The following is a 56,901-nucleotide window of genomic DNA, read 5'->3' as shown; positions in this document are numbered from 1 at the left end:
GCTGCTCGACCGCCAGCTGGCCGGCCGCGAAGCGTCCTGGGCCGGTGGCGGTATCGTTTCGCCGCTTTACCCCTGGCGCTACAGCGCCGCCGTGACCGCGTTGGCGCATTGGTCGCAGGACTTCTACCCCAGGCTGGGCGACGAATTGTTCGTGCGCACCGGGTTGGACCCACAGGTGCATGTTACCGGCCTGTACTGGCTTGACCTGGACGACGAGGCCGAGGCCCTGGCCTGGGCGCGCCGCGAGCAGCGGCCCCTGAGTGCGGTGAGCTTGGAGGCGACCTACCGCCAGGTGCCGGCGTTGGCGCCGGGGTTCGAGCGGGCGATCTACATGGCCGATGTGGCCAACGTGCGCAACCCGCGCCTGGTCAAATCGCTCAAGGCCGCCTTGGCGTTGTTGCCTAACGTTACCCTGCGTGAACACTGCGAAGTGCGCGGCTTTTTGCGTAACGGTGATGCGGTGGGGGGCGTAGACACCGCCGAAGGCCCGTTGCGGGCCGACCGCGTGGTGCTCGCGGCGGGTGCCTGGAGCGGCCAACTGTTGGCCACGCTCGGCCTGGCGCTGCCCGTGGAGCCGGTGAAGGGGCAGATGATCCTTTACCGCTGCGCCGAGGATTTCCTGTCGCGCATGGTACTGGCGCGCGGCCGTTACGCGATCCCTCGGCGCGATGGGCACATTCTGGTCGGTAGCACCTTGGAGCACGCCGGCTTCGATAAAACCCCGACTGACGAAGCGCTGCACAGCCTGGTGGCCAGCGCCGAGGCGTTGCTGCCGGCCTTGGCCAAGGCCGAGCGCGTCGGGCACTGGGCCGGCTTGCGCCCCGGGGCCCCCGATGGCATCCCGTTCATCGGTCCAGTCGGCCGCCACCCCGGGCTGTGGTTGAACTGCGGGCATTACCGTAACGGCTTGGTATTGGCCCCTGCGTCGTGCCAGCTGTTTACCGACTTGGTGGCTGGCCGCACGCCCATCATCGACCCGGCACCCTACGCGCCAGACGCACGCTTGCAGGTCAGTCCAGGCCCAGTTTCTTGAGCCGGTAGCGCATCGAGCGAAAGGACATATTCAGCCGTTGGGCCGCCGCGGTGCGGTTCCAGCGGGTTTCTTCCAGCGCCTGCAGGATCAGCTTGCGTTCGATGCCTTCGAGGTAGTCTTCCAGGTCATCGACTTGGGCCAAGGTTGGCTCGCCTCCCTGCTGCGCGCTTGGCGTGGCCTGCTTGAAGCGTAGGTCCGCGGCGCCGATCAGGTCGTTTTCGCACAGGGTGTAGGCGCGCTCCAGCATGTTCTCCAGCTCGCGCACGTTACCGGGGAACCGGTATGCCTTCAGCGCCTGTAACGCCTCGGCGCTGAGGGTGGCGGGCGGCAGGCCGGTTTCGGCGGCCAGGCGTGCCAGCACGTGGCTGGCGAGCAGTTCGATGTCTTCGCGGCGCTCTCGAAGGGGCGGCACGCGAAGTTCGATCACATTCAGGCGGTAGTAGAGGTCTTGGCGGAAGTGGCCGGCGGCCACTTCAGTGGCCAAGTCTTTGTGGGTGGCGCAAAGGATGCGCACATCCACCACTTGCTCGGCCTGGCCGCCCACGCTGCGCACGGCTTTTTCCTGGATGGCGCGCAGCAGCTTCACTTGCATGGGCAGTGGCAAATCAGCCACTTCGTCCAAGAACAGCGTGCCGCCGTGGGCGGCCTGGAACAGCCCAGGTTTGTCTTCGGTGGCGCCGCTGAAACTGCCCTTTTTGTGGCCGAAGAATTCGCTTTCCATCAGCTCACTGGGGATGGCGCCGCAGTTTACCGGCACGAAAGGGCGTTCGCTGCGTGGGCCTTGTTCGTGGATCAGCCGGGCGACCAGCTCCTTGCCGCTGCCGGACTCCCCGCTGATATACAACGGCGCCTGGCTGCGGGCCAGCCGCGCAATCTGCTTGCGCAACCCCAACATGGGTTCGGCGGTACCCAGCAGGCGGGCGTCACTGGGTGCAACGGCGGCCGGTTGGTTCAAGCGTAACGCGCTGGCGACCAGTTCGCGCAGCCGCGACAGGTCCACCGGTTTGGTGAGAAAGTCGAATGCCCCGGCCTTCAGGGCACTGATGGCGGTGTCCATGCTGGAGAAGGCGGTAATCATCGCCACGGGCACTTGGGCGTAACGTTGCTGAATCAACTGCACCAGTTCAAGGCCGGTGCCGTCGGGCAGGCGCATGTCGGTCAAGCACAGGTCGAAGCGCTCCCGGCCCAGCCAATCGCGCGCTTCTTGCACGTTCCGGGCGCTGTGGGTATCGAGCTTCATGCGCCCAAGGGTGATTTCGAGCAGCTCTCGAATGTCGGGCTCGTCATCGACGATCAGGACTTTCTGCCGTGTACTCATGGCTCATCCTTGTTTTTTGGCGTGGGCGAAGGTGATTCGCATGCAACTGCCGCCGTGTTCCCGGGGCCGATAGTCCAGGTGAGCCTGGTTGTTTTCGCACAGTTCACGGGAAATATATAGCCCAAGGCCCGTGCCATTGGTTTCAGTGGTAAAGAATGGCTCGAAGATATGCTGCAACTTATCGGAAGGGAAGCCCGCCCCATCGTCGAGCACATCCAGCACCGGCAGGCCGCTGTGGGGGTCTACGTACAGGTTCAACCACACCTGCGCCTGGGCGTGGCGCTGGCCGCTGTAGCGCAGCCCGTTCTCCACCAGGTTGGTCAGCACCTGCGCCAGTTGGCTGGGGTCTATGCGGGTTTCGATAGGCCCGTCGGCCAATTGCAGGTTGAGCTGCTGGTTGGCTGAATCGGTGGGGCGAAAGTCACGGGCGAAGTTGCGCAACCAGTGCTTGAGGTCGAGTATCTCGGGCTTTGCCGCGCGGCGGCGCGAGAGCTGTAGCACGTTCTCGACGATCAAGTTCATCCGCTTGGAGTGGTCAAGGATGATTTGCACCAGGCGCTGGTCAGGGGCCGGCAGCGCGTCGGACTCCTGCAGCAATTGCCCGGCATGGCTGATGGCCCCCAGGGGGTTACGGATTTCATGGGCAATGCTGGCGGTCAGCCGGCCGAGGGCGGCGAGCTTAAGCTGCTGGGCCTGTTGCGCCACCGCTGAGAGGTCTTCTAGAAACACCAGGGTTTGCTCGCGCTCGCCGCGGTTCAGGGCCACGAAATTGGGCTGCAGCGCTGGCCCGCTGTCGCTCAGGCGCAGGCTTTTCACGCGCAGGGTCGGGTTGCGCCGCCACTGCAGCAGCCGCTCGATCAGCTCGGGTGCGCGTGCCACCATCGATTCGCCGACCAGCGATGGCTGGCCGAGCAGGGCCAGGGCGCCCTGGTTGGCCAGTTGCACACGGTGCTCGGCATCCAGCACGATGATCCCGGTGCGCATGCGTTGCAGTATCAGCGCATTGAGCGCTTCAAGGCTGGTCACGTCGCTGGCGCGCCGCTCGGCGAGGTCTTCACTGGTTCGCAACAGGCGGATCAAGCCTTGTACGATCAGCGCCACGGCGAAGCACAGCACGCCGAGCGAGCCCGCTTGCAGGTAATCGTTCGGCGCCACGCCACGGGCGTAGTTCAGGTAAAACGTGATGTAAATGATGCCGATCGAGGCCATCGCGGCCAGCAGCAAGCCCAGGCGGCTACGCAGCAGCAGGTTGCCCATCGCCACGGAGGCGATCATCAGGTTGCCGATGCCGCTGGGTATGCCGCCGCCGGCATAGAACAGGCCCGCCAGCAGGATCACGTCGGCCGCTGCCAGGGTGAATGCCCGCGCCGGGTGGCGAACGTTGCCCAACAACAACACCACCGCCACGTTCAAGCCCAGGTAAGCCCAACTGCCAGCGCGAAACAGCGCAATGTTGGCCAGCTCCATCAGGCGGCTGTCGAAGTCGCTGGAAATCAACAGCACCAGCGACAAGCCGATGATCAGGCGGTATAGGTTGTACAGGCGCAACATGCGCTGCGCCTGGCTGGTGGCACCGCGGGCGGTCACGGCTGGCGTGGCCCCTGCTCCAGATGGGCTTGGCTGCAATACCACTGCTGGCCACGGTGGATCGCGCGGTTATCGGGCAGGTGCACGCCGCAATGGGCGCAACGGACCATGTTCAGGGTGTTGGGCTGTTGCCCGCCGCTGGTGGGGCGATTGGCGGCCGCTTGGTATTTTCGCCATAACCAAACGGCGGCGAAAATCACGGCGACCCAAAAGAGAAGGCGAATCATGAGTTGGGATTCCGAAACGTCGGGGTTGAAACGGCAGGCCCGCGGCTTTTCCACCAGGCCGGCTCAGCGGCTCGCCACCGGGCGGGCCCGGCCGCGCGGCCACGGTGTATTCCAAGCATAGGGCCTTTTTATGCAAAAAGCCCCGGTGGGCCGGGGCTTTCGTGGGTTCAACCAAACAACCCGAAGGTCATGTAGCTCAGCCACGAGCGCTTCTTCGGCGCGTCCACAGGTTCCGTGGGTTCGTCGGCGGTGCCGCCTTCAGAGGCAGGGAACAGCTCTTTGGGCATGGCTTCTTTATCTTCCTGGTACTTACGCATCAGGTCTTCCTGCGCGCGGGTGGAAGTGGGCGGTGACGGCGCCTTGCCTTCGATCAGCCCCAAGGTGGCTTTGGACAACCAGGAGCGGTTGTCGTCCTCGGTGTGGCGCGGCACGAACTGCCCGTCTTTGAGGCTGGGGTTGTCGGGGTAGTTGAGCTTGAGGGTTTCCAGGCTGGTGGCGGCGAGGTCATCCAGGTGCAGATGCTGGTAGGCCTCGGTCATCACCGCCAGGCCGTCGCCGACCGACGGTGTGCCCTGGTAGTTCTCGACCACGTAACGGCCCCGGTTGGCGGCGGCGACATACGCCTGGCGGGTGAGGTAGTAGTCGGCAACGTTGATTTCGTAAGCGGCCAGCAGGTTGCGCAAGTACACCATGCGCTGCTTGGCATCGGGGGCATAGCGGCTGTTGGGGTAGCGGCTGGTGAGCTGGGCGAACTCGTTGTACGAGTCTCGCGCGGCGCCTGGGTCGCGGCGGGTCATGTCCAGTGGCACGAAGCGGGCGACGATGCCGCGATCCTGGTCGAATGAAGTCAGGCCTTTAAGGTAGTAGGCGTAGTCGACGTTCGGGTGCTGTGGGTGCAGGCGGATGAAGCGCTCGGCCGCGGCCTTGGCGGCCTCGGGCTCGGAGTTCTTGTAGTTGGCGAAGATCAGCTCGAGCTGGGCCTGGTCGGCGTAGCGGCCGAAGGGGTAACGCGAATCCAGCGCCTTGAGCTTGGCGGTGGCGGCATTATAGTCGGTGTTGTCGAGGTCTTTCTGTGCCTGCTGGTACAGCTCCACTTCGCTCAGGTTTTCGTCGACCACTTCCTTCTTCGAGGAACAGGCGGCGGTCAGGCCGATAATGGCGATCAGCAGCAGGTGTCTTGCTTGCATAGCGGCTTGCGTCCCCTAACGGCCTGTCTTGGAAGCGACCGTCCTGATATGATGAGCGCCCCGTGGAAAGCCCTCGGGGCAAAAGACGCCGTATTTAACCACAAGCCGCAGCCGATCCAAAGGCTTGCCGCCCGCACCTTTCTTTCCTGTAGCCAAGCATGCCCGAAACCATCCAATTGCGCGCCGAAGTCCCTTCCGACCTTGGGGGCCAGCGCCTCGACCAAGTCGCCGCCCAGCTGTTCGCCGAGTTCAGCCGCTCGCGCCTGGCTGGCTGGATCAAGGAAGGCCAGCTCACCGTCGATGGCGCCGTGTTGCGCCCCCGCGATACGGTACACGGCGGCGCGCTGCTGGCGCTGGAAGCCGAGCAGGAGGCGCAGGGCGAATGGGTGGCCCAGCAACTGGACCTCGACATCGTTTACGAAGACGAGCAGATCCTGGTGATCAACAAACCGGCCGGCCTGGTGGTGCACCCGGCGGCCGGGCATGCCGACGGCACCCTGCTCAATGCCTTGCTGCACCATGTGCCGGATATCGTCAATGTGCCGCGCGCCGGTATCGTGCACCGCCTCGATAAAGACACCACCGGGCTGATGGTCGTGGCCAAGACGCTGCAAGCGCAGACCCACCTGGTGGCGCAACTGCAGGCCCGTTCGGTCAGCCGTGTCTACGAATGCGTGGTGGTGGGTGTGGTCACCGCCGGTGGCAAGATCAACGCCCCCATCGGCCGCCATGGCACCCAGCGCCAGCGCATGGGCGTGATGGACAACGGCAAGCCCGCGATCAGCCACTACCGGGTGCTGGAGCGCTACCGTTCGCACACCCATGTGCGGGTGAAGCTCGAAACCGGGCGCACCCACCAGATCCGCGTACACATGGCCCACGTGAACTTTCCGTTGGTCGGCGACCCGGTGTACGGCGGCCGCTTTCGGATTCCACCGGCCGCCAGCCTGTCGCTGGTCGAGGCCCTGAAAACCTTTCCGCGCCAGGCCCTGCATGCGCGCTTCCTCGAGCTGGAGCACCCATCCACGGGTGAGCGCATGGGCTGGGAAGCACCGTTGCCCGATGACTTTGTGTGGTTGCTGTCGTTGTTGCGCCAGGACCGTGCGGAGTTCGTGGGGTGAACGCGCTGGGCGCCGGCCTGTTGCTTCCCGACTGGCCGGCGCCAGCGCGGGTGGCGGCCTGCGTCACCACCCGTGCGGGCGGTGTGAGCACGGGGCCTTATGCTGGCCTCAACTTGGGCGACCATGTGGGCGACGACCCGCACGCGGTGGCCAGTAACCGCGAGTGGTTATCCGCCCTGTATGGCATTCGCCCTGCTTGGCTTAAGCAGGTGCATGGCGTGGCGGTGGCGCAGGCCAGCCCTGGAACGCCCGTTGAAGCCGACGCCAGTTGGTCATCCACACCGGGTATCGCCTGCGCGGTGATGACCGCCGATTGCCTGCCGGTGCTGTTCTGTGACCGCGCCGGCACTCGCGTGGCGGCGGCCCACGCCGGCTGGCGCGGGTTGGCCAATGGGGTGCTGGAGGCCACCGTGGCGCACCTGGCACGCCCACCTGAGCAGCTCTTGGCTTGGCTGGGCCCGGCCATCGGGCCACGGCAATTCGAAGTCGGCGCCGAGGTGCGCAGTGCGTTCCTGGTCCGCCATGCCGAGGCCGAAGCGGCATTCGTGCCGGGGCAGGCCACCGGTGTGCCGGGCCAAACCAAGTTCATCGCCGATATCTATGCCCTGGCGCGCATTCGCCTGGCCTCAGTGGGCGTGACCGCAGTTTACGGCGGCGGCCTGTGCACCATCGAAGACACCCGCTTTTATTCCTACCGGCGCGCCAATATCACCGGCCGTTTCGCCTCCCTGGTTTGGCTTTCGCCATAGCCTTTTGCTTCAAGTCAAGCCCCTGGCGCTTGAAACCCTCACAATTGCCCACATCTAAACGGTATCCCGGCAGGCTGCCTCTTTATCTATACGGAGTTCGCGCTCCGGCCTGCCTTTTTAAAGGAAGGTACGTCCATGCGAATAGACCGTTTGACCAGTAAATTGCAAATGGCGTTGTCTGACGCCCAATCCCTGGCCGTGGGCCACGATCACCCGGCGATCGAGCCGGTGCACCTGTTGCAAGCGATGATCGACCAGCAAGGCGGCTCGATCAAACCGCTGTTGATGCAGGTGGGCTTCGATGTGAACGCCCTGCGTAAGGCCCTTGCGGAAGAGCTCGACCGCCTGCCGAAAATCCAGAACCCCACCGGCGACGTGAACATGTCGCAAGACATGGCCCGCCTGTTCAACCAGGCCGACCGCCTGGCCCAGCAGAAGGGCGACCAGTTCATTACCAGCGAACTGATGTTGCTGGCGGCCATGGACGAAAGCAACAAGGCCGGTAAATTGCTGCTGGCCCAGGGCGTAAGCCGCAAGGCGTTGGAGAACGCCATCAACAACCTGCGCGGTGGCGAGGCGGTGAACGACGCGAACGTTGAGGACGCACGTAAATCCCTGGAAAAATACACCATCGACTTCACCAAGCGCGCCGAAGAAGGCAAGCTCGACCCGGTGATTGGCCGCGACGACGAAATCCGCCGGACCATCCAGGTGTTACAGCGCCGCACCAAGAATAACCCAGTGCTGATCGGTGAGCCGGGCGTGGGTAAAACCGCCATCGTCGAGGGCCTGGCCCAGCGCATCATCAATGGTGAAGTACCTGATGGCCTCAAGGGCAAGCGGCTGTTGTCGCTGGATATGGGCGCGCTGATTGCCGGCGCCAAGTTCCGCGGCGAATTCGAAGAGCGCCTCAAAGGCGTGCTCAATGACTTGGCCAAGCAGGAAGGGCAGGTGATCCTGTTCATCGACGAACTGCACACCATGGTCGGCGCGGGCAAGGGCGAAGGTTCGATGGACGCCGGCAACATGCTCAAGCCAGCGCTGGCACGCGGTGAGCTGCACTGTGTGGGGGCTACCACCCTCAACGAGTACCGCCAGTACATCGAAAAGGATGCCGCCCTCGAACGCCGCTTCCAGAAGGTGCAGGTGGATGAGCCTAGCGAGGAAGACACCATCGCCATCCTGCGCGGGCTCAAAGAACGCTACGAGGTTCACCACAAGGTGGCGATCACCGACGGCGCGATCATTGCCGCCGCCAAGCTCAGCCACCGGTACATTACCGACCGCCAACTGCCGGATAAAGCCATCGATCTGATCGACGAGGCTGCCAGTCGCATCCGCATGGAGATCGACTCCAAACCCGAGGTGCTCGACCGGCTCGACCGCCGGTTGATCCAATTGAAGGTCGAATCCCAAGCGCTGAGCAAAGAGCAAGACGAAGCCACGCTCAAACGCCTGGAAAAGCTCAAGGAGGAAATTGCCCGGCTTGAGCGCGAGTATGCAGACCTCGAAGAGGTGTGGCTTTCGGAAAAAGCCGAAGTGCAAGGCTCGGCGCAGATCCAGCAAAAAATCGAGCAGTCGCGCCAAGAGCTGGAAGCCGCGCGGCGCAGGGGCGACCTCAGCCGCATGGCCGAGCTGCAATACGGCGTGATCCCGGACCTGGAGCGCAGCCTGCAGATGGTTGACCAACATGGCAAAGGCGAAAACCAACTGCTGCGCAGCAAGGTCACTGAGGAAGAAATCGCCGAAGTGGTGTCGAAATGGACCGGCATCCCCGTGGCCAAGATGCTTGAAGGCGAGCGGGAAAAACTGCTGAACATGGAGGCGCTGTTGCACCAGCGGGTGATCGGCCAGAACGAAGCGGTGGTGGCCGTGGCCAACGCCGTGCGCCGCTCCCGCGCGGGGCTTTCCGACCCGAACCGGCCCAGCGGCTCGTTCCTGTTCCTGGGCCCGACCGGTGTGGGTAAAACCGAGCTGTGCAAAGCGCTGGCGGAGTTCCTGTTCGACACCGAAGAGGCAATGGTGCGCATCGATATGTCCGAGTTCATGGAGAAGCACTCCGTGGCGCGGTTGATCGGTGCACCGCCAGGCTATGTGGGTTATGAAGAGGGCGGCTACCTGACCGAAGCGGTGCGGCGTAAACCCTATTCGGTGGTGCTGCTCGACGAGGTGGAAAAGGCCCACCCGGACGTGTTCAACATTCTGTTGCAGGTGCTGGAAGACGGCCGCCTCACCGACAGCCACGGGCGCACGGTGGATTTCCGTAACGTAGTGGTGGTGATGACCTCCAACCTGGGCTCGGCGCGTATTCAGGAACTGGTGTCGGACCGCGAGGCGCAACGTGCGGCGGTAATGGACGCGCTCAGCAACCATTTCCGCCCCGAGTTCATCAACCGTATCGACGAGGTGGTGATTTTCGAACCCCTGGGCCGCGAGCAGATTGCTGGCATCACCGACATCCAGCTTGGCCGCCTGCGCAGCCGCTTGGCCGAGCGCGAGCTGTCGCTGGACCTCTCGCCCGAGGCGCTGGATAAACTCATTGCCGTGGGCTACGACCCGGTCTATGGGGCGCGGCCTTTGAAACGCGCAATCCAGCGGTGGATCGAAAACCCCTTGGCGCAGTTGATACTGGCCGGCAAATTCGAGCCGGGCACCACGGTGAAAGCCGGCGTTTCCGGCGACGAAATCGTCTTCGCCTAAGCACGCTCGATGCCCCCGGCGCCTCGGCCCAGGGGCAGTTTTATATAAAGCTTTGCATTTGCCTGGCATTGCCCTTAGAATTCGCCGCGCTGTCAGCATGCCGCTAAACGGGCGGGTAGGCCAAGTGTGAAAAGAATTGGCAAATCAGTCAGTTGAAACAAAAAGCTGTTGACAGCCAAGCCTGAAGATGTAGAATGGCGCGCCTCAACGACGTGAACGCAGCGATGCAAAAACGCCGATGGGTTCAGAGCCGCCTCTAGCAGGCCTGGAAGTTGTACCGAGTAAATCGTTCCGCGATAGCTCAGTCGGTAGAGCAAATGACTGTTAATCATTGGGTCCCTGGTTCGAGTCCAGGTCGCGGAGCCAATTCGGGGTGTAGCGCAGTCCGGTAGCGCGCCTGCTTTGGGAGCAGGATGTCAGGAGTTCGAATCCCCTCACCCCGACCATATTTGGGTCGTTAGCTCAGTTGGTAGAGCAGTTGGCTTTTAACCAATTGGTCGTAGGTTCGAATCCTACACGACCCACCATCTTTATCCAGAACCCTCCTTTCGGAGGGTTTTGGTGCTTGATATGACTGATCGCACAGCCGTCTGGTCCGAAACATACCCCTGAGATTTCATGGTGTCAAACCGGAATCATTTGGTCGTCGGGCCGTTGGCGTCGTTCTTTTGACCTGGCGGATCCCATACCTCAAGCCTTGGGTATCAACACGCGCACGAATACCGGAGTTGATACCCAAGCTTTTCGACGAACGGTTTGCACTGTCTCGTGAGGCGGTCAGCCGCCCTTAAGCCGCGAAAGCGTTACCTGGCCTGGGTTGTTTCCAAACCTTCACCGCGCTATAGCGCTGCCTGTCGGTGTCCTATACGCGCTCGACCTTCAGGCTTAAGGCCTCATCGCGCTGAGCACGGCTACAACGCAGTTCCGGGTTAAGAAGTTGGGCCGCATGCCTGCGGTAACCGGACGGTGCGATCTGCAAGACTCGACAGATCGGCTCGATGCCTAGACGGACACGGTACTAATCGACAAATGCCCTCAGAACTTGGTGCGCCGGTCGAGCTCCGCCTGGGCAAATACGCGCTGGCCAGACGCAGGATCTCGTTGGCTCTACGCAGCTCGCGGTCCTCGCGTTCCAGGGCGCTGCCCCGCGTCGGTGACGGCGACGAATCCAGCCATGCAGGGTTTGCGCTACACAGCCAATCTTCGGGGCAATGGCCTCAATAGCCGCCCACTCGGACGGGTAATCGTTCAGGTGCTTCCGAACCATTTGCACGGCACGTTCACGGACTTCAGGAGAGTAGATCGTAGTCTGTTTCATGGTCGCATCTTTTCAGGAATTGAGGCCTCCACGAAACCCGGGGGCGATTCAATAGTGGGCTTCGTCATCGTGCTTTCTCTGGTGAGTGTTTGGTCTTCGCAAACTAAACGTTAGTCAAGAATCACGATGACCATCCTCTTTCGCCCGCAGAGCGCCTCTGGTTGTTTCAGTTACACCACTTCCCGGGACACGATCATTTGGATCTAGGCATATAACTGGAATTCGTAACTTTCTTCTCGAAACGGGGTATCTATGCTTAGTGATAAATAGTATTTCCGCCCCCCATTTTTGGTGACTAAGGTGCGAACTCTTTTCCAATGTCCACCTAGATCACCCTTATGGAAGTACTTAGAAAACAGTTAGAATACTCCCCGGTGAACTCCAAAGAAGCTTTGCAATTGCGCCCCGTCGTGGCCGACGGCGGGGGCCAGGCGCCGGGCTGGCTCGCCCCCAGGAACCTCCTGCGAGCACTTGCCCCAGTGCTGGTTCTGGTCATCTGGAATGTGCTAAGCGTGAGCGGAATCATTTCGCAGCGCCTGTTTCCGTCACCGTTGACAGTGCTGCAGGCATTATGGGATCTGGTCGTTACGGGGCAGTTGAAATCCGCGCTTGCCGCGTCTCTAGCGCGGGGTGTCATCGGGCTGGTGATCGGGGTAACGTTGGGTATCGCCGCCGGCACACTGGCCGGCCTGACCCGGATCGGCGATCAGTTACTCGACTCAAGCTTCCAAATAGTGCGCGCCATTCCATTCATCGCAGTGGTGCCGCTGTTCGTGCTTTGGTTCGGCATCGATGAAAAGCCGAAGATCATCTTGATTGCACTAGCATGCATTTTCCCGGCCTACGTAAATACCTACTCCGGGGTACGCCATGTTGATCCAAAACTGGTCGAGTCGGCCCGTCTATTTGGTCTGCGCGGCATTCGCCTGGTCATCCAGATCGTTCTGCCATCGGCGTTGCCGCCCATTCTGGTTGGTATCCGCTACTCAATGAGCACGGCGTTGCTGGCGCTAATCGTCGCCGAGCAACTCAATAGTCAGAACGGTATCGGCACCATCATCCTCACGGCCAATTCGGCACTGCGCATCGACATCATGATCGCCGGAATCCTGATCTACGCCGCATTGGGCGTACTCATCGACATCGGCATGCGCGTTGTCGAGCGAAGATCGATGCCGTGGAAGTAGCTTTGAGACATCTGACTTCATTTCTTTTGAATTCATTCCGGTAAAGGTTTTAGCCAATGGCACAGACCCATGAAGATCTCGTCGTCGATCTCAAGTCGGTGAGCAAGCATTTTGGCGGACAGGTGATCCTTGATGCCGTGGACCTTCAGATCCGTCGTGGAGAATTCGTCGTCTTGCTAGGGGCTTCGGGTTCCGGTAAGACCACGTTGCTGCGGATGCTTTCATCCCTGGATCATGCCAATAGCGGAGAGGTGCGGGTCACCGACAGCAGCACCGTGGTGTTCCAGGAACCCCGCCTGGCGCCTTTTCACCGGGTGTGGAGAAACGTACTGATGGGCTTGAAGGGCGACCAGCGCAATAAAGCCAAGGCGCTGGCGGCGCTGGACGAAGTCGGCTTGGCGGAGAAGGCTTTCAGTTGGCCCAAGCGACTTTCTGGCGGCGAGGCCCAGCGTGTCGCTCTGGCCCGGGCCCTGGTGCGTACGCCGCGCCTGTTGCTGGCCGATGAGCCCTTTGCCGCACTCGATGCACTCACCCGAATCCGTATGCAGTGGTTGGTCCAGGCGTTGTGGCGCGAGCATACACCCGCCGTGCTGCTGGTCACCCACGATGTCGAAGAGGCGGTGCTGCTGGCCGACCGAATTCTGATCCTCAAGGAGGGGCGCCTGGCCGTGGATATCCAGGTCGAGGTGCAGCGCCCGAGGCGCGCTGGCGAAGCCTTCGCACAATTGACTGAATACCTGCTAGGCGAGCTCGGGGTTTCCAAGGAAGGTGATCCACTGAACTCCGCTGTGCCCCACCGGCCAGGTTCCCCGGCTGTCTCAAGCCAGGCAGTTGCCTGACATTGCTACCCCACCTATAAGGAGTCCACTTGAAGGCACTTTCGTCGTATATCGCGCTTGGCGCGCTGCTGCTTGGCGTGGCCAGCGGCATACCGACTATCGCCCAGGCAACTACCGCCAGTTCAGCGCAGCCAAGCGCGGAAGCGCTGAGCAAGATCACCCTGAGAATCGGCCAGAACAACGGCGAGCTAGAGCCGATATTCCGTGCCTCCGGTGCGTTTGACGGCTCGCCCTATCAGATCAAGTTCTCCAGCTTCAACAATGCACTGGACAACTACACGGCGCTCGCAGCTGGCAACATCGATGTAAGTGACAGCGCCGTGACTACCGCGTTGCAACTGCAGCAGTCCTCGGCCGAGCCGTGGACACACGAGACCGCACCTATCAAAACCTTGCTGCTGCGCGTCAGTGACTATCCAGGTTCAGTCGACCGCTATGTGGTCATGGCCGGTAGCAAATCCGGCATCACCGAGCTCACGGCGGACAATGTGCGCGGCAAGAAATTCGCCTATTCGCCAGGCGCCAACAATTATCTGGTGTTTCTCGGCACATTGAAATATCTGGGATTGACGGCAAAGGATGTCGTGCCCGTGCAGTTAGACACCACCGCCAACGCCCTGGCGTTGCTGAGCAACTCCGTAGATCTGGTCTCAGGTTCGATCGAACTCTATGGGGCTGCGCTGGATGATGGTGCGAAAGTCATCGCCAGCAGCAGCAAGTTCGGTATGTCGATTCAGAGCGGCGTGCTCGCCAGCTCGCAGAGCCTTCACGATCCATTAAAGGAAACGGCTATACGCGATTTCATCGCGCGCTATATCAAGTTCCAGAACTGGTTTATCGCTAACCCCGATGCTGCGATCGCAGCCTATGTGAACGGCCGCCATTTCACGCCAGCACAAGCGCGTACGGCGTGGCTGACTGGGCGAGTGGCGTGCGGCCCCGCGGATGCCAAGGCAGTGGCTGACGCGCAATCGGTCAGCAATATTCTGTATGACGCAGGGGCCTTCAAGAAAAAGCTGGACGTGTCGGTCGATTTTGATTCCCGTTACACCCAGTTGATTGAGCAGACCTTAGCCGAGGTGGGCTACAACGCGAACCTGCAGGCTTCCCTGCGCTTGAGTGCGGAAAAATAAGCACCCGCCAGGGAGTGTCTGATTCGGAGGTCTGATGAGCAGCGATAACGAAATCAAACTTGGGTTTTTTTCCCAGGACGTTGGACACCACGTAGCAGCGTGGCGGCATCCGGATGTACCGGCTGATGGCGGCATGAGCCTGGACTTCCACCGCAACATTGCCAGAACGGCCGAACGCGGCAAGCTCGACATGGTGTTTTTCGGCGATCAGATGGCGCCGATGTATCCGGAGGATGAGCAGCTTGGCGGAACCTCCCGCATGTTACGGCTTGAGCCCACCGCCTTGATCTCGGCGCTGGCGGCGGTAACCACGCACATCGGCTTCGTTGCAACCGTGTCGATGGCCTATTTCGAGCCGTTTCACATCGCACGAAAGTTCGCCACGCTCGACCGCATGAACGGTGGCCGAACTGGCTGGAACATGGTTACCTCCTTCGAATCGAGGGAGGCCCTCAACTTCAATGTTGGCGTGGTCAGCCCGCCTGAACTGCGCTATCGGCGCGCGCATGAGTTCGCTGAGGTGGTGAAGAAGCTCTGGGACAGCTGGGACGACAATGCGCTGCTGCGTGACAAGGAATCAGCTCGGTTTTTTGATCCTGCTAGGCTGCGTGTGCCGGAGCATAAGGGTGAATTCTATTCCTCGCGTGGGCCACTGAACGTAGAGCGTTCCGTACAGGGGCAGCCCGTGTTGGTGCAGGCGGGCTCTTCGCCTGAGGGAATCGAATTCGCCGCGCATCACGCCGAAGTGGTATTCACTGCCCAATCGGATCTGGGTGATGCGCAGGCATTCTATGGGAAAGTGAAAGGCATCGCAGCGAGCCAAGGGCGTGACCCCGATCACATCAAGATCATGCCCGGCGTGATGTGCTTCATCGGCCAGACTCGGGAGCAGGCGCACGAGAAATACGCCAGGTTGCAGGCTCTGATTACTCCGCAAGTCGGTTGGATGGTGGTCAAACAACACCTCGGTGTGGACATCTCGGCCTTGCCGCTCGATGAACCGCTACCCAACTTCACCGCCTCCACCGGCCAATTGAGTCGGCAGCAATTATTGATCGATGCAGCGCGCCGCGATCGTCTGACGGTGCGCCAATTTTATCAACGCTATGTCGGATCCCGCGGTCACCACGTGGTGATCGGAACGCCGAGCGACATTGCCGACATATTCGAGTCTTGGGTCGACGAATGTGCTGCCGACGGCTTCAACCTCATGGTGCCTTGGTCGCCCGGTGGTCTGGACGATGTGGTTGATCTGCTCGTGCCGGAGCTGCAGCGGCGTCAACGCTTTCGCCGCGAATACACAGGTACCACCCTGCGCGAGCATCTTGGCCTGCCGGTGCCCAAGAGCCAGTATGCCCCGTGAACCAGCCACGGATCATCCTTTGCAACGACGGTGCTACCCTGGCGCTGCCCAGCGCCAGTGCGGAACTAGATGCTGAAGCCTTTGTTGCCGCCACCCTGGGGCCGCTGCGCGGAACCGCGATCAACACCCTTTACTGGCAGCTCGGCGCTGACCCCTTTCATGGCAGCCCGAGCCACAGACTGTCGGATTGGTATACCCATGCTACGAAGATCGGGCCGGTATGGGGCGCGGATGCCACGCGCTTCCAGACTGCGACCGAGTGGCGCCTGGCGGCGACGGTGCGCAATCTGCGCGAAGCGGGCACAGATGCGGTAGCCCTGGTTGTCGAGCACGGCCACCGCGCCGGCCTGGAGGTGTTTGTCTCACTGCGGATCAACGACGGCAGCGACTGTCGAATCCCCGAGGGGCAGGAGGATGCTTACTTGTCCTCGACCCGCAAATCTCATCCCCACTGGTTGTTGCATGGCGAGGGCGTACCGCATCCTTCACTGTCGCAGCGCCAGCAGCAACAGAGCCGCTTCGCTTTGAATTTCAGCAAGAGCGAGGTGCGCGACTACACCCTGGCACTCGTCGCTGAGGCTATCGATCAATACGATCTTGACGGCTTCGACCTGGACTTTTGTCGTCAACCCAGCCTGTTCTTGCCTGACGACGTTGTGCAAGGCACTGGCTTGATACACGAGATGCTGACGCTCATCCGCAAGCGGCTCGACGAGAAAGGGGCGCGAGTGGGGCGTCGCCTGGCCTTGTCAGTGCGAGTGCCGGCGGACCTTGAGGCGAACCGCGCCTGTGGGTTGGATGTTGCTCGCTGGATCGAGGCGCGGTTGGTGGACATAGTCGTCGTTGCCGATCCCAAAGGCTGGAATTATCGCCTACCGCTCGAAGCCTTCCTGGAGCTGACGCAAGGCAGTGACATCCAGATCGTCGCTCAGAACCTGTGCGGCATGCGCGAGGAGCGCCCGCGTTCCGCAACGGTGCTGTTTGGTGAAGGAAGTCGCTATTCCACGGAGCAATATCGCGCTGTGGCGGCGAACCACTGGCTGGCTGGAGCCCATGGGCAATTCATCTGGAATCAACACCTGCTGCCCTACATCGACGATGCGCGGTTCGATGCGCAGGCTTGGCGTGATATCGGCGACGCAGCAACGTTGGCTGGTTTGGACAAACACTATGTGGTGGGCGCAGCGGGCCGTGGTGGGCCGTTGCCGCTGGAGCTGGACCAAGCCGGTAATGCGATATCGCTTGATTTTGAGCTGGCGGATGATTTTCCCATGGATGGGGGGCCCGCCGTCCTGCTGAGGATCCTGATCGAGCAACTGACGGACGTGGACGAACTGCGCCTATCCTGCAACGGCATCGAGCTGGATCGCGGCGCGGCTATCGCGCGGGTGAACTATAACGATTATTGGCTGGATTTCGATCTTTACGCTATTGCCCGCCAGGGCCGCAACCGATTGGTGATCGAGTTGCTGCGGCGCAATCCGTATGTCGTGGCGCCTCTGATCCTTCGTCGAGTCGAAACGCTGGTGAGCTATGGCGGAATGTGAGCGCGATCATCTCCAAAGGGTCGATACATCGTCGATCGTTTCGAATGCCCAGACTTTTTGAATCAACCGCTCAGAAGCGGCAGTAGCCAGCGATCGTGCTCCATAGGCAAAGCATGTCCGGGCCTTGGCCAGCACCTCATCCTCGGTAAGAGGGTTGCTGGCGCTACCCGGAATAGAGAGGGCGGTACGTTCAAAAATTCCCTTATTGGTGGCGAACGCCACATGTGCCGGGAGCATTCGTGCGTTACTGTCCGGGTAGACTTCCACCCGCACCCGCCGGGCCAGTGCTACCGTCTCGGGGTCGCATGCCGCGGCGGGTTCGATATCCTGGAGCTCGAAGCGGCGATAACGCAAGGCAGTGGCCACGGCATATTGCACGCTGAATTGCGCGGCCACCTGAGGCTGATCGCCAGGCTCGTAAGCCGCTCCGACAGCACGGTGAGCGTATGGCGTTAGTATTACCGTTACCCCGCTTACCGTCTCAGGACGCAAATCGTGTTCGCGAATAAGCTCCAAAGCCACGCTCAGCGCGGCATGGGCCGCGCCGCAGTTGGAGTATTTTTTGAAGGCCGTCGACTGCCCCTCCCAGCGTTGCCCCAAGCCATCGAGGACGGTCGCAGGGTTCGCTGACTCATACAGTCTGAACGCGCCGAACCGCCCCTCGAATACCTCGCGGGGGCCTTGCAATCCCTGCGCGGCGAGCAGTGCAGCATCTACACCAGCGCGTGCCGCGAAAGCCGATTGCAGTCGTTTGGCCTGACTCTTCTCCACCATCGGTTGTTGCGTGCCACCCGCTTGGGGTAGCGCTAGGCCCAGGGCGTTGACAGTGCTGGTTTCATCCAGTCCGAGCAGATGAGCAGCGCCCAGCGCCGCGCCGAATATTCCATGTATCGAGCTGTAGAACCAACCCGAGTGACCGGGTGCCGCCATCCCCAACCGAGCCGTCAAATCGACGCCGAGCGCATGCGCCGTCAGTAGTGCCTTCCCACTTGCTGCTGTCCGTTCGGCAATGGCCAGCACCGCGGGCAATACGACGATATCGGCATGTACGCTGCCGCCGATGTGCAGCGAGTCGAAGTCAAGTGCTGCCGCCGCCACGCCGTTGGCGAAAGCCGCTTGCGTAGCGGGCAGGCGCTGATCGCTGCCCCACACCAAGCTGTCGGGCCTGCCGCCCGAGTCTATCGCCACCGCCCGTGCCTGCGCCACCCCAGTTGATTCCAGCCCTGCCCAGGCGACCGCGAGGGTATCCAGAATCGATAGCTTGGCTGCGCGGATCACAGCCGGCGGTAGTTGCTCGAAGGTCGTGTTAGCTGCGTGGCGGACAATCGCCGCGGATAAAGATTGAGCGGGCACGTCGGTCATGATTGGCGCCAGCCGAGTGGATGAAACGTCACGGTTATAAACGAGCGGTAACGTCGAACTGTTGACCCAGATGAAACTTGCCGACAGTGGCCGCCGTTTTATCGAGGTTTTCGTGCAGGGATTGATAGCGCAAATCGCGTATATGACGTGCCAATACCGTGTCGGCATTCAGCGCGCTCGATCCCGCGATCTGTGCTGCCCTGTCGATGACCAGCCGTGTAGTCTGCAGCGCCTGATGTTTAGCGTTCATCGAGAACAGTTCGGCTTGCGCGAACGCTTTCTTCTGCCATAGCCAGGAGGCCCTGTAGACCAGCCAGCGTGTCGCATCGATGGCGATGCGAATTTCCCCCAGGCGCAGCTGTGTATAGCTATCGTTGGCCGTACCTCGCTTGGGCAGGTAATCCACGAGGAAGTCGAAGACACCTTCGCAGCCGCCTAAATATTGTGCCGCAAAGCCCAGGTGAGCCTTCGCCTGCCAACGGCTGCTTGCTGTTTCACCCGGTGGGCCCAACACGTTGTGATCGGCGACAAAACAGTCTTTCAACAATAGGTCAGGGCTGTAAGCCGCGCGCATGCCGAAAGGGTTCCAGGTGTCCGCGATAATCGTGAACCCTGGAGCGTCAACGGGGATCATGAAGGTCATATGATCCTCCGGAACTGTGCCCCCCTTGATCACGGCGGAGACGATGTTGTAATGGGCGATATCGGCGATGGTTCCGTAGTTCTTGTGCCCATTGATCACCCAGCCGCCGTCGACTTTCTCCGCAGTGGTTTGCAGATTATAAAGCCCGCGTGCGGTGCGGCCCGGCTCGCTCGCTGTGCCATTGACCAGGTGCCCTTGCTGGATGATGCCGGGAATAATGCGGGCCTTTTGCTCCGCTGTGCCGACCGCTTCAAGGCGATGCGAAAGATTGTAATGCAGCGAAACGCATTGCGCGGTGGACATGCAGTAGCGCGCCGTTTGCTCAACCACCAACAGCGCCGCCAGCGGGTCTTCACCCAGCGCCCCGCCGCCTATACCTCCCCACTCTTTGGAAATACCCCCGCCATTCAGGCCGGCGTCGAACAGGTCCTTGAAGTTCTCGACCGGGCTGTGGCCCGCCGCTTCGAGTGCTAAGGCGCGAGGCCCGAAACGGTTCATGCCGAGATCGCCAACGATGTCGTAGATCTCCTGTTGTCTTGGAGTGAAGTCGAAGTCCATGGGGTTCTCTTGTGGTGTGAATAGAACGCAGATATGCCGCGTGCGGTGTTCATGCCTACACGGAATAAAGGGCAGCACGGTAAAGACGGGAAGTGAACGAAGGAAATATTGTTTGATAATAACGATAGAGGCCTTTTCGCGACCGAATTTTTCTGAGTTGTGGTTATGAGGTTAGACGCAAACAATTGGGTAGGTTGGCGGACTGTTATGGGAAGCTTCCCGGCGTGTGATTCATTGTCATTGGTTGTTTGAATGCAACGGACCGATTGTGTAACTGACGGCAGAATCCAGTCGTGATGCTCTGTTGTGACAATGCCTTGCTATCCGGCCTGCGCGATCGCAGCGCCATTAACAAACAGGATTGATTGATGTCAGCTACTGGCCTTCACCCCGCGCCGCCGTTCCAGGTCTTAGGTTCTGTACGAAAAGAGATGTCGCAAACACCGCATGGAGCAAGCCAGTGAGACCATCGCGGCGTAGCTTTTCGCGAGCTTGTCGAAGCGTGTCACGATTCGGCGTAGCTGTGGCACACTCCCCACGTGGGGGGTTTATTGATGGTGGGCAAACTGAAAAGGCCGCGGCTTCTTCGGCATTAAGAAAATGCCAAAGTGCTGGCGACGGGTGTTCAATAGTCTTGGCCGATTGCAGTAAACCCCTATACCACAAGAATTAACGTTGCTGAAGCGTTTGGCGATTTTGGTGTGGTGGGTCCGTTATCGTAGTTGTTGGCTTTTTATTGAGTTTCGCAAGTAGCGTGTTTGTTTCGGTCACGCTGATTACCATCGGCTTCAATCGATCAACCCCCGAGCGTCATAAAACGGAAACGGCCCGCGATAATCCCCAACCACCCCGCCATGGGTTACCAGCCCTTCCTCTGGGTGCCAGCGGTGCAGCAGATACCCCGCCGGCTCCAGCCTGAAATGCGCCGGGGCGCTTTCGCGCAGGTCCAGGACGACTTGATGGGAGGTCCCGGGGCAGACGTTGATCACCGTACCGCCGAAGCGCTTTTGGATAGGGCGGTGCAGGTGCCCGCACAGCAGGCGCTCCACGTGCGGATGCCGGCCCACCAGCCGTTCGAACGCCGCAGCGTTGGCGAACGGCTCGCGGTCCATGTGGCCGATGCCGGTGATGAAAGGCGGATGGTGAAGGATCAGCAGGGTCGGGCTGTGCGGCCGTTCGGCCAGGCGCTGGTCGAGCCAGGCGAGTTGGCGGTGGGTCAAGCCGCCACCGTGGGCGCCGGGAATCGTCGAGTCCAAGCCGATCAGGCGCACCGGCAGGGCGTCTTCCACCCAGTCCAGGGTTGGCGCTGTGGTGTCGACCGGCAAGCAGGCCTGGCCCGTGAACGCCATCCGTAATTGCTCGCGGTCGTCGTGGTTGCCCGGCACCAGATAAAACGGCATGGTCAGTTGGCCGAGCACCGGCGCCAGCACGGCGTACTCATCGGCGCGGCCGAAGTCCACCAGGTCGCCACTGATGACCACCACATCGGGCTGTGGAACGCTGGCGTTGAGGTGCGCCACCATTCGCTGCAACGCGCCGAGCGTGTCCACCACGCCGTAGCTGAACTTGCCGCCGGCCTTGAGGTGCGGGTCACTGATCTGGGCGATGAGGAAGGGCCGGCTCATGGGCTGACCTCGCTGCGCGTGCCGCGGCCCTGCAAACAGAATAGATGGCGCGGCGCGATGCTCAGCGCGAGCGTATCGCCGATGCCGTGCCTGCCGAATTCATCGCAGTCGACCAGCAGCGGTTGGGCACCGCCCACGTCCACCAGCAGCCGGCTGTGGGCACCCTGGAAAAACTGCGCAAGCAGGTGCCCGTGCAGGTGGCCGTTACCGTCGGCGATGCGCACGTGCTCAGGGCGGCAGTAGAGCGTGTCGGGAAAGTCCGCCGTGCTCCAGGGCAGGTCGCCGCCCGGCACCTTGACCCCGCAAGGGCTGCGGGCGAGTACCGGAAACACGTTGAGGTTGCCGACAAAACCGGCAACGAAGGCATTGGCCGGTTGCTGGTAGAGGGCCTGTGGGCTGGCCAATTGCGCGGCGCGGCCGTGCTCCATGACCAGGATACGATGGCCCAGGGCCATGGCCTCGCCTTGATCGTGCGTCACGAACACCGCGGTAATGCCCAGGTGGCGCAGCAGTTGATCCAGTTCGCTGCGCAGGCGCTCGCGCAGTTGCGCATCGAGCGCCGCCAATGGTTCGTCGAGCAACAGCACCCGTGGGCGCGGCGCCAGTGCCCGGGCCAAGGCCACGCGCTGGCGCTGGCCACCGGACAATTCGTGGACCGCCCGGCGGCCGTGGTCCTGCAACCCTACCAACGCCAGCAGCTCGGCGCAGCGGGCAGTGCGTTCGGCCTTGGGCATGCCGCGGATTTTCAGCCCGTAGGCGATATTGCCGGCCACATCGAGGTTGGGGAACAGCGCATAGTTCTGGAACACCATCCCCACGTCGCGGCGCTCGATCGGCAGGGCGGTGACGTCCTGCTCGCCGAACAGCACACGGCCGCTGTCGGGGTGTTCGAGGCCGGCGATCAGCCGCAGGGTGGTGGTCTTGCCGCAGCCGGAAGGGCCGAGGATCGCCAGCGTCTCGCCAGGGTGGATGTGCAGGTCCAGCGAGTGCAGGGCGACGGTGCCGTTGTCGAAGGTTTTGCGGCAGCCTTCGAGGCGAATAGCGGTGCCGGTCATGGACGGTCTCCACGGGCGAGATGATGGTTGATGGCCTGCAGGGCAATCAGTAAAGGGACGATCAACAGCAAGAAGATCACCGTATAGGCGCTGGCGACCTCCAACCGCGCCGAGGCGTAGCTGTCGGCCAGGCCCACGGGCAGAGTCTTGGTCATGGGTGTGTGCAGCATCCAAGTGAGGTTGAACTCACCCAGGGACAAGGTCACCACCATCAGCACCCCGGCGAGAATCCCCGCGCGGCTGTTCGGCACCACGACGGTGAAGAAGCGTTGCAGGGGGCCGGCACCCAGGCTCGCTGCCGCCTCTTCCAGCACTGGCAGGTGCTGGCGCTGCATCACCGCCATTACCGGGCGAACCAAAAACGGCAAGGTGAAGATCACGTGCCCCACCAGAATAAACAGCCAACTGCCGCGAAAGGCGCCGTATTGCCCGTAGGTCAGCAACAGGGCCAGGGCGCTGGCCAGGCCGGGCATTGCCACGGGCAGCACCATCAATTCCTCGAAGGCGCGGCTGAAGCGGTTGTTCATGCGGACCAAGGCATAGGCCGCCGGAACCCCGATCATCACCACGCCTACCGCGCAGGCTACGGCCAGCCGCAGCGAAAGCCAGACCGTATCCGCATAGGCCGCCCAGACCTGCAGCAGCCAGCCCAGGGTCAAGCCACTGGCAACCACCCCCTGGAAATAATTGCGGGTCAGGCCCGCCAGCAACGACATCAACACCGGGACCAGCATGAACGCGCACACCAACAGCACGAACAGCAACCGCCCATAAAAGCCAGCGGTGCGTTTCATAACGTCGCTCCCGTCTGCCGGATCAGGCGCCGGGCCAGTAGCAGCGCTGCCCAAGTGATCGCGCCCAACACCACTGACAGCGCCGCGGCCATGGCGAAGTTGGCGTAATTGGTGAAGGTGTTGTAGATCGCCACTGGCGTTACATTCAGCTGCGTGCCCAAGGTAAAGGCGGTGCCGAAGGCGCCCATCGCCGTGGCGAAGCAGATCGCCCCGCAAGACACCAGCGCCGGCGCCAGGCCCGGCACGATCACGTCCAGCACCACCCGCCAGGGCCGGGCACCTAATGAGCGCGCGGCTTCTTCAAGGCTGCGATCGAGGGTTTCGCAGGCGGCCATGACGGTGAGGATGACCCGTGGAATGGAAAAGTACAGGTAGCCGATGAACAGCCCGATCAGCGAGTAGGCGAACACCCAGCGCTGGCCGAACACGCTCAGGCCCACGCTGGCCGCCAAGCCTTGGCGACCACCCAGCAGTATCACCAGAAAACCTACCACCACCCCGGGGAAGGCCAGCGGGAAGGTCAGCAACGCCACCAGCGCCGAGCGCCCCCAGAAGCGTTGGCGCGCCAAAAAGCAGCCGACTACCGCGCCTATCAGCAACGCGGCGGCGGTGACCACCACCGCCAGTGTGCAGGTTTGTGCCAGGCTACCCAGGTATTGCGCGCTGCTCAGGACCTGCCAATAGGCGCTGGACGGGCCGTCGCGGTGCTGGGTGCCAAGGGCGATCAGTTGCAGCAGAGGCAGTATCCAGAAAGCCGTCAGTACGGCCAGGGCGGGCACCAGTGCGAAGGTTGCCGGTGCCGGCAATCGCCAGCGTCGGCGGGCCAAGGCAAGGTTTGGCTGGCCCAGCGCGGTCATCATTTGACCTCGCGCAGGTATTGCGCGCTGAACGCTTCCTGGACCGCCGCCATCTGGGCGTAATCGACGGTACCGGCACGCGCGTAATCCGCTGCGGGGAGGAAACGCTTGGCCACATCATCCGCCATCTTCACCGGCCGAACCGGGCGCAGGTAGGCGTTGGCCCAGAGTGCCTGGCCCTTGTCGGACAGCACGTAATCCAAGACTTTTTCGCCGTTGGCGCGGTGCGGTGCGTTCTTCGCCAGGCTCATCACATAAGGCACCGACACCGTCCCTTCACGGGGGATCACGAAGGCCACATTGGCCTTGTCCGTGTAGCGCGCCCGATACGCGTTGAAGTCGTAGTCCACCAGGATCGGCAACTCGCCGGACAAAACCCGTGCATAAGCGGTCTGCTTGGGCACGATGGGCGAGTTCTTGGCCAACTCGCGGAAAAACGCCAAGGCCGGTTCGAAGTTGTCCAGGCTGCCGCCCATGGCACGGTTGATCGCCACGGCGGTGACGTAGCCGACGAAAGCACTGGAAGGGTCGAGGTAGCCGACCATGCCCTTGTACTCCGGCTTGAGCAGGTCCGCCCAGCTCTGCGGCACCGGTTTGCCGCCCAGGGCATCGACGTTGACCATCAGGCCCAAGGTGCCGGAGTGGATGGCGAACCAATGCCCCTGCGGGTCCTTGAGGCCGGCCGGGATATCGTCCCAGCCTTTGGGTTTGTAGGTGTCGAGCACGCCGGCTTTTTGCGCCTGCAGGCCGAAGGTCACGCCGTAATAGACCACGTCGTCCACCGGCGCCGCTTGCTCGGCGACCAATTGTGCCAGCGCCTGGCCCGAGTTCTTGTTGTCCAGCGGCACCTGTACGCCGGTATCGGCGGCGATAGCCTGTAATTGCGTGCCCCAGTCGGCCCACTCCGGCGGGCAGTTGTAGCAGATGGCCGTTTCAGCGGCCGCAGCGAGGCGGGCGACGCCCAGCAGTAACACGGCAGCCAGGGTACTAGCGGACCTTTTCATGGGGTTTGCTCCAAGTGTTGGCGATGCTTTCGCCGGGGCGGATATGGCAGGGCAGGCAAACGGATGCGGGGGCGGCGCCATCGATCTGTGCCAGCAATTGTTGGATTACGGCCAGGGCAAGCGCTTCGATGGGTTGCACGACCGAGCACAGCGACGGGTGCATCTGCGTGCCCAAGGCGATGCCATCGAAGCCGATTACCGACAGATGCCGTGGCACCTGGTGGCCACCGCGGCGCAGTTCGGCGATCACGCTGATGGCCAGCAGGTCGTTGGAGCACACCAGCGCTGTCGGTGCGTTCGGGCGCTGTAGGTGTGGCGTGAGCGTGGCCAGTTCGGCTTGGGTATGGGCAGGCATTTCGATGATCGGCAAACTGGGTAGCCCGTGGGCGCGCAGGGCATCGCAGTAACCGAGGTAGCGCAGACGCGAACGGTCCGACTGCAGCGCGGGGCCGGCGACCATGCCAATACGGCGGTGGCCCAGTTGCAGCAAATGCTCGGTGGCCATGGCCATGCCCGCGCGGTTGTCCACCGAGACGGCGCTGAAGTCATCGCGCAGCGGCTGGTGGTACGCCAGTACAAAGGGCGTGACCTCCCGGCTCAGCGCGTCGAGCAGGGGGTTGTCGTGGGCCTCGGTGACGGTCAGCACCAGGCCGTCGACGCGCTGGCGCAACAAATCCTCCACCACCTCGGCTTCACGTTCCACGTTGTAGTCCGTGGTGGCCAGCAGCAAGTTGTAGCCGTGCACCCGCGCCGCGTGTTCCATCGCCTGGAACTGCTCGGCGAACACTGGGTTGAGCAAATTGGGCACCACCACGCCCAGCAGCCGCGTGGCCTGCTGGCGCAACTGCCGGCCGATGCGATTGGGGCGGAAGTTCAGCGCGCGAGCGGCGGCGAACACCTGTTCTCGGGTCGCCGGGCGGACCACATCGGGCGAGGCGAAGGCACGCGCGGCGGTGGCCCGTGATACCCCTGCCAGTAGTGCTACAGCCTTCAAATCGGTCATGTTCGCCTGTGTGAGATCGATCTCATTGGCGGCGATTGTGGGGTGTGCGGATGGCAGAAAAAGGACGGTAATGTTGCAGTTCAGTGACCGATCAAGAGGGTTTTGGCGTTTTTACTGCCTGGGCGGTTGTCGCTCCGTTTTCCCGGGGCACCGACGGCATCAAACAGGTCGGCGTTTGAGTCGAGCCGGTATTGCCCGCGCCCGCCCTGGTACCTCGCGTGCCGTGTGGCCCTGGCATTGAGCCACGCAACAACGCAGCCGTTCGATAGCGCTGTACTAGCGTAAGTAGGTCCGTACCAGAGAAATCACTTCATCGACCGACGCGCTTTGCGATTCCGTGGCTTGCGTGGCGTCGATGAATTGCTCGCGCAAATGGCTTTCCAGCACGCCAGCCATCAGACCATTCACCGCGCCTCGGATCGCCGCGATCTGCTGCAACACGGGCCCGCACTCTGCGCCTTCGTTTAGGGCGGTTTCCAGTGCGGCCAGTTGGCCGCGCACGCGCTTTATACGCCCTAAAACGCGTTTTTTCTCGAGAGGTGAATGAGGCATCTGGTGCTCCTGACGTCGGTACTGCTGGTCGATTCAGCGGGGGAGTATATCTGGCAACCCGAAGGAATGCGCCTCATGTAGTCCGCCCGGGCCCGGCGGGAATGGCGACTGTTGAATCGTACGAGTGGTCATGTACTCCCCCTGAGTATCTGTATATACTACCCCCCAGTAAATAACCTGTATTCCAGGAGTTAATATGAAATCTCGTGCAGCGGTTGCCTTCGAGGCTGGTAAGCCTCTCCAAATCGTCGAAATCGATGTTGCACCGCCCCGCGCCGGTGAGGTGCTTATCAAGATCACCGACACCGGTGTTTGCCATACTGACGCCTTTACCCTCTCTGGGGACGATCCGGAGGGGCTATTCCCGGTGGTATTGGGGCATGAGGGCGCTGGCATAGTGGTTGAAGTGGGTGACGGTGTGACCAGCCTCAAGCCGGGTGATCACGTTATTCCGCTGTATACCGCCGAATGCGGAGAATGCCTGTTCTGTAAATCGGGCAAGACCAACCTCTGCGTAGCCGTGCGGGCGACCCAAGGCAAAGGCGTGATGCCCGACGGCACCTCGCGCTTTTCCTACCAAGGCCAGCCGCTGTATCACTACATGGGCTGTTCCACGTTCAGTGAATACACCGTGGTGGCAGAGGTTTCTGTCGCCAAGATCAACCCTGAAGCCAACCATGAGCATGTATGCCTGCTGGGTTGCGGTGTCACCACCGGCATTGGTGCGGTGCACAACACCGCCAAGGTACAACCGGGCGATAGCGTGGCCGTCTTTGGCCTGGGGGGTATCGGCCTGGCGGTTATCCAGGGCGCGCGGCAAGCCAAGGCGGGTCGGATCATCGCGGTGGATACCAACCCAGCCAAATTCGAGCTGGCCAGGGCTTTCGGGGCTACCGATTGCATCAACCCGAAGGACTATGAGCAGCCTATCCAGCAGGTCATCATCGAAATGACCGGCTGGGGTGTCGACCATTCCTTTGAGTGCATCGGCAACGTCAATGTAATGCGGTCCGCGCTGGAGTCCGCACATCGCGGCTGGGGCCAATCGATTGTCATCGGTGTAGCGGGGGCGGGCCAGGAAATTTCGACGCGCCCGTTCCAGTTGGTGACCGGTCGTACCTGGAAAGGCTCTGCGTTTGGTGGTGTGAAAGGCCGCACTCAGTTGCCGAAGATGGTCGAAGACGCCATGAGTGGCGAAATCCAATTGGCGCCGTTCGTTACGCACACCTTGCCGCTGGAACGCATCAACGAAGCCTTCGACTTGATGCACGAGGGTAAATCGATCCGTACCGTCATCAAGTACTGAGCCAGCAACCCGGGGCGCACGCTCCGGTGATCAGCTAAATCCCCTGTGAATAGACTTGGAGATACAACATGAGCCACGTAAAACTCCATCCTGCGCTTGATAATGGCATTAAACCCGCTGCCCCCGCTTTTGCCGGTGGCACCCTTCAATGCCTGTGCCCTACCGACAAAGTCGAGGTCAAGGTGGCGGCGCAAACCCTGCACAACCATGCGTGTGGCTGTAGCAAGTGCTGGAAGCCGGCCGGTGCCAAGTTCGCGGTGATTGCCGTAGTCCCTCGCGACAAGGTCAGCGTCACGGCCAATGCAGATAAGCTTGAGGTCGTAGACCCGAGCGCTACGATTCAGCGGCACGCGTGCAAAGGCTGCCATGCCCACCTGTATGGGCGTATCGAAAACAAGGATCACGCTTTCTATGGCCTGGATTTCGTCCATACCGAACTGTCACCGCAAACAGGCTGGGCCGCACCGGGCTTCGCGGCGTTCGTTTCCTCCATTATTGAAACCGGCACCCCGGTCGCTGAAATGGCCGGCATCCGTGGGCGGATCCGCGAGATCGGCCTGGAGCCCTACGACTGCCTTTCTCCCGAGCTGATGGATGCGCTCGCGGCGCATACGGCCAAGCTGAAAGGTATTGTGGCAGCCCACTGAGCGCTTAAAGCGCGAGCGACTGCGCCATCAGGGACCAACGGCTCAGAACGGCCGGCTACCCGCCAGGCTGATGCGCTTCAGGCGCCGTTTCTGTTCGGCAGGGAAGGCATTGCGCGCGTGCAGGGTGGCCTGGTTGTCCCAGTACACGATATCGCCGACTTGCCACCTGTGCGTGTAGGAAAACCGCCGGTTCTGCAGATGTTCGCGCAGCCGCGCAATCAGCGCCTTGCCGCGCTCCGGCGGGTATCCGGGGATCTCCACCTCGGTGTGTACACTCAGGTACAGCAGGCGCCTGCCGCTTTCCGGATGCGTGCGCACCAGCGGATGCTCGGTGCCCTGGATCGCCTCGATGTCTGGTGTGCGGTAGGTGACGAAGGTGCCGCTGTAGCCACCTTGTTTGAGGCGCACGAAGGGGTTGTAGTTGATCAATTTGAGGCCGTCGATTTCCCGCCGGGTATCGCCATCGAGGGCGTCGTAGGCCAGCGCCAGGTTGGTCCAGGTGGTTTCCCCGCCTTGTTCGGGTACCTCCAGCGCATAGAGCAGCGAGCCCGACGACGGCGTCGGCGTCCATTGATGATCGACATGCCCCGGCAGGGCGAAGTTGCCCAGCTCACCGTCCTCGGTGTTGGCCACCTTGACGATGTCTGGCGCTTTGCCGTTGGCCCCCGATGACAATACGGGGAAATCCGGGTGCGGCTGGAACACCGAGCCGAACCAGGTGGTAAAGCGCAGGAACTGCGCGTCATCGAGGCGCTGGTCGTGAAAGACCAGGATGTGGTGGTCTCGCAAGGCCTGCTTAAGTGCGAGTACCTGGTTCGGCGCCGGGTCTTTGCGGCCGTCGAGGCCGTATACTTGCGCGCCCAATGGGGCGGCCAGCGGTACGACCTTGAAGGTATCGTCGTGGCCCGCACCGGGCCGTGCAGTGCTTGTGGTGCTCATGGTTATCTCCTGGGCCTTTCCTTAATGGGAGGGGCGCGCGGTCAGTGCTGGCGAAGAGTGCGGCTGCGTTCGCCGCCGATGCTGACCGGCACGTCACCGGCCAGGGTGACCCGGCGCACCACGCGGGCTTGGTCGCCGTAGTCGTCGATGGCGTAATGCTGGGTGGCGCGGTTGTCCCAGATCGCCACGTCGCCAACGCGCCAACGCCAGCGCACGGTGTTTTCCGGGCGGGTGACATAGCTTTGAAAGACTTCGACCAGGCGTTGTGAGTCGGCCGACGGCAGGCCCTTGATGCGCTTGACGAAGTGCCCCAGCAGCAAGGTGCGTTCGCCGCTGACCGGGTGCACGCGCACCAGCGGGTGCTCGGTCTCATACACAGACGAGGCAAACACTTTGCGGTATTCCTCCAGCCGGGCCGGGTCGGCGTTGGGCTTCAACCCGGCGTAGTCATGTTCGTTACTGTGCACGGCCCAGAGCCGGTCGGCCAGTTCGCGCAACGGTTCGGGCAGGTCGCCATAGGCCGTTGCGGTGTTTGCCCAGACGGTGTCGCCACCCGCCCCGGCGGCGACCACCGAGCGCAGAATGGACGCCTTCGGGTAGGCCTCGACGAAGGTTACGTCGGTGTGCCAGGCGTTGGCCCTGCGGCCATCCGCGCCGTCGAGCTCAAGCACGTAGTCGGTGCCCTCGCGGACCGGCACCGTGGGGTGCGCGACCGGTGTGCCGAGCCGCTTGGCAAAGGCTTCTTGCCCGGCATCGTCTAAATCTTGGTCACGGAAGAAGATCACCTTGTGGCGGACCAGGGCCGCCTCGATGGCGTCGGCGGTTTCGGTGTTCAGTTCGGCGCCCAGTTGCACGCCGCGGATTTCCGCGCCGATGCGACCCGCCACCGGGTGGATATCCAGTGCGTGGGGCGTTTTACGGTAGGCGAGTGTGGCATTGCTCATGGGTAGCTCCTCTTGCAGCGATGGAAAGCGATGTGGCGTCACGTCAGAAGTCGTAGCGCAGGGAAACCCCCGCAGTGCGCGGCTGCCCTACCGAGGCGGTGTACGCACCGTTGAGGGTGGCGAAGGCACTGAGGTAGTAATCGGTGTTGGTGGCGTTCCTCACCCAGACAGAGGCGTCGAGTTGGCCGTCGCCGAAGTCGGTGCGTATGCCGGCGGCCAAGTTGACCAGGCCGTAGCCGTCGATCTGCGAAAGCTTGGAATTGTCCAGCGTACCTTCGGCCTCGGAACGGTACGAATAGCTGGCGTCGACGTAGGGCTCAAGGCCCTGACCCAGGCGCCAGGCGTATTCGCCATAGAGGTTGCCGATCCATTTCGATGCGCCGACCACGCGTTCGCCGGTGAGGTCGCAAGAGGCCGGCGCGCCAGCGACGGTGCTGATTTCGCTCGGGCAGGGCGCGTCCTTGAACGACAGGTAAGTGACGTCGTTGTAGGAGCCGTTGGCGCTGAGGGTCAAGCCGCGCAAAGGCCTCGCCGTGGCTTCGAATTCGACGCCGCGAGAGCGTACGCTGCCGGCGTTGGCCAGCACCTGCACCAGTTGCGTTGAGCCTGGTGCCTGATAAAGGGTAGTGGCTTGGTAGCCATGCACGCCGGTCCAGAACAGGTTCGCGTTGAACTGCAGGCGGTTGTTGAACAGCGTGCTCTTGAAGCCAAGTTCGGCATCGTTGGCACGCTCCGGGCCGACCAGCAGCGAGTCGGCGCCCGCGCTCGGCGCGCTGCCGACCGCCAGGTTGACCCCGCCGGACTTCTCGCCGTGGGAAAGGCTGGCATAACCGAGCAGGTGCTCGTCGAAGCGGTAACTCAGGCTGAGCAGGCCGGAGGGTGCGGCATTGTGCAGGCTCAAATCGCCCGAGTCATAAGCGCCCACCTGCGCAGTGCGCAACGCCAACCCCGCCCCGGACAATGCGGCGCCACCGACCGGTGCGAAGCGCTCGATCTGGGCTTGCTTCTCTTCGTAGGTGCCGCGCAGGCCGGCGGTGAAGTCGAGGCGGTCGGTGATGTGCCAGGTCGCCTGGCCGAACAGCGCATAGCTGTCGGTGACCACCTTGCCGTTGGCCTTGCTGCGAACGTTGCCCAAGGCGCCCAGGCTGCTGGCCGGCGCCGGGAGGAACAACGAGTCGGCCAGCGGCCCGTAGTCGGTGAAGGTCTTGTTGCCCAAGTCTTGCCGGAACAGGTACGCGCCGACTACGTAGTCGAGGGCACCGCCGGTGGGCGAAGCCAGGCGGAATTCCTGGGAAAACTGCCGATCATGCACTTCCACCCCGGTATTGACTATGGCCGAGACATTCAGCGTGTCGTCGTTGGCGGGGGTGAAGTGCCAGTAGCGGTAGGCACTTATCGAGGTGAGATTGAACCCGCCACCGAGCTTCCAGTTGGCCTCCACGGAACTGCCGCCCTGGTGCACGCTGACACTCTGCCGGCTGTCAAGGTTGACCTTTTTGTCGTCCGGGTCACGGTGCGGCGAGGCGCCGACCAGGGCCGCTCGCTGCCAGTAGATGGCCGGTGCCCCGTAGACCACCATAGTGCCATTGCTGGAGTCTTCCTCGTTGTAGTCGTTGATCCAGCGCAGGCTGAAGTCGTCGCTGGGCTTGAACAGCAATTCGCCGCGCACGCCCTCGCGCTCGCCGCCGTTGAGCTCGTGGCCGTTGTAGGTATTTTTGATATAGCCATCGTCGCGTGTGCGGTAGGCAGAGAGCCGCCCGGCCAGGGTTTCGGTCAGGCCGCCGGAAACGCTACCCCTACCCTGGAAATAGCCGCGCTCGCCGCCAGAGACTTCTACCGAGCGTTCCGGCGTGAAGCTGGCCTTGCGCGTACTAATGTTGAGCACCCCAGCGGTGGTGTTCTTGCCGAACAGCGTGCCCTGGGGGCCACGGAGCAGTTCGAGCTGCTCGATGTCGAGGAGGTCGAACACCGCCATGCCAGGGCGGCCCAGGTAAACGTTGTCGAGATACACCCCAGCGCTGCCCTCCAGGCCGTCGCTGGCCGGGTTGTTACCGATGCCCCTTACCGCCACGCTGGATTGGCGAGCATGGATATACGCGACGTTGACGCTCGGCAGCATCTGCTGCAGGTCTTGTACACGGGAAATCTTCTGCGTTTCCAGCGTCGCCGCGTTCAGGGTGGTGATCGGGGTCGGGACGTCTTGGGCGTTTTCCTCGCGGCGGCGCGCGGTGACGGTGACTTTGTCCAGCGCGACGTCATCTTCGCCCGCGACCACCGCACCCGCGGCGGTCTCCTCGGCCGCTGCATCAGCGACCGGGCCTACGGCGAGCGCCAAAAGCAGCGCCAGAGCGTATTCGGGGGTGGCCAGGCGCCGCGATAGCCGCGGATGGGCGGTGCGGGGCCGAGGGTTGTGCCGTTGCGTACTCATGAAGCGCTTCCTTGTTCAAACTCGGTTTTCGGGCAATGACGGGCCGCATCACGCGGGCGTGATGTGCGGAAAAAACATCGAAGTGAGTCGGCGCGGGCCAGCGCCTCACCCTTGCTGTCTAGCGAAGTGCCAACGGCAATCGTGTAGGGCCGTTCGGCCGGATAACCTGAGGGGGCGGCGGTAGGCGGAGCATGGTCTTCTCCCTGAGCGCAATGGCTGTTTTATATTCTTTTATGGTCTAAATTTATTAATTAACTTTGATTGACGGAATAAGAGACTGCATTTAAAACCAGCTGCTGAGACGGGGCAAATACCTTCGCCTTATATTTCTCATGCCAGGAATGCACCCATGGATCTGCGCCAACTCCGCTATTTTCTCGCACTGGTCGAACACCGCAGTTTCGTCCGCGCCGCCGACGCCATCGGCATCACCCAGCCTGCCTTCAGCCGCAGCATCCAGGGGTTGGAGCAGGAATTCGGCTGCCAACTGGTCGACCGTGGCGCCAAGGACCTACGCCCCACGCCCGAAGGCCACGTGGTGATGCAGCACGCCCTTGCGTTGGTGCGCGGTGCGAACAACCTGACCCATGAAATCAACCAAATGACCAAGCTGGACGCCGGCGAGCTGCGCTTCGGCTGCGGCCCCGCACTGGCGGCAAAGCTAGTACCGGACGCGATGGCCTGTTTCATCGAGCGCCATCCACGCATTCACACCCGCTTCGAAGTGAACAACTGGGAAAACCTCAGCCGCAGCTTGGTGCGTGACGAGATAGAATTTTTCATTGCCGACACCCGCCATTTCGAAGCCGACCCCAGTTTCCAGACCCAGCCGCTCACCCGTCGCCGTGGGCTGTTCTTCTGCCGCCCGGGGCATCCACTGCTGGCCAAGGAGAGCCTGTCGACCAACGATTTGTTCGACTATCCGCTTGCCGCCGGGCGTATTCCCATGGGCGCGCGCAAGGTGCTGGCAAACCTGAGCGGGAAGGAAAATTTCGACCTGCACGTGGAATGCGAGCATTTCTCTGTGCTCAAACGCATCGTGCATAACACCAATGCGATCGGTATCGGTACCTATGAAGCGCTGCAGGAGAGCCTGACAGAACGCAAAGTGGTGCAGTTGCATCTGCGCAACCTGCCGAAAAACCTGGAGAGCCTTACCGCCCAATGCGGCTTGGTGACCCGCACCGGCTACCGCCTGTCACCGGCGGCACGGGCGATGATCGACCTGTTGGTAGAGCAGGATCACAGGCTGGCCAGCGCGGTGGCGGCCTGAGCGGCCCCTTGCGACGCAACCGCGAATCGAGGTGCTAGCGAGCCGCCTCCCGGCTGGCAACGGCCGCCTGGCCCTGCTGCAAGGCGGCCTCGAGATACTTGCCATCGACCCACTCACTCACCGCAAACCCCTGGCGGATCAGGCGCTGCTGGGCGGCCAAGTCGACACCTGCTTGCAGGCGCGCGAGGAAAGCCGGGTCCAGGCGGGGGTCGAAGATCTGGTTGAAGTCAGCGTCTTGCAGATCGGTCTGCAGCAGCACTTGCGGATAATTGGCCAAGCCGGAGACCAGGTTGACATAGGCTTGCTTGTTTTCGCCATTGCGTAGCCACTGTACCGCGCTTTGCTGCGCCTTGACGAAGCGCGCCACCAAGTCCGGGTGCTGGTTGACGAACGCATCGCTGCCGACCAGTACGGCCTGTATGCTGCCGGCACCCTGTAGGTCGTCGGTATTAAGCGGCAATTCGGCCAGGCCGCGCTGCTGCAAGGCTATTAAGTTGGTCGCGCCCCAGGTGGCATCGATCTGCCGGGCCGCCAGCGCCGCATTGGCGGCGTTGCCATCCAGGTTGATCACTTGCAGATCGCGCTCCTGCAGGCCCTGGCTGGCCAGCGCGGTGTCGAACGACAACTGGCTGGCGGTACCCCGGAAAATCGCCACACGCTTGCCCTTGAGGTCGGCCAGTGTCTTGATCCCCGAGCCCGGCAGCACGCCAAGATACAGCCGGATGTTGCGCGCGGTGGCGCTGAGCAGATGGGTATTCAAGCCATTGGCTTTGCCAATAATCGCCGCCAGGTCACCCAGGTAGGCGAAATCCACCTGATCGTTGGCGAGCGCCTCGTTGATCACCGGCCCGGCGCCCTTGAAGAAGCGCCACTGGACCTGGATGCCGTCCGCCGCGAATGCCTTTTCAAGTATCTGTTGGCTGCGCAGTACATCCACCACGCCCCCGCCGCTGTGTTGATCGCCTGCACTCAGGTCCGGCACGGCTATACGGATTTCCTTGGGCGTTTCGGTGGCCTGAACCGCCGTCGAGGCAGCCAAAAGGCCATAAAGGGCGGGAGCGGCCAGGGCACCGAGCATTTTTTTGAAGAGCGTAGTCATGGGCTGAACTCCTGCGTGTGTTCGCGGGTGCGCCAACCGGCGTACCTCGCGGCGAAACGATAGGTACAAGCAGGAAAGAAGCTAAATAATATTAATGTATGCGTGTCGCATCTTAATTGCATAAGCCACTGTTTTCGCGGGTTTCATCAGCTCATGAGTTGTGAGCATAAAATATAGTTACCAAATGCATTGGTATTGACCCGGCGAAACTTCTTAATTATCAGCTTATCGCTGAAACGCATTGAATTTTTATATGCCGCATAGGGGCCATCATGAGCAAACGCCCGAACTTCCTGATCATCGTCGCTGACGACCTCGGTTTTTCCGACATCGGCGCTTTCGGCGGCGAAATCGCCACGCCCAACCTCGATGCGCTGGCCACGGCGGGCCTGCGCCTGACCGACTTCCATGCCGCGCCCACCTGTTCACCGACCCGCTCCATGCTGCTGACCGGCACCGACCATCATATCGCTGGCATTGGCAGCATGGCCGAAGCCATCGCCCCCGAGCAGATCGGCAAGCCCGGCTACGAGGGCTACCTCAACGAACGCGTGGTGGCATTACCCGAACTGCTGCGCGAGGCCGGCTACCAGACCCTGATGAGCGGCAAATGGCACCTCGGCCTGGCTGCTGAACAGGCGCCCCACGCCCGGGGTTTCGAACGCTCCTTTTCCTTGCTGCCCGGGGCCGCCAACCACTATGGCTACGAGCCGCCCTACGACGAGACGACGCCCGGCATTCTCAAGAGCACCCCGGCGTTGTACATCGAGGATGACCGCTTCGTCGAAGCCCTGCCCGAGGGCTTCTATTCCTCGGACGCCTTCGGCGACAAGCTGCTCCAGTACCTCGAGCAGCGCGACCGGCATAGGCCGTTCTTCGCTTACTTGCCTTTTTCCGCGCCGCACTGGCCGTTGCAGGCGCCGGCTGATGTGGTAGCCAGGTATCGGGGCCGCTACGATGCCGGCCCGGAGGCCCTGCGCCAGGAGCGCTTGGCCCGCCTCAAGGCCCTCGGCTTGGCCGACCCGCAGGTCGAGGCGCACCCAGTGGTGGCGCTGAGCGAAGAGTGGGAACAGCTAAGCGAGGAACAACGCGCCATTTCCGCGCGCAGCATGGAAGTGTATGCCGCCATGGTGGAACGCATGGACTGGAACATCGGCCGCGTCATCGATCACCTGCGCCAGCAGGGCGACCTGGACGACACCTTCATCCTATTCATGTCCGACAACGGCGCAGAGGGCGCGCTGCTGGAGGCCTTCCCGAAATTCGGCCCGAAGCTGAAGAGCTTCCTCGACCAGCACTATGACAACAGCCTGGCCAACATCGGCCGCGCCAACTCCTACGTTTGGTATGGCCCGCGCTGGGCCCAGGCGGCCACCGCGCCCTCGCGGCTGTATAAGGCCTTCACCACTGAAGGCGGCATCCGCGTCCCGGCGCTGGTGCGCTATCCGCAGGTAGCGCGCCAGGGCACGATCAGCCATGGCTTTGGCACGGTGATGGACATCACCCCGACCATTCTCGACCTCGCTGGCGTGCCCCACCCCGGCAAGCGCTGGCGGGGCCGGGACGTTGCCGTACCACGCGGTAAGTCTTGGCTGAGTTATCTGTTGGGAGAAACAGAACACGTGCATGACGAAGGAACGGTCACCGGCTGGGAGCTGTTCGGCATGCGCGCCATCCGCCAGGGGCACTGGAAGGCGGTCTACATTCCTGCCCCGGTGGGGCCGGAAACTTGGCAGCTCTATGACCTGAGCAAGGACCGGGGGGAAATCCAAGACCTTGCCTCAAACCACCCGCAAAAATTGGCAGAGCTCATCGAGCATTGGCAAACCTATGCTGAAGAGAATGGTGTGGTCCTGTCGCCGTCTCCCTTCCGGGTCTAGGTGGTGTTTCAGAAGTTGGCTGTTCCCGTTTGACGGTGCCTTTTGCTGGCGGCCTGCGTTACCGCGCCTCGCCATAGCCCTGCTATGGCACGTCACGACGCCTTGCCCCGACAGCAACCTTCACGCGTCAATGCTCGTGCGAACTTTCAAAACACCGCACCAGGAAGGGTGTTAAGCCGCCTAACGGAACTGTCATGCCGCGAACGAGTGAAGTAAAAGCCTCTCCCTTAAGCATAGGGCCCTCTGCTGGTGATGTACCTCGATATCCCCATAGGCCCCTCTGGGCCATAGGTATAGGCTGGAAATTTCAGCGTGGGCCATTCAGTTTTTTTATAAAAATTATTCAAGTTTTCAACGCGGATATCTTACCGTTCATTTTTTCATTTAATGGGCTTCATTATTTATCTTTGCCTATTGGCCTCGTTTCCCTGTATTGACGCCGCCCGCTAGGCGTGGCTTCAATCCTGAATGTTATACGCCCCGCACAGTAGTGATTGGCCGTGCCACAGGCAGCCGAACGGGCACCTGCGCTTTGGTACAGGAAGAAGTTGATCGCGATAAGAAAGTAAACGGCTACAAAAAAGGCCGCACCGTCAGCTCCAGCCCCAACAACATCAGGAACAGCAAAAAGCATTGCCGGAAGCGTTTTGCGCTGATTCGTGCTCGCACCTGTTGCCCCAGCCACATCCCTGCCAGCGCGGGAGCGATGGCGAGCGCCGAGAGGCTCACTTGTTCCACGCGCAAAGCGCCATGGGCGAGCAGCCCAGCGGCCAACGCCAACGTGGAGACGGTAAACGACAACCCGAGCGCCTGCACCAGCTCGTCTTTATCCAAGCGCAGGGCTTGTAGATAGGGCACGGCGGGCATCACGAACACACCGGTGGCACCGGTGATCACGCCGGTGGTGAGGCCAACCAGCGGTGACAACCAAGGTTCCAGCCGCGAAGGCAGCGACAGCGGTGGCGCCCACAGCGCATAGCCGGCATACCCCAACAGCGCCAGGCCCAGTGCCAGCCCCGACCACGACGGCGCGGCCCGCACCAGCAATGCGGCGCCGCCGGCCGTACCGACCACGATGCCCAGCAGCATCGGCCATAAGCGCCGCCACAGGCGTGCCATGGCTGGCCCGGCGAACAACTGCCAGGCGTTGGTCGCCAACGATGGAAGCACCAGCATCGCTGCCGCGGCGGCGGGTGGCATGGCGGTGCCGAGCAGGCCCATGGCCACAGTCGGTAGGCCCATGCCGGTGATGCCCTTGACGCCGCCGGCGGCGAAGAACGCCAGGGCCACCAGCGGCAGGAAAAACGAGGATTCGTACATGCCGATATTGAAGCCTCGCCAAGCGTTCGGCACAATGCGGTTTATTCACATAACCCTTCGGTTTTTCCGAAGGCTGGCACAGGGTTGGCGCCATGCGGCTCGACATTGCAGACCTTCGCTTGTTCCTCTGCGTAGTGGAGGCCGGCAGCATCACCCAGGGCGCCGCGCGGGCTCACTTGGCCCTGGCCTCGGCCAGCGAGCGCTTGCGCAGCATTGAAGCCGATGCCGGCGTTGCGCTGCTGCAGCGCCGCCCGCGTGGGGTGGTGCCCACCCAAGCAGGGGAAGCGCTGGCCCACCACGCGCGGCTGATCCTGCGCCAGCAAGCCCTGCTGCGCGGCGAGTTGCAGGGTTTCGCAGCGGGGGCGCAGGGTACTGTGCAGTTGTACGGCAACACCGCCGCACTGGCGCACTTTCTGCCCCACAAACTTGCGCCATGGCTGGCCGAGCGCCCACGCCTGCACGTGGCGCTCAAAGAGCGGACCAGCGCGCGCATCATCACCGCCATCAGCGCCGGCCTAGCCGAGGCCGGCATCGTGTCCGATGCGGTTCAGGCGCCAGGCTTGCAGCTACAGCCGGTCGCCAAGGACCACCTGGCGCTGATCGCCCCCGCTGGGCATTGGCTCGCCCAACAGGGCACGGTTCGCCTGGCTGATGTCCTCGGCGAGCCTTTCGTTGGGCTGGCCCCCGGCAACGCGCTGCAAGACCATATTGACGAGCATGCCCGTGCCGCTGGCCGGGCCCTGGCGCTGCGCATCCGCATGAAGACCTTCGAAGGGCTGTGTGAGATGGTCGCCCACGGCATCGGCTTGGGCATTGTTCCGCAGCGTGTCGCTGGCCGCTACCGGCGCCGCTACGGCTACCGGGTGTTGGCCCTGCAAGACGATTGGGCGCGCCGCCAACTGTGCCTGTGCTTTGGCGATTGGCACGCGCTGTCCTCACCCATGCAGAGCCTGCTACGCCACCTTGGCGCGGTGCCCGGCAGCGACACCTCCAACCAAGGGTAACGCGAACTTCCGCGACACCCCACGGGGCTCTGTACGAAATGTATCCGCTCTCGATGATGCTGCGTTAAAACAGGCACGGATGTCATCACGGGTGTCATCACGGAATGCTCATTTACAATCAGCAAACCCGCATGCGGGCCCAGTCCGCTTCCTCGCCTGTTCTCGCCTTGCCCGACCTTCGCTCGAGAACATTTTGTACAGAGCCTAGCATGTGGCGAGCTTAAACCTTAGGCGCCAGCCAGGAGTCTTCCGCTTCGATACCGTCGGGCTCATAGGTCCAAGTGATTTTTTCGTAGGTGAAAGCCAAGTCTTCCATATGGCCCATTTGCCTGTTGTTCGGGTCTAGGCAGTTTGGCGTCCAGGATTTCATACTCACCAGCACGGCGTTCTCCAGGGTCGCGGTGTAGTATTTTTCCTCGGTACCCTTCGGCGCAATGCGGTAGAACTCCAGGGTCACGGTCTTCATTTGCTCACCCGAGGTGAGTGCCTGGTACAACTTGGGCGAAGCCTTGTCGATTTCCTTACTGACGATCATCGCGCCGTGCACACGTTTGCCGGTGGGAAGGCCGGTTTGCGGGCTTTTCGGGATCTCTATGGAGTGGTCTACGGCTTGTACGAGGATCTTGCCTTCGTGGCCTTGGACTTTGGTGGAACCTTCCCAACCACTGCGAAAGACGATGCTGATCGGTTGGCCGGCGCCCATGTGCTAGTGATCGATGACGATGAGGCGGTTCGCACGGGGATGGCTGACTTGATCCAGGATTGGGGCGCGCGCTGCACGATTGCCGAAGGCCTGGCCGAAGCGCTCAGCCTTCAAGGTGCTGCACCTGACGCTATTATTTGTGATTACCGTTTGCGCGAGGGAGCCGACGGTGCTGACGTTATCAACCGGTTGCGCCAGCACCATCGCCTGCACATTCCCGCTCTGTTGGTCACGGGCGACACCGCGCCAGAACGGTTGCGAGACGCCATGTCAAGTGGCATCCCGTTGATGCATAAGCCTGTAGCGCCGGCCCACCTTCGTCACTGGCTGGTCAACATAATGCCTTGAGTAAACACTTAAAGGCCGCCGCCACTGTGGCGATGGGTTAACGTGCCCCAGCCTCTAATCCGCTGCCTGCTGGTTGAACCTGTTCGCGGCGTGCTAGCACCAGGTAGATCAAGCCACCTAACCCACAACCGATGAACCAGGCAAAGTTCGCCGCGGGCTGCAGCCAAGGGACGAAGGCCACGGCCAGGCCCGCCACCGCCGCTGGCACCAGCGCCTGCACCGCCACGCGGTTCACGCCGTTGCGATACCAGTAGCGGCCCTGCGGGGTATCGTCGAACAAGGCGTCCACGTCGATCTGCTGTTTTTTGATCAGGTAAAAGTCCACCAGCAGGATGCCGAACAGCGGGCCGATGAACGCGGCGAGGATGTCGAGGGTGTAGTGGATCACCGCGGGGTTGTTGAACAGGTTCCACGGCGTGATGAACACCGACGCCACGGCGGCGATCATGCCACCGGCGCGCCAGCTGATGCGGCTGGGCGCGACGTTGGCGAAATCGAAGGCCGGCGACACGAAGTTGGCCACGATGTTGATGCCGATGGTGGCGGTGACGAAGGTAAAGGTGCCCAACAGCACGGCGGTGGTGTTGTCGATGCGGGCCACGGTTTGGATCGGGTCTTGGAGCATTTGCCCAAAGATAGGCAATGTACCCGAAACGATCACCACCGTTACCACGGCAAAAGCCAGGAAGTTCACCGGCAGGCCCCAAAAGTTGCCGCGGCGCACGTCATGCATGCTGCGGCAATAGCGGCTGAAATCGCCGAAGTTCAGCGTGGGCCCAGAAAAATACGACACCACCAAGGCAACCGCCATCACCATTTGCCAGGCGCTTTCACCGGCGCTTAGGCCCTTGCTGCCCAGGGTGAAGCTGATGTTGCCCCAGCCGGCACGCCACACCACCCAGGCGGCGAGCAGGAACATCACCGCATACACCGCCGGGCCCGCCCAGTCGATGAAGCGCTTGATTGCATTCATGCCCCACCAGAACACCAGGGCTTGTATCAGCCACAGCGCGAGAAAGCACATCCAGCCCAAATAGGACAAACCCAGGAAGGTTGACTGTTGGTACGCGGCCATCTGCGGCGCGAAGCGTAGGGCCACCACGATCAATGCGCTGGAGGCCAGGTAGGTCTGGATGCCATACCAGGCCACCGCGATCAGCCCACGAATCACGGCCGGGATGTTCGCGCCGAACACACCGAACGCCAGGCGGCAAATCACCGGGTACGGCACCGCAGCTTGCTGGCTTGGCCGAGCTACCAGGTTAGCCACCACCTGAACGATACAAATGCCCACCAACAGGCTCACCAGCACCTGCCAACTCGCCAGGCCCAGCGCGAACAGGCTGGCGGCGAACACATAGCCGCCGACACTGTGCACATCGCTCATCCAGAAAGCGAATATGTTGTACCAGTTCCAGGTTTGCGGTGCGGGGCCGAGGTCGGCGTTGTACAAGCGGGGGCTGTAACGGTGAGTAGGCGCCGGCATATTGATACTCCTGTATTCTTGTACTGCCTGAAAGTGGGTACTTCTAGGGCATTACTTGTATACAGTTGTTTGGCAGGATACGTGCCAGGTTTAACCGCCACAAGGAAGGCCCATTAAAGGCCCGGCCTACTGGAAGTTACCGAAAAAGTATTGACTGTTTGGGCAGCTTTTACCCGTAGAATTATTGCACCGAAGTGGTGCGGGCGCCCAATGGAAGGGTGTTTACGTGGCAATGGGCGCTTCAGAACCCGCCACAGTGAGCGGGTGAATGCTATGGTCGAGGAACGCTGCACGGCAGCAAAACGCACCGCTCGGGCCCAGCTAACCGCCGGGGCTCTGCGCTGGCTGCCGGGCCGCCGCCAGCCGTTGCGCCATCCAAGCCAGCATGGCCTCCACCAGGGATCGCGTCTGCTCGCTGTGCTGGGCACGCAGGCCGCCGTGTAGCCAACCGGCTACTTCCAACCATTCGACCGCCACCCCTTGCGCGGCTAAGCGGTCGCGGTACAGCGCGCCGTCATCGCGCAGGGGGTCGATTTGCGCCACGCCGATAAACGCGGCGGGCAAGCCCGCCAAGGTATCGGCCTGCAATGGTAGGGCCAGCGCGCCCTGGGCGGCAGGTGTACCGAGGTAAGCGCGCAAGCAGGCCTGGGCGTCCTCGGCGCAGAGCAGTGGCGCATGGGCGTGTTCCCGGTAAGCCGGGGTGCCGCCGGGCCCAAGCAACGGGTAGATCAACGCTTGCCCACAGGGCTGCGGGCCACCGTGTGGGCGCAGCGCCAGGCACAGGGCGGCGGCCAGGTTGCCACCGGCGCTGTCGCCGGCCACCAGCATCGCCTGTGCATCGACGTGCGGTTGGGCGCACAGGTAGCGCCAGGCCGTAATTGCATCCTCCAGTGCGGCAGGGTAGGGGTGCTCCGGCGCCAGCCGGTAGTCCACCGCCACCACATGGGCGCCCAGCGCCAGGGCCAATGGGCGGCAGATAAAGTCGTGGGAATCCAGGTTGCCCAGCGTCCAGCCGCCGCCGTGCAGGTACATCAGGGTGGGCCAGCCACCCGGCGGGCACGGCTGGGCCGGGCGGTAGCTACGCAGCGGGGGGCCGCCGTGGGGGCTGTGGTCGGTTTGCACCAGCCCCGCCGGCATTGGCGGCGTAAAGGCCGCCGCCATGCGCAGGTAGGCTTCGCGTTGCGCGGCAAGGCTTGGGTCTTTACTGGCGAAGCTGCAGGTGCGCTCAACGAACGCCTGCATGGCTTCGCTCAGCGCATAGGCCGCCATACTATTTAAGCTGGGCCTGCACGGCGGCCACCCCGTCCTGGCCGTCGCGGGTGGTCACCCCCGCCAGCCAGGGGCTTATTACGCCGGGGTTGGCCTTCAACCAGGCCTTGGCGGCGGCTTGCGGCGGCGTGCGGTCAAGGATCGGCGCCATCACCGCGCTGACCTGCTCGCTGGTGAACTTCAGGTTATGCAGCAGTTTGCCGACATTGGGGCACTGCTCGGTATAACCGGCGGCGGCCATCACCGACACGGTGGCGGCGCCCTCGTTGGGGCCGAAGGCATCCTGGCTGCCGGTGAGGTATTTCATGCCGCTGATCTGCAGGTTCATCGGGTGTGGCTTCCAGCCAAAGAACACCACCCACTCTTTACGCGATACCGCGCGCTTGACCGCCGTGAGCATGCCCGCTTCGCTGGACTCCACCAACTGGAAACCCTTGAGGCCGAATTGGTTGTTGGCGATCATCTGGCCGGTGATGCGGTTCGCACCGCTGCCGGGTTCGATCACGTAGATTTTGCCGCCGAGTTTGTCTTTGAACTTGGCGATGTCGTCGAACGTTTTCAACCCGCCTTCGTACACGTAATCGGGCACCGCCATGGTCGATTGTGCATCGGCCAGCGCGGGGGGCTCAATAACCTCTACCTGTTGCTTTTGCAGGTAAGGCGCAGCGACCGTTTGCATGGTCGGCTGCCAATAGCCGAGGAAGGTGTCGAGTTTTTTATCGGCCATGCTGGCGAGGATGATCTGCTGTGAAGCGGTGGTTTCTTTGACCTCGTAGCCGAGCGCTTCGAGCACCACCTGCGCCATCGCGCTGGTGGCGATCACGTCGGTCCAGTTCACCGCCCCTAGGCGAACGGTACTGCAGGAAGCGGGCTCTGCGGCCCAAAGGGTGCTGCTGGCCAACATCAACGCCGCGCACGCGCTGTTCTTGATCGTGTTCATCGGATGCCCTCGGTTTTTCGTTATAGGAATGGCAGGCGAGGGTCAGGCTAACAGGTCTACACAGGGTAAATCGCACTCTGGCGACCGAATATGGCATGGTGGCGACCTGGCGATTTCCAACGGCAACTGATGGCTCCCGCTGACTATTTCACGGGCGCTACCGGGCCGGCCATGGCGCGCTTGGGGTCAATCTATAACCCCCGCCCGCTGAAGCATTGCCCGGCAGCGTTGCGATAGGTGAACCACTTCCACCTGCTTGCCCGCCTTGGCATAGCGCGCCAGCAAGGCTTGCAGCGCGGCAATCGCCGAGTGGTCGGCAAAGCGCAGGTGCGCGCAGTCCAGCGTGACCCGCGGTGGGTCGTTGGCAGGGTCGAACAGTGCCTGGAACTGCGTGGTAGAGGCGAAAAACAGCGTGCCACGCGGCGTATACCGGCAGCCGCCAGTGCCATCATCGTGGCGCTCGGCATGGATGTCGCGGGCATGCTCCCAGGCAAAATTCAGCGCGGCAATCACGATGCCGCACAACACGGCGATGGCAAGGTCGGTGAACACCGTGATGACCGTGACCGCGATGATCACCAACGCGTCGTTGCGCGGCACCTTGCCCAATACCCGCAGCGAGCCCCAGGCGAAGGTTTGCTGGGCGACCACGAACATCACCCCGACCAGCGCGGCCAATGGAATTCGCTCGATCAGCGGCGACAAAAACAGGATGAACAATAAGATCATCACCCCGCTGGCTACCCCCGACACCCGGCCGCGCCCACCCGAGCTCAGGTTGATGACCGTTTGTCCAATCATGGCACAGCCGCCCATGGCGCCGAAGAACCCGCTGGCCACGTTCGCCGCGCCCAGCGCGAGGCATTCACGGTTAGGCTGGCCGCGGGTTTCGGTCAGTTCGTCGGTCAAGTTGAAGGTAAGCAGGGTCTCCAGCAGGCCCACGGTGGCCATCAACACCGCATAAGGCAGGATGATCTTCAGCGTGTCGAGGCTCCAGGGTACGGCGGGTACATGAAAACTTGGCAGCCCGCCGGCAATGTGGGCCATGTCGCCCAGGGTTTGGGTGGGCAAGTGCAGCCGGTGGCTGAGCAGGCCCACCCCAACGATAGCCACCAAGGCCGGTGGCACTGCGCGGGTAAAAATGGGCAGCAGCCACACCACCAGCATGGTCAACGCCACCAGGCCCAGCATGGTCACCAGCGGTGCGCCGGTCAGCCACTGCCCGCCACTGTGAAAGTGCTCCAACTGCGCCAGGGCAATGATGATCGCCAGGCCATTGACGAAGCCGAGCATCACCGGGTGTGGCACCAGGCGCACCAGCTTGCCCAAGCGCAGCGCACCGAACAGCGCCATCAGCGCGCCGCTGAGCAGGGTAGTGGCCAGCAGGTATTCAGCGCCGTGTTGCACCACCAGCGCCACGATCACCACGGCCATGGACCCCGCCGCGCCGGAAATCATGCCGGGGCGGCCGCCGAACAGCGCGGTGAGGGTGCAGATGATGAATGCGCCATACAGGCCCATCAACGGGTTGACGTGGGCCACCAAGGCAAACGCGATGCATTCGGGCACCAGGGCGAAGGAAGAGGTTAGCCCGGCGAGCAGGTCGTTGCGCAGTGCGGTGAAGTTCATGCCATTCCTTACTGAGCCAAACACCCCGCGAAGCACGCCTTGGTCAGGCGCGCCGCGCAGGGTGGCAGGTAGGGCGGGTAAAGCGCGGCACGGGGCGTGCCTGGAAGTTACGTAATAATATGAAACAGTTAGCGTGCTGGCTAGGGGGTCACTCGTCCCCGAATGGCCCTGCAGCGACGAATACCCCGCCTTGGTAGACCATCGACGGGTCGTCCGCGGCTGGCTTGGGCAGCTTTTCGACCTGCTCGCGAAAGCGTTCGGAGCTGTCCTTGGGCTGGTAGTTCAGGTGGGCAGCGTAGCGGTTGTCCCACCAGGTATGGGCATTGGCTGAGGCACCATAAACGATGGTATGGCCAATGTGCTCGGTGAACAGCCCACGCTCGATAAGCTGGGTCAGGTCGTCGTAGCTCAGCCAGGTGTGCATCATGCGCAGGTTCTGCGGTGCCGGGAACGACGAGCCGATGCGAATGCTCAGGGTTTCGATGCCGTAGCGGTCGAAGTAGAACATGGCCACGTCTTCGCCGAAGGATTTCGACAGGCCATAGTAACCGTCGGGGCGCCGTGGGCTGGTGGCATCGAGGGTTTCGCTTTGCTTATGAAAGCCGATCACGTGGTTGGAACTGGCGAAGATCACCCGCTTCACGCCGTGGCGGCGCGCGGCTTCATAGATGTGGTAAACGCCGCAGATGTTCGGCCCCAGGATGGTTTCGAAGGCATGTTCGGTGGATACCCCGCCAAAGTGCACGATAGCGTCCACGCCTTCGACCAATGCATCCACCGCCTGCTTGTCGGCGAGGTCACACCGCTGCACTTCTTCGTGGCTGCCGCGGGCAGGCGCCAACGTGGCGATGTCGGACAAACGTATCACGTGGGCGAAGGGCTTGAGGGTGTCGCGCAGGATTTTGCCGAGGCCGCCGGCGGCCCCCGTAAGCAACAGGCGGTTGAACGTGCGGTTGGGCATGGGAAGGCTCGCAGGTTGTTTTTTGGGGTAGTTGTCATACGACCTGGCTCGCAATATGGCCGCGCGGCTGGGTTATTGTCAATCGAGCCCGGGTTACCGATGGGGTGTTTCGCCGGGCGGCGCTGAGTTTTCTTGACGCTGCCGGGGGGCTGTGGAGTAATCAGTGCTTCCCGGCGGGCGGCCCGCCGTTTTCCACAACACGAGGTTAGTATGTTCGAACATTTGCCCCTGTACGCCGGTGACCCGATTCTCGGGCTGATGGGGGAGTTCGCCGAGGATCAGCGCCCAAACAAGGTCAACCTCGGCGTGGGCATCTATTACGATGCCGCTGGGGCTATTCCATTGCTGCCCTCGGTGCGTGAAGCCGAAGACGAACTGATCGCCCAGCACACCCCGCGTGGCTACTTGCCGATGGAAGGCTCCGCCGCTTACCGAAAGGCGGTTGTCGAGTTGCTGTTCGCCGATTCCGTGGGCGCCGACCGTGGCGTCGCGGTGATCCAGACCGTGGGTGGCTCCGGTGCCTTGAGGGTGGGGGCCGACCTGCTCAAAACCGCCTGGCCCGATGCCGCCATCTGGGTATCGGACCCTACCTGGGATAACCACTTGGGGATTTTCCAAGGCGCGGGCTTTGCGGTTAACCGCTATCCGTACTTCCACCCCCACACCAAGCACTTCGACTTCGACGGGGCGTTGGCTGAGTTCAAGCGCCTGCCGAAGGGCAGCATCGTGTTGCTGCACCCATGCTGCCATAACCCAACCGGCGTACAGCCTACCCGCGAGCAATGGTTGCCGCTGCTCGATGCCTTGCAAGCACGGGAGGCGGTCACCTTCCTCGACATCGCCTACCAAGGCTTTGGCGACGGCTTGGACGACGACGCTTGGCTGGTGCGTGAATGCGCCCGCCGTGGCATGGAGTTCTTGGTGGCCAGCTCGTTCTCCAAAACCTTTTCGCTCTATGGTGAGCGCGTGGGTGCGCTGAGCATGCACACCGCCACACCCGACGTGGAGCGGGTGTTCGGGCAGATGAAACTGCACGTGCGGCGCAACTACTCCAGCCCGCCCATGTTCGGCGCCTCGCTGGTGGCCAAGGTGCTGGGCGATGCCCGGCTGAACCGGCAATGGCAGGGCGAACTGGCACAAATGCGCGAGCGCATCACTGCCATGCGCGCGGCACTGGTCGAAGGCCTGAAAGCCCGGCTTCCAGCACACGATTTCGAGTTTCTGGCCCACCAGCAAGGCATGTTCGCCTACACCGGCCTCAGCGCCGCGCAAGTCGCGGTGCTGAAGGCCAAGCATGGGGTGTATGCGATCGACACCGGCCGCATCTGCATCGCCGGGCTGAATGAAAGTAACCTCGGGCACGTGATCGAGGCGTTCGCGGCGGTAATGACCGCGGCATGAATAGGGCAACCTAAGAAGGCGACCCCTGCGGCAGCCGAAGGCTGCCGCAGGTCGGTTTAAAAACAAAAGCCCCTGGCCGCTACAGCCAGGGGCTTTTACCAACCCACTGCGGGGTCGTTAGCCGGTGAGGGTCAAACCTTGACCACCCAGCCCGCCGGGCCTTCGATGTCGCTGAACTGGATGCCGGTCAGTTCGTCGTAGAGCTTCTGGGTGACCGGGCCCACCTCGGTTTCGCTGTGGAACACGTGCAGTTTGCCCTCGTACTGGATGCCGCCGATGGGGGTGATCACCGCGGCAGTGCCACAGGCGCCGGCTTCGACAAAGCGGCCAAGGTCGTTGATGAGCACGTCGCCCTCGATGACGGTAAGCCCTAGGCGGCTCTGCGCCAGTTCTATCAGCGACAAGCGGGTGATGCCGGGCAATACCGAGCTTGATTTAGGGGTCACGAATTCCTGGTTGGCGGTGATGCCGAAGAAGTTCGCCGAGCCCACTTCCTCGATTTTGCTGTGGGTGGCCGGGTCCAGGTAGATGCAGTCCGCAAAGTGGGCTTGTTTCGCTTCGGCGCCAGGCATCAGGCTTGCGGCATAGTTGCCACCCACCTTGGCCGCGCCGGTGCCGTTGGGCGCGGCACGGTCGTAGCCGGAAATCACGAAGTTGTGTGGCTTCATGCCGCCCTTGAAATACGGGCCCACGGGTACGCAGAACACCGAGAAGATGAACTCTGGCGCAGTGCGTACGCCGATGTTGTCGCCCACGCCGATCACGAACGGGCGCAGGTACAGGGCGCCGCCGGTGCCATAGGGGGGGATGAAGCGCTCGTTGGCCGCGGCCACCTGCTTGCACGCCTCGACGAACATGTCGGTGGGCACTTGCGGCATCAGCAGGCGGTTGCAGCTGCGCTGCATACGCTGGGCGTTCTGGTCTGGGCGGAACAGGTTGATCGAGCCATCCTTGGCGCGGTAAGCCTTCAGCCCCTCGAAGCACTGCTGGCCATAGTGCAGGGCGGTGGAGCCCTCGCTGATGTGCAGTTGGTTGTCTTCGGTCAACACGCCTTCCTGCCAGGCGCCATCACGCCAGTACGAAAGGTAGCGTAGGTCGGTCTTGATGTAATCGAAACCCAGTTTGTCCCAGTTGATGCTCTCGTTGCCCATGACACCCTCGAATGGCTGATGGCGGCTGGATGGCTGCGCCGCCTGAACTCCAGTAGGGATAATAATGATTTCTGCAGATTTATCCGAGGCTTTAAGGGCAGAGTTGATCGGTGGCGCAATAAATTTCATGCGCCCGGTCGGCTAATACAGCCGCGCCGCCGGCCGCCAGGCCAGGCATGCCCCCCCTTCGACCCCGCCAGGGAGGGCGCGCGCCAGCTCCACAGCTTGGCCTATCACCAGTTGTAGGTGACTTTGCCGTAGTAGAACGCCCCGCTGTAACCGTACGGCGAAAAGGTGCTGTAGGCCAGGTTGCCGCCGCTGGAGCTATAGGCATTGAGTTTTTCAGGGTATTTGTCGGTCACGTTGTCGCCGCCCACCGTGAATAGCCAGTTTTTCAGTTTGTAATCCACGGCAAGGTCCAGCAGCCAGGCCGCGCTGAAGGTTTGGTCGTACGCGGAATCGGTTTGGTAGCTGGTGTACTCACCGTAACGCACTAAGTTGGTGTGCAGCGCCCAGTTGCCATACTGGAAGTCGTTGGCCAGGCTCAGCTTGTGCTGCGGGGTGGTGTCGCCGAGCAAACCAATGCGTTCACGGCGGTCTACGCGCAGCAGGTCGACCCCCAATTGGTCAAGAATCGCCGGGTTGGCTTTTACGTCCGTGACTTTGGTGTGGTTGTAGTTGTACCCCACCGTGCTGGACCAACGCACGCCGTTGTCAAATTGGTAACGGTAGTTAGCCACCAGGTCGACCCCATCGGTGCGGGTGTCGGTGGCGTTGGTGAAGTAACGCACGCTGGTGTAGTTGATGTCATTGACACCATTGGCTTGCAGATAATCGGTGGCGGCATCGTTGAGCACCAAGTTTGAAGACAACGACACGCGGTCCCGAATATCGATGCGGTAAACATCGGCCGTGACAGTAAGGTTGTCCGTAGGCTCCAGCACCACGCCCAAACTGTAGTTGCGCGATTTTTCCGCTTTCAGGTCTTCAGCGCCCAACAGCCGAGCAACCTGGCTGTTGGCCGGGAAGGTGCCGGCTTCCTGGATCGTGTTGCCGATCAACTGCGAAGAGGTGTAGGCGAAATTCTGCTGGGCCAGCGAAGGCGCACGAAAACCGGTCGACACACTGCCGCGTACCGCGACCTGTGGCGTGAACTGGTAACGGCCGGCGAGTGACCCGCTGACGTTGGAACCGAAGTCGCTATAGTCTTCGTGGCGTACCGCGGCCGACACGGACAGTTTGTCGCTCAGGTCAGTTTCCAGGTCCAAGTATTCCGCCCAGTTGTGGCGGCTGCTGGTGCCGGCGTCGGCGGCGCGAAAACCGCCCAGGCCGGAGCTTCCCGTTTGGTAATAAGACTCGGGTTGCCCCGCTTGAATCTGATAACGCTGCTGTAAGTATTCCGTGCCGAACGCCACCGACACCGGGTTAGGCAGCCAGCCCAGCTTGAATTCCCTCGACAAGTCCAGCGTCAGTTGCTTTTGTTCGTTCGTGAGGGTGCCGTTATCGAACGAGAAGGGCGTTGCCAGCCCCAGCGAGGTATTGATGGTTTTGGTGCGCAGCTCATAGCGGTTACGCCCATAGTTGGCAGACAAGTCGTAATGCCACTGGTTGGCAAGTTCCCCGCGCACACCCGCAACCAATGAGGTGTCTTCCAACTTGCCGTCGATCAGCGGCAGGTAACCGTTGGGGTAAATCGCCGGCAGGTTGTTCGACGCATTGCTCGCCCGATAAAACGCAGCGGTTTCGCCCCGCCGTTTGCTGTACCCGCCAAAGCTGTAGACCTCGGCGTTATCGTTCAGGCTATAAGCGCTGTTGAACTGCACCTTGCCCTCATGGGTGGCCGGCTCGCCCTGGCGAAACACATGCTGCCCATAGGTGGTCGAGCCAATGCTCGCGGTACGATAGTCATCGCCGGCGCGGTCGGTGTATTCGTTATTGGCGCCTTCGCCGGCGATGTCGAAAAAGCCGTTCTCACCCAGTGCGAAACCGCTGTTGCCGCTGAGTTGGCGCTGGATACCGTCACCTTTTTTGTATTGGCCGAACTTACTGGTAAGCGACCCGCCGTGGTCGGCGTGCTTGAGGATAATGTTGATCACCCCGGCAATGGCATCCGAGCCATAGCGGGCGGCCGCCCCATCACGCAATACCTCGATGTGGTCGATCGCCGACAGCGGTATGGCGTTGAGGTCCGCCGGGGCCGAGCCGCGCCCCACCGCACCGCCGAGGTTGACGAATGCCGAGGTGTGCCGCCGCTTGCCATCGACCAGCACCAACACTTGGTCGGGTGAAAGCCCACGCAATTGGGCCGGGCGGGTGAGTTCGGCCCCATCCACCAAGCTGGGCCGTGGAAAGTTGATCGATGGGATTAGCTTGGCCAGCACGGTGCCCAACTCGTCCGACCCCGTGCTATTGAGCGCATCGGCGCCGATAACATCGATCGGCGACAGCGAGCTGCTGGCCGTGCGCTCTTGGGTGCGGGTACCGGTCACGATAACGGTATCCAATTGCTGCGCCGTGTCGCTCGGCACGGGGGTGCCCTCGGCCTGGGCGAGGGTAGGCACCGCCGCCGCCAATAAGTTGAGTGATAAAACCGATAGCGTCCAGGTGCCAGGCTTGGTGCGCTGCATCTCGTTTTCCTTGCAGAAAATGGGCGAGCGATCCGCATGGCGAACGGTGGCGATCATCCTTGATTCGAAAGAGGTACCCGGTGGCCCGATGGCATATAATGTAATTTACTGTAACAAAAATTTTAAATAAATAAAAAGCATATGCGTGGGTATAAGTACTAGATGTTTCAGGCCGCCGTTCAGCGGCCTGAAGGGCCGCTGTCAATGCAGTTTCAGCCGTGGTTCGGTGCCGCGCCCAATGCGGCTGCCGAGCATCGCCAAGCCAGTGCGCCACAGGCCATACAGCGCCATTTGGTGCATGCGGTACAACGACACGTAGAACATCCGCGCCAGCCAGCCTTCGAGCATTACGTTGCCCGTAAGGTTACCCATCAGGTTGCCCACCGCCGAGAAACGCGACAGCGACACCAGCGAGCCGTAATCCTTGTAGCGGTACTCTGGCAGGGCGCCGCCATTGAGCCGTGCCTTCAGGCTTTTGGCCAGCATCGAAGCCTGCTGGTGCGCGGCTTGGGCGCGCGGCGGCACGTTACGGTCGCTGCCCGGCTGGGGGCAGGCGGCGCAGTCACCGAAGGCGAAAATGTCGTCGTCGCGGCTGGTCTGCAGGGTCGGGCGCACCACCAATTGGTTGATGCGGTTGGTTTCAAGCCCGGCGATATCCTGCAAAAACGCCGGCGCCCGGATGCCCGCGGCCCATACCTTCATCGCCGCCGGCACCACCGTACCGTCCTGGGTCACCAGTTGCTCGGCCGTGACTTGGCTCACCGGGGCGCCCACCATCACCTTAACGCCCAGTTTCTCCAGGGTTGTGTGCACCGGCTTGCCGATCCGTTCCGGCAGTGCCGGCAGCACCCGTGGGCTGGCTTCGATCAGGGTGATGCGCAGGTTCTCCGGTTTGATCCGCCCCAGCCCATACGCGGCCATTTCAAGGGCGGCATTGTGGAGCTCGGCCGCCAGTTCCACCCCAGTCGCGCCAGCGCCGACAATGGCCACGGTGATCTCTTGCTCATGGGCTTCGAGGTTGGCGTGGGCGCGCAGGTACGCATTGAGCAGCTGCTGATGAAAGCGCTCGGCCTGCTGGCGCGTGTCGAGGAACAGGCAATGCTCGGCCGCCCCTTGGGTGCCGAAATCGTTGGTGGTGCTGCCTACCGCGATCACCAAGGTGTCGTAGGCCAGCGTGCGCTGCGGCACCAACTCGGCGCCTTGCTCATCGAGCGTGGCCCGCAGGGTAATGGTCTTGGCCTCGCGGTCCAGGCCAACCATGCACCCCAATTGGAACTCGAAATGGTTCCACTTGGCCTGGGCCAGGTAATTCAGCTCGTCGGCGTGGGCGTTCAACGAGCCGGCAGCCACCTCATGCAGCAGAGGTTTCCAGATGTGGGTGAGGTTGGCATCGACCAAGGTGACGTGGGCCGTGCCCTTTTTACCGAAGGTTTTGCCAAGGCGGGTCGCCAGTTCCAGGCCGCCAGCGCCGCCGCCGACGATCACGATACGGTGAGTCATTAAGGTATCTCATAAGGTTGGGAAAGCGTGGCCCTGCATACGGCAGGCGAACCAACGGCGCGAGCGCAAGGCAGCTCCAGCGCGGCGTTGGAACGAAAACGGGGGCAACCGCCGGCCGCGCATGCGCAATCAGGGCGGCTCGGCCCTGGGCGCAATAAAAGGCGGTCATGGATGGCATCGGATAAACGGCCGGCGGCAAAAAGTTGATACTTCGATGGCCGAAACGCTACAGGGTTCATTGACCAGTATCAATGTGTGGCACGGGGCGATGTGCCGCTTTTTTTACAAGCTCACGCCCACGTCGAAAATAATGCTGCGGCCCAGGTTCGCGCGCAGAAAATCCGGGGCGTCGGGGTGGGCATACAGCACCCGCACGAAGGTCGGGCCGACCAGCGTCAGCGAGCGCCAGCCGTGGCGCAAGTACTCGGTGGGCGGCGGGAAATGGCTATTGAGGTTCAGCGTTTCGCGCTTGAGGCTGGCGAAGGCGATGATGTCGAGCTCGGACAAATCCAGCCCGCGCTCTTGGTAATTGGCGGCCTTTTTGCGCAGGGTGGGGCCCAGCCGCTGTAGCAACTGCGCCGCTTGGATGCGCTTGGGGCGGGCCTGGCGGCGCACCAGTTGGCTCAGGGAAAACGCGCTGCGCCGGCGCTGCAGCTCTTCACGCCACTCATCGTTGAGCCGGCGCCCCTCATCGAGCACGAAGAACACTTCCAGCCGCGCGTCGCGAAACAACACATCCGGCGGCTCTTGGCCGGCCGGCATGAACTCTTCGCTGCGATAGGCGATGTTCAGCCCCTGCAACAGCCGTTGGCACACCCAGCGCTCGCGCTCCCACTTGCGCGCATTGGATAAAAACGCATTGGCCTGCTCGGCCTGGCTGGTGAGCAGGCGTATGTACTCTGCATCGTCCATGGTCGGGCCCCACAAGGGTGGTAAACGCTTCGTTTAAAGGTAGCTTATTGGCAGGATGGCGCCGTATCGGTTCAAGGTTTGCAGGGTCGCGCCGCGGCCGCCCTAGCGGCATTTCACGCCAACGTCGCAGGGCGCGTGCCCTGGGGACCCTGCATCAATGCTGGCGCGGCTGCAGTTCTTCGGAAAACAACTCGTCCTCAGCATCGGGGGCCACCGGGATCTTATGCTCCTCCGCGGCCCAGGCGCCCAGGTCGATGAGCTTGCAGCGCTCCGAGCAAAAAGGCCGGCTGGGCGAGGCGGCGCTCCATTCGACCGGGGCACCGCAGGTAGGGCAGTTGACGACAGTTGGGCTCATGAATGGCCTCCAGCTAAAGACAAATAAAAAGCATGCAGGCGGTCGACCTCGTGGTGCAACCAGGCCAGGTCGCGGTCGTTGACGATCACATCGTCGGCCACCGCCAGGCGTTGTGCGCGGCTCGCTTGGGCCGCCAGGATAGCCCGCACCTGCGCCTCGCTGGCGCCGTCGCGTTGCTGCGCACGCGCCAGTTGCAACGCTTCGGGCACGTCGATTACCAGCACGCGTTGGGCCCCCCGGCGCTGGCCGGTTTCCACCAACAAGGGCGAGGCGTAAATGGCATAGGGTGAGGTGGCGCTGGCCAGGCTGCGCTCGATGGCCCGGCCGATCAGCGGGTGCAGTAACGCCTCGAGCCAGCGCCGTTCGCCAGCGTCGGCGAAAATCCGCGCACGAAGCGCCGCCCGGTCCAGGTGCCCCTCGGGGGTGAGAACGCCCGCGCCGAAGTGTGCCGCCAGTTGCGCGAGGGCCGGCTGGCCCGGCTCGACCACCCAGCGGGCGGCCTGGTCGGCATCGACCACGTGGATGCCGAACGTGGCAAAGCGCTCGGCCGCGGCGGTTTTGCCGCTGCCGATGCCGCCCGTCAGGCCCAAGATCCAAGGTGCAACCGGTGTATGGCTCATCGAAACCCAGCAAATTGCAGGTACAGGGTGGTTATTTCATCACCCCAGAGCAATGCAATCCACCCCGCCACCGCCAAGTAAGGGCCGAACGGTAGCGGCGTGCTGGCTTTGGCGCCGCGCAGGCGCAGGGTGGCCAGCCCCAGCAACGCCCCCACCAGCGACGACAACAGCAGCGTCAGCGGCAGTGCTTGCCACCCCCCCCACGCACCGATGGCCGCCAACAGCTTGAAATCGCCATAACCCATGCCTTGCTTGCCGGTGGCCAGGCGAAACAGCCAGAACACCGCCCATAAAGCGCCGTAACCCAACACCGCGCCCCATACGGCAGCGGCCAGGGGGGTGAACACGCCAAAGGCGTTTACCACCAGCCCCAGCCATAGCAGCGGCAGCACGATCACATCGGGCAGCAATTGGGTGTCGGCATCGATCATCGCCAGGGCGAGCAACCCCCAGGTGAACAGCAAAAACGCACCGCCCTGCCAACTGAACCCAAAATGCCAACCGATAAAGCCCGAGAGTACGCCGCAGGCCAGCTCCACCAGCGGGTAACGCCGGCTGATGCGCGCCTGGCACCCCGAGCAGCGCCCGCGCAGCAACAGGTAGCTGAGCACCGGGATGTTCTCGTAGGCCCGGATGTGGTGGCCGCAGTGGGGGCAACTGGATGCCGGCAACAACAAATCGTACCGGCCTTGCACCGCATCGGCCGGCAATTGCAGGTACTCCCGGGCCTGGGCCCGCCATTGGCGGTCGAGCATGGTCGGCAGGCGGTGGATCACCACGTTGAGGAAACTGCCCACCAGCAGGCCCAACAGCAAGGCGCACAGCGCGGTGGCCAGCGCGGAGCTGGCCAAGAGGTCGAAAGCAGGCATGGGTTAGACGACAGAACCGAGTTGGAAGATGGGAAGGTACATGGCGATCACCAAGCCCCCTACGAGTACGCCCAGCACTGCCATGATCAGCGGTTCCATAAGCGTCGTGAGGTTGGCCACCGAGTTATCGACTTCTTCTTCATAATAAGTGGCTACTTTATCCAACATGTTGTCCAGCGCCCCGGACTCCTCGCCAATCGCCGTCATCTGCACGGCCAGGCTGGGGAATATCTTGGTGGCGCGCATGGCGTAATTCAGTGGTATCCCCGTGGACACCTCTTGCTTGACCTGCAGAACGCCTTGCCTGAACACGACGTTGCCGGTGGCGCCGGCTACCGAATCCAATGCCTCCACCAGCGGAACCCCGGCGGCGAACGTGGTGGATAAAGTCCTGGCATAACGCGCCACCGAAGACTTGTACAGTATGCCGCCCACAACCGGGATTTTCAGATAGGTACGGTCCAGGAAGTTACGGAATTTTTCACTTTTTTGGTGGAAGTGTTTGAACACAAACCCCAGGGCCACCAA

General features: G+C 62.2%; 48 protein-coding genes, 3 tRNA genes, 1 pseudogene and 1 other annotated feature (2 of these 53 running past the window's edge). Of the genes and pseudogenes, 19 read left to right on the top strand and 33 right to left on the bottom strand.

Annotation, left to right across the window (positions count from 1 at the left end; translation table 11 throughout):
• Positions 1-1,033, top strand: partial view of a glycine oxidase ThiO gene (gene thiO, locus HAQ05_RS04420; RefSeq protein ID WP_190417789.1) — the 3' portion only. The gene continues 92 nt to the left of window position 1, outside the view; 1,033 of the gene's 1,125 nt are visible here — the last part of the coding sequence; the start codon falls outside the window, past its left edge; its stop codon occupies positions 1,031-1,033.
• On the opposite strand, the gene HAQ05_RS04415 is transcribed toward thiO, so the two are convergent.
• The 4 genes from HAQ05_RS04415 to HAQ05_RS04400 form a co-directional block, all read right to left on the bottom strand.
• Positions 1,011-2,351: a sigma-54-dependent transcriptional regulator gene (locus HAQ05_RS04415; RefSeq protein WP_190417787.1), complete on the bottom strand. Its 1,341-nt coding sequence runs from the start codon at positions 2,349-2,351 to the stop codon at positions 1,011-1,013. The two genes, thiO and HAQ05_RS04415, sit on opposite strands and share 23 nt — an antisense overlap.
• Before the next feature lie 3 nt (positions 2,352-2,354).
• Positions 2,355-3,902, bottom strand: a complete 1,548-nt coding sequence (locus HAQ05_RS04410) for a sensor histidine kinase (protein WP_190417908.1) — start codon at positions 3,900-3,902, stop codon at positions 2,355-2,357.
• A 32-nt stretch (positions 3,903-3,934) separates the two neighbouring features.
• A complete protein-coding gene (locus HAQ05_RS04405) occupies positions 3,935-4,165 on the bottom strand; it encodes a PP0621 family protein (RefSeq protein WP_190417786.1) in 231 nt (76 codons plus the stop codon).
• 167 nt (positions 4,166-4,332) lie between these two features.
• Positions 4,333-5,352, bottom strand: a complete 1,020-nt coding sequence (locus HAQ05_RS04400) for an outer membrane protein assembly factor BamD (protein WP_190417784.1) — start codon at positions 5,350-5,352, stop codon at positions 4,333-4,335.
• A gap of 158 nt (positions 5,353-5,510) precedes the next feature.
• Here HAQ05_RS04400 and rluD point away from each other — a divergent pair, with 158 nt between their 5' ends.
• From rluD to HAQ05_RS04340, 11 genes are all read left to right on the top strand, one after another.
• Positions 5,511-6,473, top strand: coding sequence for a 23S rRNA pseudouridine(1911/1915/1917) synthase RluD (gene rluD, locus HAQ05_RS04395; RefSeq protein WP_190417782.1), 963 nt, complete (start codon positions 5,511-5,513; stop codon positions 6,471-6,473).
• On the top strand, positions 6,470-7,222 hold the full coding sequence (gene pgeF, locus HAQ05_RS04390) for a peptidoglycan editing factor PgeF (RefSeq protein WP_190417780.1): 753 nt from the start codon (positions 6,470-6,472) through the stop codon (positions 7,220-7,222). Before rluD ends, pgeF begins: the two co-directional genes overlap by 4 nt.
• 135 nt (positions 7,223-7,357) lie before the next feature.
• Positions 7,358-9,922 (top strand): ATP-dependent chaperone ClpB, encoded by a 2,565-nt coding sequence (clpB, locus tag HAQ05_RS04385; protein ID WP_190417778.1) that lies wholly within the window; start codon positions 7,358-7,360, stop codon positions 9,920-9,922.
• A gap of 290 nt (positions 9,923-10,212) precedes the next feature.
• Positions 10,213-10,288 (top strand) — tRNA-Asn (locus tag HAQ05_RS04380).
• 3 nt (positions 10,289-10,291) lie between these two features.
• Positions 10,292-10,368, top strand: a tRNA-Pro gene (locus tag HAQ05_RS04375).
• Between the two features lie 5 nt (positions 10,369-10,373).
• Positions 10,374-10,449: transfer RNA gene (locus HAQ05_RS04370), tRNA-Lys, on the top strand.
• A 437-nt stretch (positions 10,450-10,886) separates the two neighbouring features.
• Positions 10,887-11,002 (bottom strand) — a sequence feature (AL1L pseudoknot).
• A 576-nt stretch (positions 11,003-11,578) separates the two neighbouring features.
• On the top strand, positions 11,579-12,427 hold the full coding sequence (locus tag HAQ05_RS04360; RefSeq protein ID WP_190417776.1) for an ABC transporter permease: 849 nt from the start codon (positions 11,579-11,581) through the stop codon (positions 12,425-12,427).
• Between the two features lie 56 nt (positions 12,428-12,483).
• On the top strand, positions 12,484-13,266 hold the full coding sequence (locus tag HAQ05_RS04355; RefSeq protein WP_190417774.1) for an ABC transporter ATP-binding protein: 783 nt from the start codon (positions 12,484-12,486) through the stop codon (positions 13,264-13,266).
• Between the two features lie 29 nt (positions 13,267-13,295).
• Complete coding sequence (locus tag HAQ05_RS04350) at positions 13,296-14,399, top strand: type 2 periplasmic-binding domain-containing protein (RefSeq protein ID WP_190417772.1); 1,104 nt, start codon at positions 13,296-13,298, stop codon at positions 14,397-14,399.
• Positions 14,400-14,433: 34 nt separating this feature from the next.
• Positions 14,434-15,762, top strand: a complete 1,329-nt coding sequence (locus HAQ05_RS04345) for an LLM class flavin-dependent oxidoreductase (RefSeq protein ID WP_190417771.1) — start codon at positions 14,434-14,436, stop codon at positions 15,760-15,762.
• A complete protein-coding gene (locus HAQ05_RS04340; RefSeq protein WP_190417769.1) occupies positions 15,759-17,309 on the top strand; it encodes a family 10 glycosylhydrolase in 1,551 nt (516 codons plus the stop codon). Before HAQ05_RS04345 ends, HAQ05_RS04340 begins: the two co-directional genes overlap by 4 nt.
• A gap of 6 nt (positions 17,310-17,315) precedes the next feature.
• Here the strand turns inward: HAQ05_RS04340 and HAQ05_RS04335 are convergent, their stop codons facing one another.
• The 10 genes and pseudogenes from HAQ05_RS04335 to frmR form a co-directional block, all read right to left on the bottom strand.
• Positions 17,316-18,671 (bottom strand): MmgE/PrpD family protein, encoded by a 1,356-nt coding sequence (locus HAQ05_RS04335; RefSeq protein ID WP_190417767.1) that lies wholly within the window; start codon positions 18,669-18,671, stop codon positions 17,316-17,318.
• A gap of 34 nt (positions 18,672-18,705) precedes the next feature.
• Entirely contained in the window at positions 18,706-19,872 is a 1,167-nt protein-coding gene (locus tag HAQ05_RS04330) for an acyl-CoA dehydrogenase family protein (protein WP_190417765.1), read from the bottom strand.
• Between the two features lie 410 nt (positions 19,873-20,282).
• Positions 20,283-20,393 (bottom strand): annotated as a pseudogene (locus tag HAQ05_RS28540) (IS5/IS1182 family transposase); the annotation flags it as partial.
• 267 nt (positions 20,394-20,660) lie between these two features.
• The gene (locus HAQ05_RS04320; RefSeq protein WP_190417761.1) at positions 20,661-21,497 is read right to left on the bottom strand and encodes a phosphodiesterase; all 837 of its coding nucleotides are present in this window, start codon (positions 21,495-21,497) and stop codon (positions 20,661-20,663) included.
• On the bottom strand, positions 21,494-22,552 hold the full coding sequence (locus HAQ05_RS04315) for an ABC transporter ATP-binding protein (protein ID WP_190417759.1): 1,059 nt from the start codon (positions 22,550-22,552) through the stop codon (positions 21,494-21,496). Before HAQ05_RS04315 ends, HAQ05_RS04320 begins: the two co-directional genes overlap by 4 nt.
• Positions 22,549-23,346, bottom strand: coding sequence for an ABC transporter permease (locus HAQ05_RS04310; RefSeq protein ID WP_190417757.1), 798 nt, complete (start codon positions 23,344-23,346; stop codon positions 22,549-22,551). Before HAQ05_RS04310 ends, HAQ05_RS04315 begins: the two co-directional genes overlap by 4 nt.
• Positions 23,343-24,206 carry an ABC transporter permease gene (locus tag HAQ05_RS04305; protein WP_190417755.1) on the bottom strand — a complete coding sequence of 288 codons (864 nt, stop codon included), beginning with the start codon at positions 24,204-24,206 and terminating at the stop codon, positions 23,343-23,345. Before HAQ05_RS04305 ends, HAQ05_RS04310 begins: the two co-directional genes overlap by 4 nt.
• Positions 24,203-25,207 carry an ABC transporter substrate-binding protein gene (locus HAQ05_RS04300; protein ID WP_190417753.1) on the bottom strand — a complete coding sequence of 335 codons (1,005 nt, stop codon included), beginning with the start codon at positions 25,205-25,207 and terminating at the stop codon, positions 24,203-24,205. The genes HAQ05_RS04305 and HAQ05_RS04300 overlap by 4 nt, the downstream gene beginning before the upstream one ends.
• On the bottom strand, positions 25,191-26,210 hold the full coding sequence (locus HAQ05_RS04295) for a substrate-binding domain-containing protein (protein ID WP_190417751.1): 1,020 nt from the start codon (positions 26,208-26,210) through the stop codon (positions 25,191-25,193). Before HAQ05_RS04295 ends, HAQ05_RS04300 begins: the two co-directional genes overlap by 17 nt.
• Positions 26,211-26,486: 276 nt before the next feature.
• Positions 26,487-26,762, bottom strand: a complete 276-nt coding sequence (gene frmR, locus HAQ05_RS04290) for a formaldehyde-responsive transcriptional repressor FrmR (protein WP_190417749.1) — start codon at positions 26,760-26,762, stop codon at positions 26,487-26,489.
• Positions 26,763-26,958: 196 nt separating this feature from the next.
• Between frmR and HAQ05_RS04285 the strand changes: the two genes are divergently transcribed.
• Positions 26,959-28,068, top strand: a complete 1,110-nt coding sequence (locus HAQ05_RS04285) for an S-(hydroxymethyl)glutathione dehydrogenase/class III alcohol dehydrogenase (protein WP_190417747.1) — start codon at positions 26,959-26,961, stop codon at positions 28,066-28,068.
• Positions 28,069-28,136: 68 nt separating this feature from the next.
• On the top strand, positions 28,137-28,715 hold the full coding sequence (gene gfa, locus HAQ05_RS04280) for an S-(hydroxymethyl)glutathione synthase (RefSeq protein ID WP_190417745.1): 579 nt from the start codon (positions 28,137-28,139) through the stop codon (positions 28,713-28,715).
• A gap of 42 nt (positions 28,716-28,757) precedes the next feature.
• Here gfa and HAQ05_RS04275 read toward each other — a convergent pair whose 3' ends face one another.
• The 3 genes from HAQ05_RS04275 to HAQ05_RS04265 are packed head-to-tail and all read right to left on the bottom strand — an operon-like array spanning position 28,758 to position 33,026.
• Positions 28,758-29,654, bottom strand: a complete 897-nt coding sequence (locus HAQ05_RS04275; protein WP_190417743.1) for a TauD/TfdA dioxygenase family protein — start codon at positions 29,652-29,654, stop codon at positions 28,758-28,760.
• A 41-nt stretch (positions 29,655-29,695) separates the two neighbouring features.
• Positions 29,696-30,598, bottom strand: coding sequence for a TauD/TfdA dioxygenase family protein (locus HAQ05_RS04270; protein ID WP_190417742.1), 903 nt, complete (start codon positions 30,596-30,598; stop codon positions 29,696-29,698).
• Positions 30,599-30,641: 43 nt separating this feature from the next.
• Positions 30,642-33,026, bottom strand: coding sequence for a TonB-dependent receptor (locus HAQ05_RS04265; protein ID WP_190417740.1), 2,385 nt, complete (start codon positions 33,024-33,026; stop codon positions 30,642-30,644).
• Between the two features lie 349 nt (positions 33,027-33,375).
• On the opposite strand from HAQ05_RS04265, the gene HAQ05_RS04260 reads away from it, so the two are divergent.
• Positions 33,376-34,299 (top strand): LysR family transcriptional regulator, encoded by a 924-nt coding sequence (locus tag HAQ05_RS04260; RefSeq protein WP_190417738.1) that lies wholly within the window; start codon positions 33,376-33,378, stop codon positions 34,297-34,299.
• 34 nt (positions 34,300-34,333) lie between these two features.
• Here HAQ05_RS04260 and HAQ05_RS04255 read toward each other — a convergent pair whose 3' ends face one another.
• Positions 34,334-35,398 (bottom strand): ABC transporter substrate-binding protein, encoded by a 1,065-nt coding sequence (locus HAQ05_RS04255; protein ID WP_190417736.1) that lies wholly within the window; start codon positions 35,396-35,398, stop codon positions 34,334-34,336.
• A 272-nt stretch (positions 35,399-35,670) separates the two neighbouring features.
• Between HAQ05_RS04255 and HAQ05_RS04250 the strand changes: the two genes are divergently transcribed.
• A complete protein-coding gene (locus tag HAQ05_RS04250) occupies positions 35,671-37,278 on the top strand; it encodes an arylsulfatase (RefSeq protein WP_190417733.1) in 1,608 nt (535 codons plus the stop codon).
• Between the two features lie 573 nt (positions 37,279-37,851).
• Here HAQ05_RS04250 and HAQ05_RS04245 read toward each other — a convergent pair.
• Positions 37,852-38,598: a sulfite exporter TauE/SafE family protein gene (locus HAQ05_RS04245; protein WP_190417732.1), complete on the bottom strand. Its 747-nt coding sequence runs from the start codon at positions 38,596-38,598 to the stop codon at positions 37,852-37,854.
• Between the two features lie 92 nt (positions 38,599-38,690).
• Here HAQ05_RS04245 and HAQ05_RS04240 point away from each other — a divergent pair, with 92 nt between their 5' ends.
• The gene (locus HAQ05_RS04240) at positions 38,691-39,602 is read left to right on the top strand and encodes a LysR family transcriptional regulator (protein WP_190417730.1); all 912 of its coding nucleotides are present in this window, start codon (positions 38,691-38,693) and stop codon (positions 39,600-39,602) included.
• Positions 39,603-39,822: 220 nt separating this feature from the next.
• Here HAQ05_RS04240 and HAQ05_RS04235 read toward each other — a convergent pair whose 3' ends face one another.
• Positions 39,823-40,305, bottom strand: a complete 483-nt coding sequence (locus HAQ05_RS04235) for an Hcp family type VI secretion system effector (protein ID WP_190417728.1) — start codon at positions 40,303-40,305, stop codon at positions 39,823-39,825.
• Between HAQ05_RS04235 and HAQ05_RS04230 the strand changes: the two genes are divergently transcribed.
• Positions 40,201-40,653, top strand: coding sequence for a response regulator (locus tag HAQ05_RS04230; protein WP_338050114.1), 453 nt, complete (start codon positions 40,201-40,203; stop codon positions 40,651-40,653). The genes HAQ05_RS04235 and HAQ05_RS04230 overlap by 105 nt on opposite strands.
• 37 nt (positions 40,654-40,690) lie before the next feature.
• On the opposite strand, the gene HAQ05_RS04225 is transcribed toward HAQ05_RS04230, so the two are convergent.
• The 5 genes from HAQ05_RS04225 to HAQ05_RS04205 all read right to left on the bottom strand — a co-directional run bounded on the left by HAQ05_RS04225 (position 40,691) and on the right by HAQ05_RS04205 (position 46,938).
• On the bottom strand, positions 40,691-42,139 hold the full coding sequence (locus HAQ05_RS04225) for an NCS1 family nucleobase:cation symporter-1 (RefSeq protein ID WP_190417724.1): 1,449 nt from the start codon (positions 42,137-42,139) through the stop codon (positions 40,691-40,693).
• Between the two features lie 321 nt (positions 42,140-42,460).
• On the bottom strand, positions 42,461-43,381 hold the full coding sequence (locus HAQ05_RS04220) for an alpha/beta hydrolase (protein ID WP_238936455.1): 921 nt from the start codon (positions 43,379-43,381) through the stop codon (positions 42,461-42,463).
• 28 nt (positions 43,382-43,409) lie between these two features.
• A complete protein-coding gene (choX, locus tag HAQ05_RS04215; protein WP_190417720.1) occupies positions 43,410-44,348 on the bottom strand; it encodes a choline ABC transporter substrate-binding protein in 939 nt (312 codons plus the stop codon).
• A gap of 186 nt (positions 44,349-44,534) precedes the next feature.
• Entirely contained in the window at positions 44,535-45,977 is a 1,443-nt protein-coding gene (locus tag HAQ05_RS04210) for a SulP family inorganic anion transporter (RefSeq protein WP_190417718.1), read from the bottom strand.
• Between the two features lie 148 nt (positions 45,978-46,125).
• Positions 46,126-46,938: an NAD-dependent epimerase/dehydratase family protein gene (locus tag HAQ05_RS04205; protein ID WP_190417716.1), complete on the bottom strand. Its 813-nt coding sequence runs from the start codon at positions 46,936-46,938 to the stop codon at positions 46,126-46,128.
• 210 nt (positions 46,939-47,148) lie between these two features.
• On the opposite strand from HAQ05_RS04205, the gene HAQ05_RS04200 reads away from it, so the two are divergent.
• Positions 47,149-48,339, top strand: coding sequence for an amino acid aminotransferase (locus HAQ05_RS04200; RefSeq protein ID WP_190417714.1), 1,191 nt, complete (start codon positions 47,149-47,151; stop codon positions 48,337-48,339).
• A gap of 131 nt (positions 48,340-48,470) precedes the next feature.
• Here the strand turns inward: HAQ05_RS04200 and HAQ05_RS04195 are convergent, their stop codons facing one another.
• The 8 genes from HAQ05_RS04195 to HAQ05_RS04160 all read right to left on the bottom strand — a co-directional run.
• On the bottom strand, positions 48,471-49,490 hold the full coding sequence (locus HAQ05_RS04195; protein ID WP_190417711.1) for a branched-chain amino acid aminotransferase: 1,020 nt from the start codon (positions 49,488-49,490) through the stop codon (positions 48,471-48,473).
• 233 nt (positions 49,491-49,723) lie between these two features.
• On the bottom strand, positions 49,724-52,117 hold the full coding sequence (locus tag HAQ05_RS04190) for a TonB-dependent receptor plug domain-containing protein (RefSeq protein ID WP_190417709.1): 2,394 nt from the start codon (positions 52,115-52,117) through the stop codon (positions 49,724-49,726).
• 201 nt (positions 52,118-52,318) lie between these two features.
• A complete protein-coding gene (locus HAQ05_RS04185) occupies positions 52,319-53,617 on the bottom strand; it encodes an NAD(P)/FAD-dependent oxidoreductase (protein ID WP_190417707.1) in 1,299 nt (432 codons plus the stop codon).
• 282 nt (positions 53,618-53,899) lie between these two features.
• Positions 53,900-54,529 (bottom strand): DUF1780 domain-containing protein, encoded by a 630-nt coding sequence (locus tag HAQ05_RS04180; RefSeq protein WP_190417705.1) that lies wholly within the window; start codon positions 54,527-54,529, stop codon positions 53,900-53,902.
• 154 nt (positions 54,530-54,683) lie between these two features.
• The gene (gene yacG / locus HAQ05_RS04175) at positions 54,684-54,884 is read right to left on the bottom strand and encodes a DNA gyrase inhibitor YacG (protein WP_190417703.1); all 201 of its coding nucleotides are present in this window, start codon (positions 54,882-54,884) and stop codon (positions 54,684-54,686) included.
• Positions 54,881-55,504, bottom strand: a complete 624-nt coding sequence (coaE, locus tag HAQ05_RS04170; protein ID WP_190417701.1) for a dephospho-CoA kinase — start codon at positions 55,502-55,504, stop codon at positions 54,881-54,883. Before coaE ends, yacG begins: the two co-directional genes overlap by 4 nt.
• The gene (locus HAQ05_RS04165) at positions 55,501-56,373 is read right to left on the bottom strand and encodes a prepilin peptidase (protein ID WP_190417699.1); all 873 of its coding nucleotides are present in this window, start codon (positions 56,371-56,373) and stop codon (positions 55,501-55,503) included. Before HAQ05_RS04165 ends, coaE begins: the two co-directional genes overlap by 4 nt.
• A 3-nt stretch (positions 56,374-56,376) precedes the next feature.
• Positions 56,377-56,901, bottom strand: partial view of a type II secretion system F family protein gene (locus tag HAQ05_RS04160; RefSeq protein ID WP_190417697.1) — the final stretch only. 693 nt of this gene lie beyond the right edge of the window; 525 of the gene's 1,218 nt are visible here — the last part of the coding sequence; the start codon falls outside the window, past its right edge; the stop codon is at positions 56,377-56,379.

It is taken from the genome of Pseudomonas typographi (assembly GCF_014694385.1).
GTDB classification, from domain to species: Bacteria; Pseudomonadota; Gammaproteobacteria; order Pseudomonadales; family Pseudomonadaceae; genus Aquipseudomonas; species Aquipseudomonas typographi.
Note: the sequence above shows the minus strand (reverse complement) of the source record. Positions and strands in the feature narration are given on the sequence as shown.

Bases quoted from the DNA above. Each gene is read 5' to 3' on its own strand.
- HAQ05_RS04415 (WP_190417787.1), bottom strand. From the start codon at position 2,351: ATGAGTACACGGCAGAAAGTCCTGATCGTCGATGACGAGCCCGACATT.
- HAQ05_RS04410 (WP_190417908.1), bottom strand. From the start codon at position 3,902: ATGTTGCGCCTGTACAACCTATACCGCCTGATCATCGGCTTGTCGCTG.
- HAQ05_RS04405 (WP_190417786.1), bottom strand. From the start codon at position 4,165: ATGATTCGCCTTCTCTTTTGGGTCGCCGTGATTTTCGCCGCCGTTTGG.
- HAQ05_RS04400 (WP_190417784.1), bottom strand. From the start codon at position 5,352: ATGCAAGCAAGACACCTGCTGCTGATCGCCATTATCGGCCTGACCGCC.
- rluD (WP_190417782.1), top strand. From the start codon at position 5,511: ATGCCCGAAACCATCCAATTGCGCGCCGAAGTCCCTTCCGACCTTGGG.
- clpB (WP_190417778.1), top strand. From the start codon at position 7,358: ATGCGAATAGACCGTTTGACCAGTAAATTGCAAATGGCGTTGTCTGAC.
- HAQ05_RS04360 (WP_190417776.1), top strand. From the start codon at position 11,579: ATGGAAGTACTTAGAAAACAGTTAGAATACTCCCCGGTGAACTCCAAA.
- HAQ05_RS04355 (WP_190417774.1), top strand. From the start codon at position 12,484: ATGGCACAGACCCATGAAGATCTCGTCGTCGATCTCAAGTCGGTGAGC.
- HAQ05_RS04345 (WP_190417771.1), top strand. From the start codon at position 14,434: ATGAGCAGCGATAACGAAATCAAACTTGGGTTTTTTTCCCAGGACGTT.
- HAQ05_RS04335 (WP_190417767.1), bottom strand. From the start codon at position 18,671: ATGACCGACGTGCCCGCTCAATCTTTATCCGCGGCGATTGTCCGCCAC.
- HAQ05_RS04330 (WP_190417765.1), bottom strand. From the start codon at position 19,872: ATGGACTTCGACTTCACTCCAAGACAACAGGAGATCTACGACATCGTT.
- HAQ05_RS04320 (WP_190417761.1), bottom strand. From the start codon at position 21,497: ATGAGCCGGCCCTTCCTCATCGCCCAGATCAGTGACCCGCACCTCAAG.
- HAQ05_RS04315 (WP_190417759.1), bottom strand. From the start codon at position 22,552: ATGACCGGCACCGCTATTCGCCTCGAAGGCTGCCGCAAAACCTTCGAC.
- HAQ05_RS04310 (WP_190417757.1), bottom strand. From the start codon at position 23,346: ATGAAACGCACCGCTGGCTTTTATGGGCGGTTGCTGTTCGTGCTGTTG.
- HAQ05_RS04305 (WP_190417755.1), bottom strand. From the start codon at position 24,206: ATGATGACCGCGCTGGGCCAGCCAAACCTTGCCTTGGCCCGCCGACGC.
- HAQ05_RS04300 (WP_190417753.1), bottom strand. From the start codon at position 25,207: ATGAAAAGGTCCGCTAGTACCCTGGCTGCCGTGTTACTGCTGGGCGTC.
- HAQ05_RS04295 (WP_190417751.1), bottom strand. From the start codon at position 26,210: ATGACCGATTTGAAGGCTGTAGCACTACTGGCAGGGGTATCACGGGCC.
- frmR (WP_190417749.1), bottom strand. From the start codon at position 26,762: ATGCCTCATTCACCTCTCGAGAAAAAACGCGTTTTAGGGCGTATAAAG.
- HAQ05_RS04285 (WP_190417747.1), top strand. From the start codon at position 26,959: ATGAAATCTCGTGCAGCGGTTGCCTTCGAGGCTGGTAAGCCTCTCCAA.
- gfa (WP_190417745.1), top strand. From the start codon at position 28,137: ATGAGCCACGTAAAACTCCATCCTGCGCTTGATAATGGCATTAAACCC.
- HAQ05_RS04275 (WP_190417743.1), bottom strand. From the start codon at position 29,654: ATGAGCACCACAAGCACTGCACGGCCCGGTGCGGGCCACGACGATACC.
- HAQ05_RS04270 (WP_190417742.1), bottom strand. From the start codon at position 30,598: ATGAGCAATGCCACACTCGCCTACCGTAAAACGCCCCACGCACTGGAT.
- HAQ05_RS04265 (WP_190417740.1), bottom strand. From the start codon at position 33,026: ATGAGTACGCAACGGCACAACCCTCGGCCCCGCACCGCCCATCCGCGG.
- HAQ05_RS04260 (WP_190417738.1), top strand. From the start codon at position 33,376: ATGGATCTGCGCCAACTCCGCTATTTTCTCGCACTGGTCGAACACCGC.
- HAQ05_RS04255 (WP_190417736.1), bottom strand. From the start codon at position 35,398: ATGACTACGCTCTTCAAAAAAATGCTCGGTGCCCTGGCCGCTCCCGCC.
- HAQ05_RS04250 (WP_190417733.1), top strand. From the start codon at position 35,671: ATGAGCAAACGCCCGAACTTCCTGATCATCGTCGCTGACGACCTCGGT.
- HAQ05_RS04245 (WP_190417732.1), bottom strand. From the start codon at position 38,598: ATGTACGAATCCTCGTTTTTCCTGCCGCTGGTGGCCCTGGCGTTCTTC.
- HAQ05_RS04240 (WP_190417730.1), top strand. From the start codon at position 38,691: ATGCGGCTCGACATTGCAGACCTTCGCTTGTTCCTCTGCGTAGTGGAG.
- HAQ05_RS04235 (WP_190417728.1), bottom strand. From the start codon at position 40,305: ATGGGCGCCGGCCAACCGATCAGCATCGTCTTTCGCAGTGGTTGGGAA.
- HAQ05_RS04225 (WP_190417724.1), bottom strand. From the start codon at position 42,139: ATGCCGGCGCCTACTCACCGTTACAGCCCCCGCTTGTACAACGCCGAC.
- HAQ05_RS04220 (WP_238936455.1), bottom strand. From the start codon at position 43,381: ATGCAGGCGTTCGTTGAGCGCACCTGCAGCTTCGCCAGTAAAGACCCA.
- choX (WP_190417720.1), bottom strand. From the start codon at position 44,348: ATGAACACGATCAAGAACAGCGCGTGCGCGGCGTTGATGTTGGCCAGC.
- HAQ05_RS04210 (WP_190417718.1), bottom strand. From the start codon at position 45,977: ATGAACTTCACCGCACTGCGCAACGACCTGCTCGCCGGGCTAACCTCT.
- HAQ05_RS04205 (WP_190417716.1), bottom strand. From the start codon at position 46,938: ATGCCCAACCGCACGTTCAACCGCCTGTTGCTTACGGGGGCCGCCGGC.
- HAQ05_RS04200 (WP_190417714.1), top strand. From the start codon at position 47,149: ATGTTCGAACATTTGCCCCTGTACGCCGGTGACCCGATTCTCGGGCTG.
- HAQ05_RS04195 (WP_190417711.1), bottom strand. From the start codon at position 49,490: ATGGGCAACGAGAGCATCAACTGGGACAAACTGGGTTTCGATTACATC.
- HAQ05_RS04190 (WP_190417709.1), bottom strand. From the start codon at position 52,117: ATGCAGCGCACCAAGCCTGGCACCTGGACGCTATCGGTTTTATCACTC.
- HAQ05_RS04185 (WP_190417707.1), bottom strand. From the start codon at position 53,617: ATGACTCACCGTATCGTGATCGTCGGCGGCGGCGCTGGCGGCCTGGAA.
- HAQ05_RS04180 (WP_190417705.1), bottom strand. From the start codon at position 54,529: ATGGACGATGCAGAGTACATACGCCTGCTCACCAGCCAGGCCGAGCAG.
- yacG (WP_190417703.1), bottom strand. From the start codon at position 54,884: ATGAGCCCAACTGTCGTCAACTGCCCTACCTGCGGTGCCCCGGTCGAA.
- coaE (WP_190417701.1), bottom strand. From the start codon at position 55,504: ATGAGCCATACACCGGTTGCACCTTGGATCTTGGGCCTGACGGGCGGC.
- HAQ05_RS04165 (WP_190417699.1), bottom strand. From the start codon at position 56,373: ATGCCTGCTTTCGACCTCTTGGCCAGCTCCGCGCTGGCCACCGCGCTG.